The organism is Ruminococcus sp. BSD2780120874_150323_B10 (assembly GCF_015553695.1).
In the GTDB taxonomy this organism is placed as follows: Bacteria; Bacillota; Clostridia; order Oscillospirales; family Acutalibacteraceae; genus Ruminococcoides; species Ruminococcoides intestinale_A.
In genome coordinates, this window is the sequence record NZ_JADNHD010000006.1 from 25,879 (window position 1) to 83,549 (window position 57,671).

45 protein-coding genes and 4 tRNA genes (1 of these 49 running past the window's edge) are annotated in these 57,671 nt (G+C 40.8%); 20 read left to right on the forward strand and 29 right to left on the reverse strand.

The window, feature by feature from the left end; all coding sequences use genetic code 11:
• The first annotated feature begins 114 nt into the window (after positions 1-114).
• Positions 115-876: a dockerin type I repeat-containing protein gene (locus I2E21_RS05240; RefSeq protein WP_195410635.1), complete on the forward strand. Its 762-nt coding sequence runs from the start codon at positions 115-117 to the stop codon at positions 874-876.
• Between the two features lie 299 nt (positions 877-1,175).
• Here I2E21_RS05240 and I2E21_RS05245 read toward each other — a convergent pair whose 3' ends face one another.
• The 4 genes from I2E21_RS05245 to I2E21_RS05260 form a co-directional block, all read right to left on the reverse strand.
• The gene (locus I2E21_RS05245; RefSeq protein WP_195410636.1) at positions 1,176-2,084 is read right to left on the reverse strand and encodes a glycosyltransferase; all 909 of its coding nucleotides are present in this window, start codon (positions 2,082-2,084) and stop codon (positions 1,176-1,178) included.
• Between the two features lie 187 nt (positions 2,085-2,271).
• Positions 2,272-2,730: a GtrA family protein gene (locus tag I2E21_RS05250; RefSeq protein ID WP_022234671.1), complete on the reverse strand. Its 459-nt coding sequence runs from the start codon at positions 2,728-2,730 to the stop codon at positions 2,272-2,274.
• Between the two features lie 2 nt (positions 2,731-2,732).
• Complete coding sequence (locus I2E21_RS05255; protein ID WP_195410637.1) at positions 2,733-3,689, reverse strand: glycosyltransferase family 2 protein; 957 nt, start codon at positions 3,687-3,689, stop codon at positions 2,733-2,735.
• 203 nt (positions 3,690-3,892) lie between these two features.
• Positions 3,893-3,969, reverse strand: a tRNA-Met gene (locus tag I2E21_RS05260).
• A 241-nt stretch (positions 3,970-4,210) separates the two neighbouring features.
• Here I2E21_RS05260 and metG point away from each other — a divergent pair.
• Complete coding sequence (gene metG, locus I2E21_RS05265; RefSeq protein WP_195410638.1) at positions 4,211-6,157, forward strand: methionine--tRNA ligase; 1,947 nt, start codon at positions 4,211-4,213, stop codon at positions 6,155-6,157.
• A 562-nt stretch (positions 6,158-6,719) separates the two neighbouring features.
• Here metG and I2E21_RS05270 read toward each other — a convergent pair.
• The 5 genes from I2E21_RS05270 to I2E21_RS05290 form a co-directional block, all read right to left on the reverse strand.
• The gene (locus I2E21_RS05270) at positions 6,720-8,411 is read right to left on the reverse strand and encodes a glutamine--tRNA ligase/YqeY domain fusion protein (RefSeq protein ID WP_195410639.1); all 1,692 of its coding nucleotides are present in this window, start codon (positions 8,409-8,411) and stop codon (positions 6,720-6,722) included.
• A 63-nt stretch (positions 8,412-8,474) separates the two neighbouring features.
• The gene (gltX, locus tag I2E21_RS05275; protein ID WP_195410640.1) at positions 8,475-9,932 is read right to left on the reverse strand and encodes a glutamate--tRNA ligase; all 1,458 of its coding nucleotides are present in this window, start codon (positions 9,930-9,932) and stop codon (positions 8,475-8,477) included.
• A gap of 150 nt (positions 9,933-10,082) precedes the next feature.
• A complete protein-coding gene (gene fliB, locus I2E21_RS05280) occupies positions 10,083-11,096 on the reverse strand; it encodes a flagellin lysine-N-methylase (protein WP_186935595.1) in 1,014 nt (337 codons plus the stop codon).
• A gap of 154 nt (positions 11,097-11,250) precedes the next feature.
• Positions 11,251-12,918, reverse strand: a complete 1,668-nt coding sequence (gene ilvB, locus I2E21_RS05285; protein ID WP_195410641.1) for a biosynthetic-type acetolactate synthase large subunit — start codon at positions 12,916-12,918, stop codon at positions 11,251-11,253.
• Positions 12,919-13,115: 197 nt separating this feature from the next.
• Positions 13,116-13,286, reverse strand: a complete 171-nt coding sequence (locus I2E21_RS05290; RefSeq protein WP_195410642.1) for a hypothetical protein — start codon at positions 13,284-13,286, stop codon at positions 13,116-13,118.
• Positions 13,287-13,514: 228 nt separating this feature from the next.
• Here I2E21_RS05290 and I2E21_RS05295 point away from each other — a divergent pair, with 228 nt between their 5' ends.
• The 3 genes from I2E21_RS05295 (at position 13,515) to I2E21_RS05305 (ending at position 17,245) form a co-directional block, all read left to right on the forward strand.
• The gene (locus I2E21_RS05295; protein ID WP_195410643.1) at positions 13,515-14,765 is read left to right on the forward strand and encodes a dockerin type I repeat-containing protein; all 1,251 of its coding nucleotides are present in this window, start codon (positions 13,515-13,517) and stop codon (positions 14,763-14,765) included.
• Positions 14,766-14,779: 14 nt separating this feature from the next.
• Positions 14,780-16,774, forward strand: a complete 1,995-nt coding sequence (locus tag I2E21_RS05300) for a leucine-rich repeat protein (protein ID WP_195410644.1) — start codon at positions 14,780-14,782, stop codon at positions 16,772-16,774.
• Between the two features lie 264 nt (positions 16,775-17,038).
• The gene (locus I2E21_RS05305) at positions 17,039-17,245 is read left to right on the forward strand and encodes a hypothetical protein (RefSeq protein WP_195410645.1); all 207 of its coding nucleotides are present in this window, start codon (positions 17,039-17,041) and stop codon (positions 17,243-17,245) included.
• Positions 17,246-17,323: 78 nt separating this feature from the next.
• Here the strand turns inward: I2E21_RS05305 and I2E21_RS05310 are convergent, their stop codons facing one another.
• The 17 genes from I2E21_RS05310 to I2E21_RS05390 form a co-directional block, all read right to left on the reverse strand.
• A complete protein-coding gene (locus tag I2E21_RS05310; protein WP_022234678.1) occupies positions 17,324-18,724 on the reverse strand; it encodes an oligosaccharide flippase family protein in 1,401 nt (466 codons plus the stop codon).
• Between the two features lie 7 nt (positions 18,725-18,731).
• Entirely contained in the window at positions 18,732-19,970 is a 1,239-nt protein-coding gene (locus I2E21_RS05315) for an O-antigen ligase family protein (protein ID WP_195410646.1), read from the reverse strand.
• A 15-nt stretch (positions 19,971-19,985) separates the two neighbouring features.
• Positions 19,986-22,343 (reverse strand): polysaccharide pyruvyl transferase family protein, encoded by a 2,358-nt coding sequence (locus I2E21_RS05320; RefSeq protein WP_195410647.1) that lies wholly within the window; start codon positions 22,341-22,343, stop codon positions 19,986-19,988.
• A gap of 21 nt (positions 22,344-22,364) precedes the next feature.
• A complete protein-coding gene (locus I2E21_RS05325; protein WP_178586557.1) occupies positions 22,365-23,501 on the reverse strand; it encodes a glycosyltransferase in 1,137 nt (378 codons plus the stop codon).
• Positions 23,502-23,523: 22 nt separating this feature from the next.
• On the reverse strand, positions 23,524-24,687 hold the full coding sequence (locus I2E21_RS05330; RefSeq protein WP_195410648.1) for a Coenzyme F420 hydrogenase/dehydrogenase, beta subunit C-terminal domain: 1,164 nt from the start codon (positions 24,685-24,687) through the stop codon (positions 23,524-23,526).
• 2 nt (positions 24,688-24,689) lie between these two features.
• Positions 24,690-25,808, reverse strand: coding sequence for a polysaccharide pyruvyl transferase family protein (locus tag I2E21_RS05335; RefSeq protein ID WP_195410649.1), 1,119 nt, complete (start codon positions 25,806-25,808; stop codon positions 24,690-24,692).
• 3 nt (positions 25,809-25,811) lie between these two features.
• Positions 25,812-26,297: an acyltransferase gene (locus I2E21_RS05340; protein ID WP_022234684.1), complete on the reverse strand. Its 486-nt coding sequence runs from the start codon at positions 26,295-26,297 to the stop codon at positions 25,812-25,814.
• Complete coding sequence (locus tag I2E21_RS05345; protein ID WP_195410650.1) at positions 26,294-27,547, reverse strand: glycosyltransferase family 4 protein; 1,254 nt, start codon at positions 27,545-27,547, stop codon at positions 26,294-26,296. Before I2E21_RS05345 ends, I2E21_RS05340 begins: the two co-directional genes overlap by 4 nt.
• Positions 27,548-28,558 carry a glycosyltransferase family 8 protein gene (locus tag I2E21_RS05350; protein WP_195410651.1) on the reverse strand — a complete coding sequence of 337 codons (1,011 nt, stop codon included), beginning with the start codon at positions 28,556-28,558 and terminating at the stop codon, positions 27,548-27,550. It abuts the gene before it with no gap.
• Between the two features lie 30 nt (positions 28,559-28,588).
• Positions 28,589-29,161 carry a dTDP-4-dehydrorhamnose 3,5-epimerase gene (rfbC, locus tag I2E21_RS05355; RefSeq protein WP_117705301.1) on the reverse strand — a complete coding sequence of 191 codons (573 nt, stop codon included), beginning with the start codon at positions 29,159-29,161 and terminating at the stop codon, positions 28,589-28,591.
• Positions 29,162-29,272: 111 nt separating this feature from the next.
• A complete protein-coding gene (locus I2E21_RS05360) occupies positions 29,273-30,193 on the reverse strand; it encodes an NAD(P)-dependent oxidoreductase (RefSeq protein WP_195410652.1) in 921 nt (306 codons plus the stop codon).
• Positions 30,194-30,221: 28 nt separating this feature from the next.
• Positions 30,222-31,289 carry a CDP-glucose 4,6-dehydratase gene (gene rfbG / locus I2E21_RS05365; protein WP_195410653.1) on the reverse strand — a complete coding sequence of 356 codons (1,068 nt, stop codon included), beginning with the start codon at positions 31,287-31,289 and terminating at the stop codon, positions 30,222-30,224.
• Positions 31,277-32,056, reverse strand: a complete 780-nt coding sequence (gene rfbF / locus I2E21_RS05370; protein WP_195410654.1) for a glucose-1-phosphate cytidylyltransferase — start codon at positions 32,054-32,056, stop codon at positions 31,277-31,279. The genes rfbG and rfbF overlap by 13 nt, the downstream gene beginning before the upstream one ends.
• Positions 32,057-32,068: 12 nt before the next feature.
• Positions 32,069-32,743 carry a sugar transferase gene (locus tag I2E21_RS05375; protein WP_195410655.1) on the reverse strand — a complete coding sequence of 225 codons (675 nt, stop codon included), beginning with the start codon at positions 32,741-32,743 and terminating at the stop codon, positions 32,069-32,071.
• A gap of 89 nt (positions 32,744-32,832) precedes the next feature.
• Positions 32,833-33,552 carry a CpsD/CapB family tyrosine-protein kinase gene (locus I2E21_RS05380; protein ID WP_195410656.1) on the reverse strand — a complete coding sequence of 240 codons (720 nt, stop codon included), beginning with the start codon at positions 33,550-33,552 and terminating at the stop codon, positions 32,833-32,835.
• 19 nt (positions 33,553-33,571) lie between these two features.
• A complete protein-coding gene (locus I2E21_RS05385; protein WP_195410657.1) occupies positions 33,572-34,288 on the reverse strand; it encodes a Wzz/FepE/Etk N-terminal domain-containing protein in 717 nt (238 codons plus the stop codon).
• Positions 34,289-34,810: 522 nt separating this feature from the next.
• Positions 34,811-35,575, reverse strand: coding sequence for a type III pantothenate kinase (locus I2E21_RS05390; RefSeq protein ID WP_022234693.1), 765 nt, complete (start codon positions 35,573-35,575; stop codon positions 34,811-34,813).
• A 274-nt stretch (positions 35,576-35,849) separates the two neighbouring features.
• Here I2E21_RS05390 and I2E21_RS05395 point away from each other — a divergent pair, with 274 nt between their 5' ends.
• The 7 genes from I2E21_RS05395 to I2E21_RS05425 all read left to right on the forward strand — a co-directional run bounded on the left by I2E21_RS05395 (position 35,850) and on the right by I2E21_RS05425 (position 43,093).
• Positions 35,850-37,145: a DHHW family protein gene (locus I2E21_RS05395; RefSeq protein ID WP_195410658.1), complete on the forward strand. Its 1,296-nt coding sequence runs from the start codon at positions 35,850-35,852 to the stop codon at positions 37,143-37,145.
• 40 nt (positions 37,146-37,185) lie between these two features.
• Positions 37,186-37,884, forward strand: coding sequence for an NUDIX domain-containing protein (locus tag I2E21_RS05400; protein WP_022234695.1), 699 nt, complete (start codon positions 37,186-37,188; stop codon positions 37,882-37,884).
• A 39-nt stretch (positions 37,885-37,923) separates the two neighbouring features.
• The gene (locus I2E21_RS05405) at positions 37,924-38,889 is read left to right on the forward strand and encodes a M23 family metallopeptidase (RefSeq protein ID WP_195410659.1); all 966 of its coding nucleotides are present in this window, start codon (positions 37,924-37,926) and stop codon (positions 38,887-38,889) included.
• 233 nt (positions 38,890-39,122) lie between these two features.
• Positions 39,123-40,517 (forward strand): MBOAT family protein, encoded by a 1,395-nt coding sequence (locus tag I2E21_RS05410; protein WP_195410660.1) that lies wholly within the window; start codon positions 39,123-39,125, stop codon positions 40,515-40,517.
• Positions 40,518-40,538: 21 nt separating this feature from the next.
• On the forward strand, positions 40,539-41,720 hold the full coding sequence (locus tag I2E21_RS05415; RefSeq protein WP_195410661.1) for a DHHW family protein: 1,182 nt from the start codon (positions 40,539-40,541) through the stop codon (positions 41,718-41,720).
• Between the two features lie 149 nt (positions 41,721-41,869).
• Entirely contained in the window at positions 41,870-42,331 is a 462-nt protein-coding gene (locus I2E21_RS05420; RefSeq protein ID WP_186935555.1) for an AAA domain-containing protein, read from the forward strand.
• Positions 42,332-42,343: 12 nt separating this feature from the next.
• A complete protein-coding gene (locus I2E21_RS05425) occupies positions 42,344-43,093 on the forward strand; it encodes a DUF6273 domain-containing protein (protein ID WP_022234700.1) in 750 nt (249 codons plus the stop codon).
• Between the two features lie 200 nt (positions 43,094-43,293).
• Here the strand turns inward: I2E21_RS05425 and I2E21_RS05430 are convergent, their stop codons facing one another.
• The 3 genes from I2E21_RS05430 to I2E21_RS05440 all read right to left on the reverse strand — a co-directional run bounded on the left by I2E21_RS05430 (position 43,294) and on the right by I2E21_RS05440 (position 48,603).
• Positions 43,294-44,118 (reverse strand): hypothetical protein, encoded by an 825-nt coding sequence (locus I2E21_RS05430; RefSeq protein WP_022234701.1) that lies wholly within the window; start codon positions 44,116-44,118, stop codon positions 43,294-43,296.
• Between the two features lie 250 nt (positions 44,119-44,368).
• Positions 44,369-45,670 (reverse strand): 2-hydroxyacyl-CoA dehydratase, encoded by a 1,302-nt coding sequence (locus tag I2E21_RS05435; protein ID WP_022234702.1) that lies wholly within the window; start codon positions 45,668-45,670, stop codon positions 44,369-44,371.
• A 26-nt stretch (positions 45,671-45,696) separates the two neighbouring features.
• The gene (locus tag I2E21_RS05440; RefSeq protein ID WP_279310052.1) at positions 45,697-48,603 is read right to left on the reverse strand and encodes an acyl-CoA dehydratase activase; all 2,907 of its coding nucleotides are present in this window, start codon (positions 48,601-48,603) and stop codon (positions 45,697-45,699) included.
• 505 nt (positions 48,604-49,108) lie between these two features.
• On the opposite strand from I2E21_RS05440, the gene nifJ reads away from it, so the two are divergent.
• From nifJ to aspS, 8 genes are all read left to right on the forward strand, one after another.
• Positions 49,109-52,669: a pyruvate:ferredoxin (flavodoxin) oxidoreductase gene (nifJ, locus tag I2E21_RS05445; protein WP_195410662.1), complete on the forward strand. Its 3,561-nt coding sequence runs from the start codon at positions 49,109-49,111 to the stop codon at positions 52,667-52,669.
• Positions 52,670-52,987: 318 nt separating this feature from the next.
• Positions 52,988-53,064, forward strand: a tRNA-Met gene (locus I2E21_RS05450).
• A gap of 3 nt (positions 53,065-53,067) precedes the next feature.
• Positions 53,068-53,142, forward strand: a tRNA-Glu gene (locus tag I2E21_RS05455).
• A gap of 8 nt (positions 53,143-53,150) precedes the next feature.
• A tRNA-Leu gene (locus I2E21_RS05460) sits at positions 53,151-53,238 on the forward strand.
• Between the two features lie 737 nt (positions 53,239-53,975).
• A complete protein-coding gene (locus I2E21_RS05465) occupies positions 53,976-54,716 on the forward strand; it encodes a septum site-determining protein MinD (protein WP_022235332.1) in 741 nt (246 codons plus the stop codon).
• A 30-nt stretch (positions 54,717-54,746) separates the two neighbouring features.
• The gene (locus I2E21_RS05470; RefSeq protein WP_022235333.1) at positions 54,747-55,142 is read left to right on the forward strand and encodes a methylglyoxal synthase; all 396 of its coding nucleotides are present in this window, start codon (positions 54,747-54,749) and stop codon (positions 55,140-55,142) included.
• Between the two features lie 98 nt (positions 55,143-55,240).
• On the forward strand, positions 55,241-56,536 hold the full coding sequence (gene hisS / locus I2E21_RS05475; RefSeq protein WP_195410663.1) for a histidine--tRNA ligase: 1,296 nt from the start codon (positions 55,241-55,243) through the stop codon (positions 56,534-56,536).
• Positions 56,537-56,570: 34 nt separating this feature from the next.
• Positions 56,571-57,671 carry the 5' portion of an aspartate--tRNA ligase gene (gene aspS / locus I2E21_RS05480; RefSeq protein ID WP_195410664.1) on the forward strand. Its footprint extends 675 nt past the window's final position, so the window shows 1,101 of its 1,776 coding nt (coding positions 1-1,101); it begins with the start codon at positions 56,571-56,573; its stop codon lies beyond the right edge, outside the window.

Sequence of the window (57,671 nt, forward strand, 5' to 3'; positions counted from 1 at the left end):
AAAATCTACAAAAACAAGGGATAAAATTTTATGTTGATTTTTTTCACTGTTATATACATATTCGTTGTTTTATGGTATAATTTTATTAAATTAATGAAAAAGGGAGGCAGGACTATGAAAAAATCTAAAATATTAGTATCAACGGCACTTGCGCTGTGTATGGGTGCAACAGCGGTAATCCCTGCATTTGCGGCAGAAAATCAAAAGTTTACATATACAAAAATCGGTGACTACAATGCGGACAATGCTGTAGATATATCCGATGTTACGGCTTTGCAGTTACAGCTTGTCGGCAACGAAGTAATCACAGGCGCAATGCTCGAACACCTTGATTTTAACGGTGACGGCGGTTTTAATGTAAACGATGTGTCGGAAATTCAGAAAAAGATAGTCGGTACAGATTATGAGTGTTACAAACCGCTGGGTGATTCGTATAATAATGTTACCGAAGAAACACAATATTACTATTATGATGAAGAAATACCCGGTAAAGGCATACCGTATGAGATTATATACAATGAAAACAACGGTATTGTTACAATGAATGAATTTGATTCAATAAAAAGATGTAATTTTCTTATAACTTCAAAAGAACAGTTTTGTGATTTATTCAAAGCTGAATCATCGGATTTTGACGATGAATTTTTTAAAGAAAATGCCTTATATGCACATATCGGTATTATCGGTTCTAATGATTATTCTTTTATTGAGTCCATTAATGCAGACGGAAATCAGTTGATTGTTTCAAGAATAGATATTTACGCATGGCCTAAGACTGATGACTACGCTTGCTGCAATATGCTTATAAAACTTAAAAAATCCGATGTGGAAAATATTTCTCATATATTAGTAAAGCAAAAATATGGCAGTGAATAATAAAACAACGCAAAATTTCACCCTCTCCAAGCGGAGAGGGTGTTTTGCGTTTGATACAATATTGCAGGAGTTAAATTGTCAGTAGTACTAATGTACTTGTCAAGAATCTAAAAAAACAAGGGATAAAATTTTCCGTCATAGCAATCTGTCGGGTGTAAACAGCTTGACTGTTTGCGTGCTAAGACTAAGTTTGACAAAACTTTTTATTATCCGATAGTTATTAATAGACTTTCAGTTTTTTACCTATAAAGTATATCACAGCTTTTGTATGAACAGCAATGTCAATACTTTATTTATTATTAACTTTTATCTTGTCGCAAGGACTTTCTTGTTGCGAGCATTTTGCCTTTTATATAGTAAAAATCATCTCTGAAATCACTGCGGAAACTGTTGTAATAATTGTCAAACGGATTGTGAATGTGAAATACTGCCGTGTTCGGATTCATTACCGACACAATATTTCCTGCCGCACGGAGAAAAAACTCGTGGTGATCTATCATTCTTATGTTATCGTCCCAGCCTATTTCTTTGATTTTCTGCGTTTTTGCAAGAAAAATATTCGGGACTTTTCCATATACAATATGGTTTTCGTCTATCTTTGTCAAATGCGGTATTTTAAGCGGTTTATAGGCATTTTTCATATCAAATTCATTGTAATTTCGGGCGATTTTCTGCACAGGAGTACATTTGCCTGCGGTAAGAGGCACAAATCCGACAAGGTCAATGTCTTTGTGCGACTTAAGAAAACTAAGCTCGTCATAAATATTTGAAAGCGGAGTTAAAAGCTCGTCATCGTCCATACGCATTAAATACTCGGTTTTAACCTCGGCAAGTGCGAGATTAAGCCCCTTGCTGAGTCCGCTGTTGAACGGCATATGAATTACGGTAGGCGGATTGTGCTTTGTTTTTATTTCAAGCGGAACTTTGCTGTCGTCTGCAATCACCACTTTTGCACCGGGGTAGTGTTTTTGAATGTTTTTATACAGCTTTTTTGCCTGCTTTTGCCTTTCAAAGGACTTGAACATAAATGTTACATTTTGTGTAACTTCGTGTGCCTGCTCGGCAGTCGGCATTTTCTTTCCGCTGATTTTCCATTTTAAATTCAAATATCCGAACTGTACCTTTGCAAATATATCAAACGCAACTTTTGCAAGCGGTGCAAGAGGACTTTTTGATATTTTTTTGGCAATGTTCATCGCTTTACTCATAATATCACATCTTTGTTTTAATGATTAGGGTAGTATTTTGCCAAACAATTATAAAAGGTTGATCAAGCTTTTATAATCGGTTAAAAATTCAGGTAATCTCTAATTTCTCTCAATTAAAAAATAACCGTTTAAAAATCGCAATACTCCCGATATAACCTATGTTAATGTCGGGAGTATTCTTGTTTTATCATTTCTTTTCTTTAAAGGCAAAGAATCTTTGTCCTATGTAGTTGAACGCTACAAACAGGCAAGAGCCGAGTATCATTGAGGTATAGCCTGCAAACTGTTCAACCGTAAATGAGAACATTGTAAAATTATTCGCCGTACAAATCCATTTGATTAGCGGAATCGCTATGCAATACGATAGTGCGTAGCAAACGGCAATGTTCAGCGCAAAGCGTAAAATCGGTTTCCAACCCTTTTCTGTATTTTTAAATGTAAAGTATTTGTTAAGAAAATAGCTTACAATACTGCCGATTAAGTATCCGAGAGCCGAGGCGAGCCACACACCCCATTCGTATCTGTCCCACGCAAAAAGCGCAAAGAGCACAAACTGCAAGCCGTTGCCAACGAGGGTATTGATTACGCCGACCAGAATAAACTTCCAAAACTTTATATCAAAAAACTTTTTTATAAAATCGCCCATAATCATTCCTTTTCCTCGTTGTCTTCGTCCTCAAAATTAGAGAATTTTGTTATGTAAATCGGTCTGTCCTTGGTTTCCATATAAATTCTGCCTATGTATTCGCCAAGAATACCGATAGACATTTCGGTAATTCCGCCCAAAAACAGAACCGCACACAAGGTAGTTACATAACCCGGTGTGGTAATTCCGAAAAACAACGTCTGAACAAGGGTTATCATTATATAGATAAGCGAAATAACAAAGATTATCGCACCCATTACTGCCGTAAAACGGAGGGGAGCAACCGAAAAACAGGTAATTCCGTCAATCGCATAACGAAAAAGACTTGAGAATTTCCATGTTGTCTGTCCAAGCTGACGGTCAACGGTTTTAAATGAAATCCATTTTGTGTTGAAACCTACCCAAGAGAATATTCCCTTTGAAAATCTCTGAACTTCGGCGAGTTCAAGAATAGAATCGACGACCTGTCTTTTCATCATTCTGAAATCCATAGCGCCGTAAGGCATTTTGGTATCGGTGAGTTTATTTGAAAGAGCAAAGAACATTTTTGAGAAAATTCCTCTGAATTTGCTTTCGCCCTCTCGTTCGTCACGCTTTGTGGCGCAGACATCGTAGCCCTCGTTTTCGAGAGCGTCTGCCATTTGTGGGAAAAGTGTCGGCGGATGCTGCAAATCGGCGTCCATAACCACCACATAATCGGCGGTGGAATGTTGAAGTCCTGCGTACATAGCCGCCTCTTTACCGAAATTCCTTGAAAATGAAATATACTTTACATTGGAAAACTGCTTTGCGAGCTTTTTCATAACAAGGTAAGTTTTATCTTTACTGCCGTCATTGACGAGGATATATCGAAATGAATATTCGGGCATTGAGTCAATAACCTTATTGGTTTCAAGCACAAAATGCTCAAGTCCCTCTTCTTCGTTGTAACACGGTACTATTAAATCTATAGTTTTCATAATAATTCGCCTTTATGTTGTTAAATTTGTATAAGCCTATAATTATTTTTATTATACCAAAAGTACACACAAAAGTCTATATTTTTATAAATTATTTGAGAAGTGACAAAAGGTAAATTTATTTTTGTTAAAGTTGGAATAACAAAAAAATAAAATCACAAAAAGAAAAACGGCAAAACCTTAGCGGTTAAGCCGTTTCTTAGTGGTTGCGGGAGCCGGATTTGAACCGACGACCTTCGGGTTATGAGCCCGACGAGCTACCGAGCTGCTCTATCCCGCGATATTTATTGCCTGTATCTTTACAGCTATATTATAATACACCTTGTTATCAGATTTGTCAAGCCTTTTTATAATATATTTTTAAAAAATCAAAAATATATTTGCAAACCGTAAATGTTTTGTAATATCGGCAATATTATTCGGGCTTTTTGTTGTTTAGTTTTACTTTGATTATTGCATTTTTTGTATGATATTGGTATAATAAAAATACAGCTCATTTGCTGAAAAGGGAGGAATTTTTTATGTGTCAGAAAAAACCGTATTACATCACGACACCGATTTACTATCCGTCAGGCAATCCGCATATCGGACATTGCTATACAACTGTTGCTTGCGACTCTATCGCTCGTTACAGACGAATGCAGGGCTATGATGTAATGTTTCTTACGGGTACTGACGAGCATGGTCTTAAAATTGAGCAGAAAGCTGCCGAAAAGGGTGTGACTCCCAAGGAATATGTTGACGAAGTAGTTAAAACCTTCAAGAGCCTTTGGAACTTTATGAATGTTGACTATGACAGATATATAAGAACCACCGATGATTACCACATCAAGACTGTTCAGAAGATTTTTAAAGAACTTTACGATAAGGGATACATTTATAAGGGCGAGTATTCGGGTAAATACTGCACTCCTTGTGAGAGCTTCTGGACAGAAAGCCAGCTTGTTGACGGCAAATGTCCGGATTGCGGCAGAGAGGTTACAGAGGCTAAGGAAGAGGCTTATTTCTTCAAAATGGCACCTTTTGCCGACAGAATTGAAAAATTACTTACGGAAACCGACTATTTACAGCCGAAAACCCGTGCGACAGAGCTTGTAAACAACTTTATCAAGCCGGGTCTTGAGGACCTTTGTGTGTCGAGAACTTCTTTTAAGTGGGGTATTCCTGTAACTTTTGACGATAAGCATGTTATATATGTGTGGATTGACGCACTTTCAAACTATATTTCTGCGCTTGGTTTTTATAACGATGCTTATAATGATTTTGATAAATTCTGGCCTGCCGATGTGCATATGGTTGCAAAGGATATTATGCGTTTCCACGCTATCATTTGGCCTGCAATGCTTATGGCTCTCGATTTGCCGCTTCCAAAGCACCTTGCTGTTCACGGCTGGATTACTTTTAACGGTCAGAAGATGAGTAAATCACTCGGCAATGTTGTAGACCCGTTTGTACTTGGCAAGAGATACGGCGCAGACGCTATCCGTTATCACATTCTTCGTGAAATGGCACTCGGCGCAGACAGCTCGTTCTCTAACGAAATTATGATAAACCGTATTAACTCCGACCTTGCAAACGGCTTTGGCAACCTTGTGTCAAGAACCGTTGCAATGGTTGAAAAATATTTTGGCGGCACACTTCCTACAGAGCGTGAAGGCGGAGAATTTGACGATGACCTCATCGCAACCGCTACCGCACTTAAGTCGAGCGTTGATGACTTTATTGATAAAACCCAGCTTAACAATGCGCTCGCCGAGATTTTCAAGGTAGTTTCCCGTGCTAACAAGTACATTGACGAAACAGCACCGTGGGTAATTGCAAAGGACGAAACAAAGAAAGCAAGACTTGCAACCGTACTTTACAATTTACTTGAAACAATCAGAATTACGTCTACACTTCTCTCTGCATTTATGCCGACCACAATGCCAAAGGCACTTGAGCAGATTGGCGCTTGCGAGAAGTGCGCTACTTACGAAAATGCCGATAAATTCGGTGTTCTTCCGCTTGATGTGACAGTCAAGAAAGGTGAGGCTCTGTTCCCGAGAATTGATGTTGAGAAAGAAATCGAAGAACTCAACGCAATTATCAAGAATAACGAAAAGGTTGACGAAAAGACAGAGAAACTCAAAGAAGAAATTGAGGGCGTTGCTCAAATCGGTATTGACGATTTCTGCAAGGTTGACCTCAGAGTTGCCGAAATTAAGGCTTGCGAGCCGATTAAAAAGGCTAAAAAGCTTTTGAAACTCACAATTTTTGACGGTGTAAAAGAGAGAACCGTTGCTTCGGGTATCGCAAAATTCTATACACCTGACGACCTTATCGGAAGAAAGATTATTCTTGTATCAAACCTCAAGCCTGCAAAGCTCTGCGGTGTTGAAAGCTGCGGAATGATTCTTGCCGCAACTTGCGGAGAAGAAATAAAGGTAATCTTTGTAGACGATATGGAACCCGGCTCAAAAATCAGCTGATTTGTTTTAAATTAAAATTGTTGCCCGATTACGGATTTTCCGTAGTCGGGCATTTTTGTGCATTTATATTCTAATGTTGGGGGTAATATTAACAAATTATGGTTTAGCAAATTGATTTGCCAATCAATTATAAAAGTTTGGTCGACCTTTTCAAAGGTCGTGGGCAAAGCCCACAAATACTTTCCGTTTATGCAGTCTGACTATAGCCAAACAGCTCGCTGTTTGGCGGCTTGAACACACAACGGCGTTAGCCTTAAAAAGCGATAGCAATAAGAAAAGAAATTCGTTATTTCATTAAAAAAATATAGGCTTTTTTAATGGCTGTCGCCTGTTTTAACAAACTTGGTTTTAGCACGCAAACAGCGTGGCTGTTTGCGCCTGATAAATTGTTATATCTGAAGATTTTTATGGGCGCTGCCCAAACCCGCAATTTTTGAAAAAATTGAGTAAACTTTTTTGCTTTTTGGAGGATAATTTAGCGTTAGCTAAACTTCACCGAATCAAAACACCCGATTACGGAAAAAGTGTAATCGGGTGTTTTATCATATAATCTTATTAAAAATTACTTTTTAAATCCGTCTTTAAGTGACACACTGCGGTTAAATACAAGGTGTTCGGGTGAAGAATCCTTATTGTCTACGCAGAAGTAGCCTATTCTCATAAACTGGAAGCTCTGCGGAGCAACAGCGGTTTCAAGGTTTTTCTCTGCCTTACAGCCTGTAAGAACTTCAAGTGACTTCGGATTAAGGTAGTCAAGGAAGTTTCTGTCGCCTGTATCGGGATCGGGTACTGTAAAGAGGTTATCGTAAAGTCTTACCTCTGCATCTGCGCAGTTGTTTGCGTCAACCCAATGGATTGTACCTCTTACTTTTCTGCCGTCAGGTGTGTTGCCGCCTCTGGTTTCGGGGTCATACTCGGCATAAACCTCTACCACATTGCCGTCCTCGTCCTTTTTGCAGCCTGTGCATTTTACAATGTAAGTTGACTTAAGTCTTACTTCATTGCCCGGATAAAGGCGCTGGTACTTTTTAATCGGCTCTTCCATAAAGTCGTCTGCCTCAATAAAACATTCTCTTGAGAAAGTAACCGTTCTTGTACCGTCCTCCGGTCGGTTCGGGTTGTTTTCAACCTCAAACTCCTCAACCTTACCCTCTGGATAGTTTGTGATAACGAGCTTTATAGGGTGGAGTACGCACATTGCACGCTTTGCGTTCTCATTTAAATCGTCACGCAGGCAATGCTCAAGAAAACCGTACTCAACGATAGAATTTACCTTTGATACGCCGATCTGCTCCGTAAACGAACGGATAGACTTAGGGGTATAACCTCTTCTTCTAAGTCCGCAGAGCGTAGGCATTCTTGGGTCATCCCAACCGCTCACATAATTCTTTTCAACAAGTTCACGGAGTTTACGCTTTGACATAACTGTGTTGTTAATGCCAAGACGGGCAAACTCAATCTGACGAGGCTTGTTAGGAACGGAAATATTGTTGATAACCCAATCGTAAAGCGGACGGTGAGCCTCAAACTCAAGTGAGCAAAGGCTGTGAGTGATACCCTCGATAGCATCTTCAATCGGGTGCGCAAAATCGTACATAGGGTAGATGCACCACTTGTCGCCTGTACGGTGGTGAGTAAGACGGTTAATTCTGTAAATAACAGGGTCACGCATATTAAAGTTGCCCGACGCAAGGTCAATTTTTGCACGGAGCGTCATTTTGCCGTCCTCAAATTCGCCTGCTTTCATTCTTGCAAAAAGGTCAAGGCTTTCTTCAATTGGTCTGTCACGATACGGGCTCTTTGCCGGTGTTTGTGTATCGCCTCTGTTTTCTCTCATCTGTTCGGGTGTGAGTTCGCATACATATGCAAGTCCCTTTTTAATAAGTTCGACAGCGTAATCGTACATTTGGTCAAAGTATTCCGATGCAAAGTAGAAACGGTCTTCCCAGTCAAAGCCGAGCCACTTGATGTCCTCTTTGATAGCGTCTACATACTCTACATCTTCCTTTGTAGGGTTTGTGTCGTCCATACGAAGATTGCAGATGCCGCCGAATTTTTCGGCTGTGCCAAAGTCAATGCAAATAGCCTTTGCGTGACCTATGTGGAGGTAGCCGTTTGGCTCGGGAGGAAAACGGGTGTGTACCTTTTTGCCCTCAAATCTGCCGCCCTCGGCAATATCCTCTTCAATAAATGTATGAATAAAGTTACCGTTCGGAACTTCGGTAGCTTCGGTATTCTTAATATCTTCTGCCATATAATATCCCTCTGTATTACTCAATTTTGCAAGATTTTTAATTAATCTGAAGCAAAAGTCGTTTTATTCTGCAAGTATTGCCATACCTTTTTCAAGTCTTGCAAGTGACTCATCTCTGCCGAGAATGTCAAGAATTTCAACAGCACCGCCCGGTGTAACGGTTTTGCCTGCGGCCGCAATTCTTACAGGCCACATTACCGTGCCGTTTTTAAGCTCTTTTTCGACAGCCATATTAATAAGGCAATCGTGAATTGAAGTTTCGTTCCATTCAGGCATAGCCTTTAATCTGTCATAAGCCTCTTTCAAAACTACGGGTGAATTTTCAAGATTTGTCTTGCTCTTTTTATTTACGAAAAGTTCCTTTGTGTAACTCGGCAATTCTGCAAAGAAATCGAGCATTTCAGGAATCTGTGTAAGCTGTGTTGTACGCTTTTGGAGTATTGCCGCAAACTTTTCGTATGGCATCTGTTTGTCGCCGAATACCTTTTTATAGTAAGGCATTGCAACCTCGGTGAATTTTTCAGGGGTCATAGCCTTGATGTATTCGCCGTTAAACCAAGAGAGTTTATCGTAGTCAAATACAGCAGGTGATTTGCTTATTCCGCTTATGTCAAATGCCTTTTCAAGCTCCTTAAGAGTGAAAATTTCCTGATTATCCTTTGGACACCAACCGAGAAGTGCGATATAGTTAATGATAGCTTCCGGTAAGTAACCCTCGTCAATCAAATCATAAAAGCCTGTTGCACCGTGACGCTTTGAAAGTTTGGATACATTGCCGTCAGCGTCCTTACCCATAATGAGCGGGAGGTGAATATAAGTAGGAATTTCCCAACCGAATGCCTCGTAAAGGAGATTGTACTTAGGTGTTGAGCTAAGGTACTCACAGCCACGGACAACATGAGTAATGCCCATTGTGTGGTCGTCGATAACATTTGCAAAGTTGTATGTCGGGTAGCCGTCTGTTTTAATAAGAATTTGATCCTGTAGCTCGGTATTTTCAACAGTGATTTCACCGAAAACAGCGTCGGTAAACGATGTACTGCCCTCAATCGGCATTTTCTGACGAATTACATAAGGAACGCCCTCGGCAAGGAGTCTGTCGATTTCTTCCTGCGGTAGATCACGGCAATGTCTGTCATAGCCGCCGCCGACTGTTTCGTTCTGGATTTTTTCAAGGCGCTCTTTTGAGCAGAAGCAACGGTAAGCCTTGCCCTCTTTTATAAGCTGTTCGGCGTAAGGAAGATACATATCCTTTCTCTCTGACTGAACATAAGGGCCAAAGTCGCCGCCGAGGTCAGGACCTTCGTCGTGTTGAAGTCCTGCAAGTTTTAAAGTATTATAAATAACATCAACCGCACCGTCAACAAGTCTTTCACGGTCGGTATCTTCGATTCTCAAAATAAATTTGCCGTTTTGGGATTTTGCAACAAGGTACTCGTAAAGAGCGGTACGCAGGTTGCCGACATGCATAAATCCTGTAGGACTTGGAGCATATCTTGTACGAACTGTAAGCTCAGGCATAGTTTTACCCTCTCTCTATAAAAATTAGCTTTATTCTTTATTATATCAATAATGGCGGTACTTTTCAATATTTTTAACCGCTTTTTTTGGTTGATGCATAAAAGTTATGTGTGTGGGCAATGCACGCTGACAGTTAATAATTATACAGCCTTACTTAATATCTCGCAAAAACTCAATATTCTCATACGAATGTTCAACTTCTTTTGAGTACAAGCCGATTATTCTGTGTCTGTCATCAGCAGTCAAGCTGCCCTTTTCGGCAAATTTATACATCTGTAAAATATATGCCGATTTAACCGCAAGTGCCGTTAAATCAAAACATTCCGTAACATCATAGCTGTCTATTGAGTTTAAAAAATATCTGAAAATATAGTAATAAATCAGGTTTTTATACTCGTATTCGTAATTGCGTATGTATTCTCTGAATTTCAGAATATCGTCTTTATTCGGCTTATATTTGCTTGCGCCCGTAAGCAGATGTTTCCATTCGGCGGTCATTATGTCAAGCTGTAACAGCAAATTTACAGTTTGACCGTACTCTTTTATAAAACTATCCTCTGTAATCACAGCGGATTTGTAACAGATTCCGTCAAATTCGGACTGAACCTTTAAGCAAATTTGATATATGCCGTTCAGACAATCGAATATATCGTTATCCGTATTTTTCAGTACCGCAAATATTTTTTGCCTTGCACCCAATAACAATTGCATTACCGAAAAATCATAATCGCACGGCTCGGCATCTTCTCTGTTGTCTGCGGTAATGATTTTATCCATTGCACCGTTTTTCAGCATTAATCTTAGTGCTTCGGGACAGGCAAGCGAGAGTATTTTTTCCTGAAATTGCGAATAATCGAGCGTTATCCTCGGAAATCTTTTGCAGGTTTCGCAAAGTGCGTTTTCGCCCATATTTATATAAATATCGCAGAGCATATCTTTATTCCAGAACGGGCAACGGTTGTTGTTAAGAGTAAAAATTCTGTCGCCGTCAGCGTCAATCGTCATTACACTTCTTAGTTTTTCTCCGAATGCCCCGTCTGCGTTTTTATATTTTATATAGCTGTCATCGTCAACCACAACATCCCATTCTTTGCAACAGCTGTCGGGACATTTGTCGGCTATACATTTAAAATCTTTGTAAAATTCGTGGTAAGCGGTTTTCATAAATACAACCCCGTTGTAAATTGTCAGTTTATTTATAGTTTGGCAGAGTGTTTTATCGGATAATTATAAAAGTTTGGTCAACCTTTTATTATTACTCCTTATAGCTTATAGCACAACTCCCGACTGTAACTTTCGTTAAAGTCGGGAGTAAAAATTACATCTCTGTGATTATCTCATTTACAGTTTTTCCCGGAGGAATCATAGGAAGTACATTCTGGTCCGGACTGATTCTGCAATCAACGAGTACAGGCTTATTAAGAGCAAATGCCTTTTCAAGTACAGGCTTAATATCTTCTTTTGTGTTAATTCTCATACCGTCAATACCAAAGGCATTGGCAAGTGCGACAAAGTCGGTTGCACGGTGCGGGTCGGTCTGTGAGAAACGGTTGCCGTAAAACAACTTCTGCCACTGACGAACCATACCGAGAACTGTGTTGTTCATAACAAGGATTACAACAGGCAAGTCGTATGATTTCATAGTAACAAGCTCGTTTAAGTTCATATGAAAACTTCCGTCGCCCGTAACAAGTACAACTCGCTTGTCGGGATGAGCTGTTTGTGCGCCGATTGCTGCGCCCATACCAAAGCCCATTGTGCCAAGTCCGCCCGAAGTAAGGAGTGTGCGTGGTGTCTGTGCTTTATTGAACTGCGCAACCCACATCTGATGCTGTCCTACATCGGTAGCAACAATGTCATCGTCACTCTTTATTTCGTTGAGTGCGCCGAGAATTTCTTTCGGCTGCGGATACTTGTCGTCGGCAGGAATTTTATTATCAAGATAATGTTTCCATTCGCCGAGAGTTTCAAGCCATTCTGCGTGATTCTGCTGTTCCATACCGTCGCAGAGTGCCTCAAGTATATATTCAAGGTCGCCGAGCACATACTCGCTTACCTTAACATTTTTATTGATTTCTTTTTCGTCAATTTCAAGCTGTACAATTTCAGCCTGTGCGCCGAATTTATCTCTGTCGCCCGCAACACGGTCAGAAAATCTTGCACCGCACGCAATAATAAGGTCGCACTTGTCGGTAGCCATACCTGTTTCATAGCCGCCGTGCATACCTATATTACCCATACAAAGCGGGTGGTCGGCAGGAATACAGCCAAGTCCCATAAGCGAACAGCAAACGGGAATATCTGTAAGCTCTGCAAATTTTTTGAAAATTTCCGTTGCGTTTGCGCTGATAATACCGCCGCCTGCATATATAATAGGCTGTTTGGCATTTCTTATCATATCCTGAACTTTTTTGATTTTTTCGGGATTTTTAATGCTTACTCTTTCAACTTCTTTAGGCTTTACAACCTCAAATTCGGTTTTGTTTGCGGTAACATCCTTTGGTACATCAACCAAAACAGGACCTTTTCTGCCTGATTGAGCAATTTCAAAAGCCTTACGGAGAGTAGGAGCAAGGTCTTCGACTTTTTCTACAAGGAAACTTGCTTTTGTGATTGGCTTTACAATGTTTACAATATCAACTTCCTGAAAACTGTCCCTGCCAAGCTGGTCGGTAGTAACATTACCTGTGATTGCAACAACAGGTATACTGTCGATATTTGCGGTAGCAATACCTGTAACAATATTAGTGGCACCCGGACCTGAAGTTGTAATTACAACACCTGTTTTGCCTGTAGCTCTTGCGTAACCGTCGGCAGCGTGTGACGCACCCTGCTCGTGAGCGGTAAGAATATGGTTGATTCTGTCGCTGTACTTATAAAGAGCGTCATATGTATTAAGAGCCGCACCGCCCGGATAACCGAATACGGTATCAACTCCTTGCTCTAACAAACACTCACAAATAATTTCTGCACCTGAAAGCTGCATTTAACCTCTCTCCAATCCTCTTTATATGGCTTACAAATCTATTATATCAAAATGCCATCAGATTTAAATTCTTTAAATATACGTTATCTTTTATTTTACATAATAACAGCAAAAAAGTCAATATTTTTATAATTATAAGATGTTTGTTGCAAAAAGTTATAAATGAATATTAATTTATAAAGACAAAAAGTTTGATGTTAAAATTCCGATAAAAATAATAGGCTTCGCACGGGTTTATAAAATTCGATAATGGTATCAATCGTGTTTGTGTGTCTGAGATTCTGTGGCGCAGGTTTTTCAAGGTCAATCTTTTTGTCGCAGTCCCATATATTCATTTTTCGGTCATAATAGTCTGTTTCTTTAAACATAAAAGCTCTTTAAAAGTGATAATAAAAAAAGTGTATCATACAAAACAAAATAAAACAAATTAGTATTTTACGGAAAAACAGATTAAAAGGTTATTTTTAGCCACATTTTTATAATATGAATTACAAAATTTGATAAAAATACCCACAAACAATTTTGTTTATTATTGACATAATGGTAAATATATGAGAAAATATTAATGCAAAATTTTACAAAGGAGTATTTAACAAATGAACAATAAGATGTTAAAAAAAGCCGTATCGGCATTGCTTGCGGTTGTTGCAGTTTCGTCTGTTGCAATCAGTGCGTCTGCGTATGACATAAATAAATACGACCTGAACGGTGACGGCATTTTTGATGTACAGGATGTCACCTACCTGCAAGAGGGAATAGCAAACGGAGATACGCTCGACAGCAAAGCCGATTTTGATAAATCGGGCATTATAAATGTAAACGATGTTACCTATGCCCAAAATATAATTAACGGCAGTTTTTATATAAAGCCTGACTTTAATTTGCAGTCAAATTCAAAAAGCAAGCTGAATTTTAAGAGCGTATACAGCGGAGCAGACAGCAAGTATCCAAACAATGCCTACCACCCAAAGGTTGCGGATGTGGGCAAAAGCTGGAACGGATACCGCTATTGGATTTCGTACACGCCGTATCCGAACGGAAACGATAAGTACGAAAATCCGACAATTGTCGGTTCAAACGACCTTATAAATTATTCGGAAATCAAATTTTGCGAGGGTATTCGAGATGATTACAAGGCAGGGGTAAGGTTTAATTCCGACTCCGAGCTTGTGTATAATCCCGACAAAAACCGTTTGGAACTTTTTTGGCGATATACAGATTACGAAAAAAACTATATGGCTCTTTATATGCGTTACTCATATGACGGCAATAAATGGAGCGGCCGTACACCTGTGTATGAAACCGATAACCGCAAAAAATACGATATGGTAAGTCCTGCAATCGTTTACGAAAACGGGACTTACAAGCTGTGGTATGTAAACGGCTACAAGGTTTGGTACAAGGAGTATAAGGACGGTGTTTGGTCGGACAGTGCGGTGACTGCATTAACTTACCCGACAACGACATATACATGGCATATTGATGTTGAAAAAATTAACGGAAAATACGAACTTCTTGCTTGCTCGACCCAAAATAAATCAGACCGCAAGCATATGAGCCTTTACCACGCAACATCGTCAAACGGCTTTGATTGGAGCGAAGCGCAGGTTGTGCTCAAACCGTCGTCCGATCCGTCAAATTGGGACGGCGGCGGACTGTACCGTTCGGCTTTTATTTATACAAACGGTAACTATATAGTGCTGTACAGCGGAAGAAACGACAACGGCGATTTTGGCACGGGACTTGTATTCGGCGACAGTATGAATAAGTTGCAAGGTACAGACCTTGACTTTATCGGCAATCAGAAAACCTCGGCAGACAAGCTGTGGAAATATATAAATCAATAAAAGTGGGCGAATTTATGAAAAAATCAATTAAGGCGATGTCCGTTTTTATGTCGGCAATGCTTACCTTAGGCTCACTCGGCGCAGTATCGCTGACAGCAGGCGCTCAAGAAAGCATTGGCACTGTCACAAAAATAACAAGCGGTGACTTTGTTTATACCGTAGAGGACAATGTCGCTACCATTGTGGATTACACAGGCTCGGCAAACGCACTTGTAATTCCGCAGACGATAGACGGCCGCAAAATCGTACGCATTGGCGACTATGCTTTATCTAAAAAAGCAAAATTAAACAGTGTTGTTGTGCCGGAGTCAGTCGAGAGCATCGGCTCAAGTGCTTTTGAGGATTCTGTTGACCTCAAAAAGGTTACTCTGCCCGACGGCGTAACCAAAATCGGACCTTCTGCATTTTACGGCTGTTCAAAATTAACAACGGTAAATATTCCTGCCAAATTAGAGGAAATTGATGATTACACATTCAGCGGCTGTACTCAGCTTACAGATATAAAACTCTCGGAGTCGGTTACTTATGTCGGTGAAAGCGCATTTGAAGGCTGTTCAAACCTAAATTCAGTAACGCTTTCCGAAAATACAGAAACAATCGGCGATTGTGCTTTTTATGAGTGCGACTCACTTTACAGTATAAATCTTGAAAATGTAAGTCAGATTGGCGCAGGCGCCTTTGTGTATTGTTCAAATCTCGATGATATTGACCTTACGAACTGCTCGCTTATAGGCGAAAATGCGTTTTCCGTATGTCAAAGCCTTATTAATATAAAATTCCCCGACTCTATATACTCAATTCCGCAAACTGCCTTTGAATACACTCTTTGGGAGCAGAGTGCTCCTGACGGTGTGCTTTATGCAGGCGACTTTGCATACAAGATAATCGGTGATTTTACAGACAGCACATTGACATTTAAAGATGATACATACGCAATTAATGACGATTTCCTTTCTTATAACGAATATGTTAAAAAAATCAATTTGCCCGACAGCCTTACAAGTATCGGTGTATCCGCTTTTGAGGGGTGTTCCGCACTTAAAACAGTAACAATCCCGGATTCCTGCGGAGTGCAGGCAATGGCATTTTACGGTTGTTCAAGTCTTACAGACATAAATTATAATGAAACTGCGGTACGGACAGCGCCGACTGCATTTGTAGAAACAGCTTGGTACAACAGCCAGCCCGACGGTATTGTATATTACGGCAAATCAGCTTGTGCATATAAGGGCGACTTTAAGGCAAACGAAACTATAAAAGACGGTACGGTTGTTGTGGCTGACGGTCTTTTCTACGGTGACGAGGAACTGACAAGCATTGATATAGCCGACAGTGTAGAGTATATAGGTAGTATGGCTTTTGAGGAATGTATAAATCTTAGAGAGGTAAAACTGCCGAAGAGTTTATATACAATTTGTGAAGAAACATTTTACGGCTGCGAAAGTCTTGAAAGTATCACTTTACCCGATGTTGTAAATATCGGTGAGTCGGCTTTTGCACATTGTATAAGCCTTAAGAATATCGTTATTCCGGAAAGCGTGGAATTCGGTATTGACGACAGTGCATTTTTAAACTGCACTTCACTTCAGAAAGTAACCGTTAACGGAAATATTCAACAGATTGGTTCTGCAGTATTTATGAACTGCGAAAATCTTAAATCAATTAACATTCCGAAAAGCGTTGAATCAATCGGCAATGATGTGTTTGAATTTTGCGATAATGTAACAATCAAATGTTACGAAAATTCATATGCTCACGAATACGCAAAAACAAACGGCATTAATTATTCGTTGATTTTTGATGAGAGAGAATTCGGCGACATCAACAATGACGGCAAAGTAGATGTAAACGATGTAACTCATTTGCAGAGATATATTGCAGGCTTTACCGATGAGAGCGGTGCACCGATTATTCCTGACAGCGACCTTGGCTATGCGGATATAACAGATGAAGGCACAATTGATTCAAGAGATGTTACAGCTTTGCAGATGATACTTACGAATAAGTAATCGGATTAATTTTATTAGATTATGGTTTAGCGGAGTGTCGCTCGGGGATTGAAATTTAGCTAACGCTAAATTATCCGTCCAAAAACAAAAAAGTTTACTCAATTTTTTCAAAAATTGCGGGTTTGGGCAGCGCCCATAAAATCTTCCGATATAACAATTTATCAGGCGCAAACAGCCACGCTGTTTGCGTGCTTGCACATAGTTTGAAAAACAGGCGACAGCCTTTTATAAAAGAAATAATTAACTTTTTTCATTATATAGTGAATGTCTTTTCTTTTTGCTTTCGCATTTAAAGGCATTCGCCGTTGTGTTAAGTCGCCAAACAGCTTGCTGTTTGGCTATCGTCAGATTGCAATAAACGGAAAGTATTTGTGGGCGTTGCCCACACCCACAACCTTTGAAAAGGTTGACCAAACTTTTAACTTTGGGACGGAAAGTTTGGCTGTTGCTTTACTTTGTTGCCCGACTTAAGCTAAGCAAAATGAGCTTAGAATATTTCACACAAAAACTCCCCTTGAGCATTAGCCAAGGGGAGTTAATCATTTAATTTTATTTTAAGAATGTTGCAAATCTCTTTGTTACCAGTGCAAATACAGCATAACAGCCAAAGCCTGCAACTACAATAATCCAGCGGACAAGCCACAAATCCATAAGCAGATACGCAAGCACGATGGCAACTATAAATATTATTGTCGGCAATGCAAACTGTCTGATAGGGAAGAGGTCTTTGTCGAGCTTTCTTGAGTGATGGGAGTGCATTATAAAAGAAACCATATAAGACGCTACCGTTGTAAAGCAGGCTGCCATACCGCCGAACATCGGCACAAAAATAAAGTTGAGCACAATGTTTGTAACTGCCGCCACAATGGTGTTGAATGCTATGTATTTTGTGGACTTGTAGTAATATTCTACATTTACATAAACCGTATACATATACATTTCAAAAGATGCAAATACAAGCGGCGGAATCATATATATACCGCTGTAATACTCCTTTGTAGCCATGATTTTTACAATTTCAGGCGCAACAAACATCAGGCAAAGCATTACAACAAGGGCGATTTCAAGGTACTTTGTAATATTTTTGTTGATGATATCCTTTTCATTGGTCATCAGCTTTCGTGTAAACCAAGGCACCCACACCGCCTCAAGAGATGCGGTAACAGCCATCGCAACCATACTTAGATTATAAATCAGGCTGTAAACACCTGTTTCGGAAGAATTATACAGGTTGGTAATCATAATTCGGTCTGAGCTTGACAGCAGTACAAGCGAAAGTCCGTGGAAAATAAGCGGCAATGAGTAGGTGAGGGCATATTTCCAATACAACTTGTTAAATACCTTTTTGCCCCTTATAAATGACGCAATCACAAAGTATATGCCCACTATGGTGTAAACAGCGGCATATGGGATAATGTAACCCATATACTTATTGTCGCCATGCATATTTAGAATTGTTATAATTGCGGCAACCTGTATCGTCAGGTTCGGCAGTGCCAGCAAAAGGGTCTTTTTTATGTAGTCAACCTTCATCATATATTTGGTGGTCATTGCGGTTGATACAAACTGAAAATACGACTGCATAAGACAGCAGATTACAAGCACAATGTCAATGTCGCTCCATATGAGCATTCCTGTAATTATGAGCGCCGAAGAACCCACAAAGCTGAGAAGTGACAGTCCGTAGATTGAGGACATATATCCCTCGATATCGTCACCAAAGTCAATGTAAGCCGTTCTTATTGAGTTGCCGAGCGACATACCCACTATGAGTGTAAGTATGCTTACCCACGAAAGGTAGGTTTGCGATATACCGTACTCAGAGGTTGTGAGAAGTCGTGTGAATATAGGGATTGTAAAGAAAGCAAGCGCTTTGTTAAAAAGATTTCCTACAAGGTAAAATGCGCTCGCTTTAAGGCTTTTGTTGCCCTTTTCCGCTTTACTTGCCAAGTGAAAGTCACTTCCTTAAATAATAATGATAGCTGTGTTTTTTCTTCAGCGAATGCTTTCCCTTTTCTTCAAAAATAAAGTTTCCGTCCTCGTCCTTTTTTGGCAGAGCATAAGGAATAAAGGCGGCCAAAGTAAGGATTGAGAAGAAGTAGTAAATGTTGTAGTATGCCTCGCTTTGCAGCATAATCATAAAGGCACAAATTGCGCCCGATACAATAAAAGGAATTTTGCCGTTTTTTCTGTTTCTATACAGCGCCACACCGCAGATGATAAGAATTGCAAAGAAGATTAAAAATCCCGGCAGGCCGCTTTTGTATAAAAGGTCAAGATAATAGTTGTGGGCATGGGTAGCGCCGATAAGATCTCGTGATGCCTGATTTTCAATTTCACCAACACCAAATACAGGCGATTTTGCAAAGGCGGCAAGCGCACTGTCCCAAATCTTAGTTCTTCCCGTAAAGGTAAGGTCCCTGCCGAGCATATCTACAATAATAAACGCAAATGCCTCCTGTAATCTGAGGATGATTACACCGAAGAAATACGCAATATTTATTGCGAGATAGGTAATGATATTGAGAAAATTCGGCATTTTGTTTATGAGTGCAAGCAAGAGGAAGAGTGTAAATACAGTCATACCGATTACACTTGTTGCCGAGAACGCAAGTATTACAGTGGCAAACGATACCGCAGTAATTACAAATGACGAAAGCGTCAGCTTGTTGTACTTTCTCAGCGAGCGAACTATTGAGAAGATAATCGCAGGGAAAAACAGCATAATTGAGTTGTTTCTGTATCCGAGAAAGTAGTTTTGCGTAAATGTGTTAAACTCGTACATACCTTGCGGAAACAGAAGTACAGTTGCAAAATTTATAAGCACAAACAGTCCGAGCGTAAACGATGCGCCGTCAAGCAGTGCGTCGGGGTCTGTTTTCAGTCCCATTTCCACAACAAGGCAGATTGCAAGGGCATTTAGTATGGCGATGAACAGTGAGGTGTAATTACCTCCGCAATAAATTGTTGCAAGTACACGCCACACCTCAAAGAAAACTATTCCTACAAAGAACAGCGACACTTTTTGGTAAAAGTAAACGAACCATACGCCGAGAACGGCTATTACCATAATCTTAAACACATTTGATATGGTATCGAATGTGTGCAGCGCAGGCATTTGAGAAAACATTGCAGGCTTATAAAGCACCATAAATACAAGGGCGATAAACCAGCGTTGATTCATTAGCTTTTTCATTGTAACCTCCTTATATTACAGCATCTTTTTAAGCCTTTTAAGGACGGGTAAAATACCGAGTTTGCTTAAAACTTTGTTGCGTTTAATTTTAAATTCCCTCTTTTTGTCAACCGTTGCATATTTAAACACAAGTTCGTCAAAAGGAACGGTGTCAAGCCGATTAAAGAAAGTCTCTCTGTTTGGGTGCGCCTTTGTCGGTGTGCCCATAACAGGATAGGTGAGCCTGAGCTTTTCTTTTGGAATATCTCTGAAAAAGATTTCGCTTTTAATGCTGTCAAAGAGCTTTTTGCCTTTTTCGTTGTTTAACAGTACAAAAGAAATTCCCTTGTGGTCGTCAAGGTCGGGGAAAATCTGCTGAATAAGCCACAAATCTCCGAGTGTAATATCGCTGATTCGTGGGAAAGACTTTAGTCGGCAGGTGCTGCAAGCAGGACGGTTGAAAAGTGAAAAACCAAATCCTCTTGCGAAGGCATCGTCTTTCCAAAAAGCCGATTTTTCGTGGTCTTTATACTTAATGGTGAGGGAATAATTTTCCCAGCTTATCCTTTTGTCACGGAAAGAAACCGAGTTGATATGTTCGTTATTCGCATTTGCAAATTCAAGGTACTTATTCCAAATTTTAGGTGACGGAGCACCATGGCAGAACAAATCAACCGTTATAAGATTTTCGTAATCCTTGCCCAAAAAGCTCTTTAGCGCCCTTATCTGACAAGGAGTGCCTGAGAAAAGAACCGTTTTCTTATTATCGAGCAAGGCTTTGGTTTCCTTATAAATGCCCTGAGTGTTACTCTGAACATATTTTGAACTTCTGAATTTTTTAAGGTCATCTATATTATCAACGGCAATGTGTCTTACACCGAAGTTTTCATCAAACGCAGCGCCTATAACAACGCCGCCGTTGCTTATTATCGCTTTTGCAAGGTGGGTAAAAATTCCGCCCGAAGTGCTCTCGTGGCGAATATTCTCATCTTTGCTGTATGCCGCAACAGCCGAAAATTCAGCTGTACCCTTTTTAAACTGCTTTATTGGGCAGGCTTTAATGCACGCACCGCAGCCTATGCACGCCGATTCGTCAACATTTGCATACACAAATCCCTCGCTGTCGGGTTTCATACTTATAGCTTTGACAGGACATTTGTCGGCACACGCCGAACAGCCGCAGCAATCGTGCTTGTCATACAGCTTTATATGTTTTTCATGGGCAGGCAAAATTCCGTCAAGCGCAGCGGTAATGTATTCGGCAGAATGAGCCTTTAATTTTTCAAGCCTTGCCTGCACCTGTGTATAATCAATAGTTTTGTTTAGAGTTTTGTTTAGTTTGCCGTCCCATTCGTCGGCAAGCTCGCTGTCTTTTATCTGTCTGTATTCAAGACCAAGGCTTTTTAAAAGCGACTCAAGCCTTGTGTTGGTTGAACCCTTAGTGCCCTGAGCAAAGCGCTCGAACACAAAGTATTGCCTTTCAAAAATGGTAGAGAACACACTGCCATGGAAAGAATCGGTGCAAACATACTTTGCGTTTTTAATAAGGTTTACAAAGCCGTCGGGCGCAATATCGTAAAGCGCAAGGTCAGCATATCCGTTGTCCGACTCCGTATAGCCGTCAATATACGGCAGGCACACAACCTTTAAGCCTGTTTTTTCGGCGAGCTTTCTAACCTTTTTTCTATGCTCAGGATTTTTGCCGAGGAAGTAGCAGAATATGTACTCGCCGTCAACCTTCGGTGTACTTCCGCTCATTTTGTCCCATATTTTCTTGTCAACCATAAGGGTTGGGTCAAGAACAAGCTGAGCCTCTTTGTTTGTGAGGTTTTTTATTATGTCGCAGCCGCTCATTTCTCGGCAGGAAAGGCTGTCAAAGCCGTTGATAGCTGATTTATAAAGGCTTTCATCGGCTTTCTCAACCGAGTTTATGCCAAAACTCGGCGCATACGCAATTCTGCGAGTTCCCTTTGGAACGAAGGAAAGCGTGTAATACTGCTGTTGAATATGAACAGGCAGCCAAATTTGGTCGCTTCCGCAAATTACGGCATCGTATCTTTTGCTGTATTCTTTTAGAGCTGCAAGGCTGAGAAAATTACGGGTTATGCGCAGATTTTGATTTACAAAATTGTCAAAGCCTGCGTTCCTCTGAGCCATACACTTTGAGTATTCCGCATTGCCTGCCATACCCTTTTGCGACTTTTTATATTTGATTTTTGCCGCAAGTTTTTTGGGCGAGAGCAGTGTGGCGAGCTTGTCTTTTTTGCTCGATGTATATGTAAAGTTGATAATTTCGGTATCATATCCCATTTCGGTAAATATGGACTGCATAGCATATGCCTGCAATTTTGTACCGTAATTTTGAGTTTTAAATGGGGTTGCCAGACCTAACATAAATTTCTGAACCTCCGAAGTTTAGTTGCCTTTTGTTTTATCTTCATAAAATTGCTGCAGCTTTTTAGCCTCAACAGAAATTTCAAAGCCGCAGTTTTCTATTTCCTTAGCCATATCTTTTCGCTCGTAGTCAAGGCTGTTTTCAAGAATTTGCTTTGCCCAGAGTTTATCCTCTGACTGAGAATCAATAAAGTGCATAAGCGGTGTGCAGTCAACCTCCTCAGGCACAACCTTTGCCGTACCAAAGGTCATAAGACCTGCCGCCTGAGCCTCAATATACACAATGCCAAAGCCCTCGTATCTTGACGGAAGAACAAATGCGTCAAATGCCTGCATAACATCGGGCACATCTTTTCTAAGTCCCGTATAGGTAATTTTATCGGAAAATCCGTTCTCTTCGGCATATTTTTTAAGTCCGTCAAATTTTGCATAGCTTTTGTAGTCGCCGACTATAACAAGGTGAGAATCGGGGTGGAGCTTGCAAATTTCATTGAATATGCTCAACATTCTTTCGGGATTTTTCTGATAATAAAGTCTGCCTACAAAGCCTACCGCAAAGGTGGTGTCAGCTATGCCAAACTCGTTTCTTATTCTTTTTCTTGTGCTCGGATTGTAGGAGTAGCTTTTTGTATCAATCGCATTCGGCAAAACTCTGAAATTGCTTTTTTCAAGAATTTTGTCGCCGAAAAGATACCTGCCTGCGTCCTTACTGCAAGCAAAAAAGTCTGTTGCGTAGCGGCGAAGTCCTACCTTTAGCACACTGTTATACATTCTTTTTACAAAGCTCGGATTGTTTACATACGCAAGGTGTGCGTGGGCAATTCTTGTTTTTATGCCGTATTTTTTGCCGAGCTTGCAGTACAGCGCCGACCATTCCTCCATATTTGAGTGGAGAATATCGTAATTGCCGTTTTTCATAATCTCGCTGACCTGCCTGATGTTCTCGCTCAGATTTTGCGATTTGGGAGTAACACGAAAAATATTACAGCCCATTTTTTTAAATGCGTCCTCGTTAAGACTGCCGTTTTTAACTGACGGCAAATCATCAATTATGATGTCAAATTTTACATCGTTGTGGTTCATATGGGTGTAAAAGTTCAATAAAACAGCGCCCACACCGCCACCGTTGATTCCGACAGCAATCTGTAATACTTTCATTTTCGTTTCCTTCCTGTTTTGCTTAATGCAGTTTTTTCAGTACCCTCTTTACGCCGAGAGGTATCATTTTTTTGATTTTGGTTTTCGGGTTTACCTTGAACGCAAGTTTTGTTTTGACATAGCTGTCAAAATCTAAGCCGTCAAAGCCGTCATAAATTGTATCTCTGCACGCCGGTCTTTCTGATGCCACGACAAGGTTTGAGTTCATGGCAGAGGCTTTTTCGTAATCCGATTCTATAATTTCGAGCCTGTCTTTTATCAGGTCAAAATAATCTTTGCCCTTTTCGGTATTTACGAGTACGAGAGATACTCCGTTTTCGTCATAAAAATCGGGGTGAAATTTTTGAATACCCCAAAAATCGGCAAGCGAAATATCGCCCACTCTGTTTTTATTGGCAAATTTACATTCGTAACAGCTCTCTCGGTAGGTTTTGCAGTAGAGAAAGGCGCTGTAATACGGGTCAAAAAATCCGTAGTCCGACTTGCTTTTTTTGCCGTTTTCAGCCTTGTAATACAAGTCCCAGCCTCGTTTTTCTTTACTTCTGAAATTGTATGAGGTGAGTTTTCCGCCGAGCTTTCTGCCCATATAGTCAACATAATTTTTAAAGAGTGCAGGACTTGGCACACCATGGCACACAATGTCAACGGTAAGCAGTTTTTCGCAGTCCTTGTTAAGGAATGTTTTAAGTCCTGCGACCTGACAGCCTGTACCGCTGAACAAAACATATTTATCGTCTGCAAGCAAGGTTTTTACCTGCTTATAAATACCTCGGGTGTCGCTCTGCACATACTTAGAGCTTTGCAATTTGTAAAGCTCGCTTTCATTGCTTACGGCAATGTGCCTTGCAACAAGATTTTCGTCATATGCACAGCCGAAAACAACGCCGCCCCTTGCAAGCACTTCCTTTGCAAGCGGAATAAAAAGTCCGCCCGATGTGCTTTTAAAAGCCGAGGTGCGGTCTTTGTACTTTGCCGCATACACCTTTGGCTCATCGCAACGCTTTGCGTCAGTCATAATGGGGCAGTGCTTTACGCACAGACCGCAGTCAACGCACTTGCTTTCGTCAACAACAGGGCAGAGAAATCCCTCGCTGTCGGGTTGTATGGTTATACATTTTTTAGGACAAATCTGCTCACAGCCTGAGCAGCCGCAGCAGCTTTTGCCAAGCTGAAGTATATTGTTCACAATTAATCACCTATCATATTTTTAAGAATATCAAGCGATTTTTTACGCTCTGCCGATATTTTTTCGTTTACCTTTTCAAAATCTATTTTTTCGCTGTCAATGTCAAAGTCGTTGTAGCTTTTGAGTATTCTGTTTTCGTAGCCGATAAGCTGAAGAATACTTGAGATTCTTTCGCTGTAACTCTTTGGCAGAACATCGGTAAATTGTGTGTTAAGACCGATTGCAAAGGCAGTGCCATGGAAAGAATCGGTAAGGAAATGCTCGGCATTTTTTATGTACCACAAAAATTCACCGATTGGAGGACAGCAAACAAATTTGCCGCTCCTCACAATATGGTGGAAACAGTGGCTCAGTCGGTAGAGTTTAAGTCCCTTTTTCTTTGCGTACTGCTTTGCGTATTCGTCAAATTGTTTGTTTGGGTGGAGCTGATACACAAGCACATATTTTTCGCTGCACTCTCGCTGAGGTATGAGCTTTTCCCACTCTGATTTTTCAAGCAAAAAGGTAGGGTCAAGCACCTGCTCGGCAGGCACTCCGAGTTCGTTTGCGATTTTTACACCGCTGTTTTCACGAATTGTAATTTTATCGTAGCGTTTAAGCCACTTTTTAATGTTTTCTTTGTCATTTGGCAAAACTTCACTGCCGCCAAAACTTGCGGCATATGCAATCTTCTTTGCACTGTCGGGCAAAAACGACAGAAAATATACAGGGTCAATCTCACCGCACACAACGGTATTCCACACCTGATCACTGCCTGTCATATAAATATCTGCCTGAGGAATATCGGCGGCAAGCTCCTGTTCGCTGTTGTATTCCTTGTCGGTCACCTTAACGATTTTTCTGTACTCTGCAAATCGCTTATCCGCAAATTTATATACGGGATTTTGAGTTGCTTTAAAAACAAGACGAGTGAGTGCATTTTTATTCCACTTTGCACTCACACTTTTGAGTCTTGTGTCAACAAGATTTTCGGTTTTTTCGTCTGTTCGGTAATAATCTATACATACGGCATTTGCGCCGAGCTTTTCAAGAGCGGTTTGTGTTGCATATGCCTGAAGTACAGAGCCGTAGTTAGATACGGCGTGTCTTGTAAGATATGCAACAGTTTTCTTCTTTTTCATATGTTACTCCAAAGTTTCAATAGTGATTCCGCCGTTGCTTTTCACAACAGAGTTTGCGGGAATGTCACGATAAATTACACAGCCTGCGCCTATAACGCAGTTGTCGCCGATTTCTACGCCTTTAAGAATAACGGCATTGGTGCAAATCCAGCAGTTACTGCCGATTTTCACCTTGCCCACCGAGTAACCCTGCTCACGAATGAGCTTTGTTCTATCTCTGAATTTATGGTTTTGGTCATAAATTTTTACATTTTCGCCGAAAATTGTATGGTCGCCGATTTCTACGCTTTCAAGGCAGTTGATAGAACAGCCACGATTGAAAAAGCAATCGTTACCGATTTTGATTGACGCACCCTTTTCAAGGTAAAGTCCAAAATTTTTGCGGAAAGTTGTGTTTTTGCCGATAGAAAATCTTTTTCCGAACATAATTTTAAAACATAGCTTTTTAAAAACGGCTTTTAAGCGCCAATATATTTTTAATAATGTCATATCTTTTTGCCACCCTTTGCTTTAATCAAATCTTTGTAGCAGTTCATCAGCTTTTCATAGTATTTTTCGCAGTCGCAGTTTTCCCTTGCCTTTTCAAGCGCCGCCTTTGACATTGCAAGGTACTCGTCCTCGGTAAGATTGTTCATCTTTTCAAGGCAAGCACAAAGGCTGTCGGGATTATTCGGCTCGCAAATAAAGCCTGTTTTTCCGTCATCAACAATTTCGGGTAGACCGCCGTTGCTGCTTACAATGGCAGGCTTGCCAAGTGCAATAGCCTCAAGAATAGAGTAAGGCCCGTTTTCGTACCATTCACTCGGCAGAATAACGCACTTTGCCTCTTCAACATATTTTTTCAGTGCGTCACCGCTCTGAAAACCTGTAAAAATAACCTTTTCTGTAAGGTTGTTTTCTTTAACATAGTTTTCAAGCTCCTCACGCAGAGGACCGTCACCCACAAGGTAAAGTTTGTTTTTAAAGTTGCCCTTGTGGTATGCCTTTACAAGTGACATAAGTCCCTTTTCAACCGAAAGTCTGCCAAAGAAAAGGAAATAGTCCTTTGCGTTGCTGCATAGCTTGTATTCTGTGCCGACAGGCAAAAAGTTCACCCAATGCACAACGGGATTTTTTGTGATGCCCGATTTTACAAACTGCTTTCTGTAAAAATCAGACGGACAAATGTAGAAGTCGATTTTATCGTACATCTTCATTCTCTCGTAGTTCTTAGCCTCAATAACAGCAAGGTAGGTTTGAAGTGCGGAGTTTTTTACGCATTTCTGCTCAAGTGCAGGCTTGTAGCTGTGCTCAGCCACGCAGCGGTCGCACACCTTGTCGCCGCAAAGCATAGTGTGTGTAGGGCACACGCAGTTGAGGTCGTGCGCCGTAAACACAACAGGAATATTATACTTTTGTATTGCGTTCAAAATAGAAAGCGTAATGTGTCTGTGAACCAAATTTATATGCACAATATCGGGCTTTTCTGCCTCAATAAGCTGTTCGATTTTCTTTTTAGCATCAAACGAATACAGGGCGTGCATACCTGCTGTGAGTTTCTCAAACGGCGACATACTCTTGTTGAAATCAACATTTTTTGAAAAATACTTTGCCTGTGCGCAATCGTAATTTTTTTCGTCTTGCATAGCAAAATATATTACTTCGTTGCCATGTTCTTCAAGCAATTTTGCAAGTCCGAAGTGATAGGTTTCACTGCCGCCTTTTACATAGTGGTATTTATTTACAAGCAGAATTTTCATTTATTCGGCCCTGCCTTTTTGTTTTAATGCTCGTGCCATAGGGTAGAGCTTTGAGTGAACAAGCGAGATTACGGCAATCATCATACCCTTTGGCATGGCATTGCACACACTTGTCATCAGTTTTTTAGATTTCTTTCTGTCATCGGGGTACTGCGGAAAGTCTTTCCATGGCGACATAGCCTTGTACTTTAGGTAATCGCCGACAAACGGGTGGTTGTTGTTTTCGTTCCATGGTCGTGTACCCGACAAAAAGCACGAAGTATAGTGAATAATATACGGGTCTGTTACCGTTTCGCTGTACTCCTGTTCGCTTAGATGGTGCTCAGGCTTTCTGACCTTCATCAGGTCTTTAAAATTAAAGTCGAAGAATACAGTCATTGCGTCATATTTTGTATGTACTACCTTTACAAGTCCCTTTTTGGCGAGAACACCGTTGAGCACACCTTGGTCAACATAGGTTATGTCGCCGTTGTGCGCAATGATAAAGTCGAGAAATTCCTTTTCAACATTCATCTCACGCCAGCTTTTAAGGTCAATGAGCAGTACGCCGTTGTTTGTGTAGGTGCTGTTGCTGTCAAGGTTAAGCTCGGCTTTGTAGCGGTCACTTCGGCAGTCGTCAACAGCCGCCACAACCTTGTCACCGAGGTCTGTTTCCCAAAATTCCTTTAGCGAGTGGCGAATAACTGTGTCGCAGTCAAGATAAATACATCTGTCTATATCGTCAGGCAAAATGGTGCAAAGAAAAAGTCTGAAAAAGGTACTGATATTCCATCTGCCAACCTCAATTTCCACGCCTGCCTTTTTGTTGAGGTCGGGCTGAGGTATAAAGTGAATGGTGCGTCCGTATTTGCCGACCATTTCTTCAAAGCGATGTTTGTTCTCGGCAGAAATGCTGTTGTCTATCATATAAATATTGATGCTTTCAGAGTCTGTATTGTTATGAAGTAAAGACATTATCGACACACCCGCAATCGGTGCATAGCTGTCAGAACTTGAATAAACTATGTTCATTTTACCCTCCGTAAAAATATTTTTAAGTCATTATTTAAGATACTTTTCTTCAAATTCCTTAAACGACTGGAGATTTTTGTCTTTATCGGCTAAAATAAGATTTTCAATACCGCCGATTTCGTCAAACGGCCATTCAACGCCAAAGTCTGGGTCGTTGTACATAATGCCGTCATCATATTCACCGTAGAATTTTTCGCCGCACTTGTATGAAACAACGGACGGCTCAAGCACAAGGTAGCCATGAGCAAAATGTTCGGGAACATAAAGTTCGTTCATATTTTCTTCGGAAAGGTAGAAACCCTGCCACTTTTTAAAGGTAGGGGAGTCGGGACGAAGGTCAACGATAACATCAAAAACCTTGCCTTTAATGCATCTTACAAGCTTTGCCTGCTCGTGTACACGCTGAAAATGGAGCGCACGAATAACGCCCTTGTGAGATACTGTATAGAAAACTTCCGCAAGGTTGTGCTCAAGACCGTTAGCCTCGAAAACCTCTTTTGAGTAATCCTTAATAAATGCGCCTCTTACATCTGTTGCGCAAAACGGTTTAATAAGATATGCACCCTCAAAATCGGTATTGCAAAATTCAAACTTCTGAATCATATAAATAATCTCCTTAAAATGTTTCTATTCTGAAAATTAACCCATAATTTTCAGAAAAACGCAGTTTGCATTACGAATATAAAGGGCGAAAGATAAATTTCGCCCTGATTTTTAGTCTACGGACTTAATCCACTCCATAGTAAGCCTTGTGCCCTCTGCAAAGGAAATCTCAGGTTTGAAGTGGCAGTCTGTTTCTATGTCGGTTGTATCAAATGCCTCAAGCGGCATATTTACACCTGTAAACGGCACATCACCGAAAATCGGTTTTGCTTCAGGTGCAAGCTCGTTCTGCATTTCGAGAATGAACTCCTTGAGTGGTCTTGCGTTGCCACTGCCTATTGTGTACTCTTTGTTTGCGATGCCGTATTCGCCGATTGCCTCAAAGGCTCTTGCAACATCGTCTATATAAATGAAATCGTAATTTTGTGTAGCGGCTGTAAACTGTAAAGGCTCGCCTGCAATAATTTTGCGAATTGTTGAATTAACAAATCTCGGCGAAAACTCTCCTGCGCCGTAAGCGTTGGTAATTACCGCCCAGCAAAGGTCTATGTCAAGGCTGTTTGCAATCGGCTTGCAGATAGAACGGGCAATGAGCTTGCCTGCACCGTAAATGTACGGCAAGCCGGGTTTGCTTTCCTGTGTGTAAACGGCCGTATAGGTTTCCTTTTCCATAATCGAACCTGCGTTTACAAACTTTTTGCACTGCATTTTGTCGGCTGTTCTGAGCGCACGAGCTGTCCAAAGTGCGTTTTGCAGCTGAATGTTCTCGTCGCATCTGAGCGGGCCTGCTGAGCCAACCCATGCAAAGTGGTAGAAAACATCAACATCTCTGTCTGAAATTTTATCAAAGAGAGTTTCAATTTCATCAAGCTCGCAGTACACAATTTCAATACCGTCAAGTTTTTCTATGTTGTCGATTTTTTCGTTTTTATCTTTTACAACGGCATAAACCTTAACTCCGTCAGCGCAAAGTCTTTTGCATACATTTGAGCCGACAAAGCCGTTTGAGCCTGTTACAATCGCCTTTTTCATCACTAAACCTCTTTTGTTGATGATATATTTAAATTCTGCTTGCTAAAAATTCCTCAATCTGTTTGTCCATACATTTTCTGACATCGCCTTTTTCCATATAACAGCGTGACCATTCAACAGTTTTTTCAACGGCCTCTGTTACATGCCAATGCGGTTTCCAGCCAAATACAGCCTTGAGTTTTGAGCAGTCGAGTTTTAAGAAATTCGCTTCGTGTACGGCATTTTTCTCGCTCTTGTTTATCCATTTTATCTTGCCGTCCGCATACTTTACAAACAGGTCTACAAGCTCGCCTGTAGTAACGCAGTCACATTCGTCGGGACCTACATTGTAGTAGTCGGCAAATTTTATGTCCTCATACTGAGCCTTTGCAATCATAAGATACGCAAACAGTGGTTCAAGCACATGCTGATACGGTCTTGTTGAATGAGGATTACGAACGATTATATCTTCGCCTTTTTCAAGTGCACGAACGCAGTCTGGAATAATTCTGTCGTTTGCAAAATCGCCGCCGCCGATTACATTGCCGGCTCTTGCAGTCGAAATTGCCACTCTGCCGTCTGCAAAGAACGAATTTTTGTAGCTGTGAGTTACAAGCTCCGAACAGCTCTTGCTGTTTGAATACGGGTCAAAGCCGTCAAGCGGTTCATTCTCACGATATCCCCATTGCCACTCCTTATTTTCGTAAACCTTGTCTGTTGTTACATTGAGGAATGACTTTACGCAGTCCGACTGTCTTACACATTCAAGAATGTTTACAGTGCCCATTACATTTGTTTCGTATGTATAGGCAGGCATCTTGTAGCTGTCACGCACAATCGGCTGAGCCGCAAGGTGAAGTACAATTTCGGGCTGTGCCTCGTCAAATGTCTTTTTTAGCAAATCAAAATCACGAATATCGCCGATAACGGACTTAATGTCGCCCTCGATATTTGCAATTTCAAATAAATTCGGGTTTGTAGGTGGGTTAAGAGAGTAGCCGGTAACCTGTGCGCCCGCATTTGCAAGGATTTTGCAGAGCCAACTGCCCTTAAATCCTGTGTGACCTGTTACAAATACTCTTTTACCTTTATAAAAATTAAGCATTAATCTTTCCATACCTTCCACGGCGCTTTGTTTGTGCTCCAGAGTTTTTCGAGCTTTTCTTTGTCACGAAGAGTGTCCATACACTGCCAGAAACCGTTGTGTTTCCAGCACATAATCTGACCTTCTTTTGCAAGCTGTTCCATAGGCTCACGCTCAAACATAATTGTATCGTCTTTTACATAGTCGAGTACCTGCGGCTCAAGCACCATAAAGCCTGCGTTTATCCAACCGGAGTCAATGTCGCTCTTTTCACGGAATGCCTTAACCTCGTTTTCGCTTGAAAGGTCAAGCACACCAAAGCGGCTTTCGGGTTTGACTGCCGACATAGTGGCAAGTCTGCCGTTCTTCTTGTGAAATTCATAAAGAGCATTAATATCGACATCAGACACACCGTCACCGTATGTCATAAAGAAAGGCTCGCTGCCTATAAAGTCACGCACTCTCTTAAGTCTGCCGCCTGTCATTGTGTTAAGTCCCGTATCAACGACCGTGACCTTCCACTGTTCGGCTCTTTTGTTATGTACGATTATTTTATCGTCCTGTGTAAAATCAAATGTTATGTCCGAAGTATGCAGAAAATAATCCGCAAACCATTCTTTAATTACATGCTGTTTGTATCCTGCGCATATAATAAATTCGTTTACTCCGTAATATGAGTAAAGTTTCATAATATGCCACAAAATCGGCATTCCGCCTATTTCAATCATTGGCTTTGGCTTAAACTGCGATTCTTCGGAAATTCTTGTTCCAAAGCCACCTGCAAGTAATACAGCTTTCATTGCTTTTCCTCCTTAAACCGCACCTACACGCTTAAATACAGAAATAAATGTTTTGAAAATTATTTTTAAATCAAGTAATACGGAACGGTTCTTTACATAGTAAATTTCCATAGCTCTTCTGCGTGTGTATGTAGTGGCGCTTCTGCCGTTTGCCGCCCAAAAGCCTGTAAGACCCGGCTTTACGCTGAGCAGCATATTGCGGTAGTTACCGTAAATTTTAGTTTCAACATCCATAACGGGGCGAGGGCCTACAACAGAAATATCGCCCTTAAGAATGTTAATAAGCTGTGGAAGTTCGTCAAGACTTGTTTTTCTCATAAATTTTCCTACTTTTGTAACTCGAGGGTCGTTTTCAAGCTTAAAGTTTCTTTCGTATTCGGCTTTTTGCTCGGGGGTAAACTGCTTTATAAGTTCTTCCGCATTTGTTACCATACTTCTGAACTTATAGATTTTTATTGTTTTGCCGCCTTTGCCGACACGCTTGTGCGCAAAGAAAACAGGACCTTCGCTTGTGGTTTTTATAAGTATGGAAAGAATGATAAAAACAGGTGAAAGAACAATCAAACCGATGAGTGAACATACAATATCGAAAACACGCTTTACAAAATCGTAAATCGGCTTCGGCTTAACTGAATGTGTGTTTGATGCTGCCGCTTTCGATGTGTCGGTAATATTTGCTTTTCCCATAATTGCTTCCGTTTTATCCTCCGTAAATTTTTATTATACCCAATTAATTACCTGTGTAATTAAATAAAATTGCTCTGAAGTATTAAAGATTAGTCTTTGGTTGAACTGCTGTAATATCCGCCGTATCTTGAGTAGTAACCCTTGCCTTTTCTTGTTTCCTGCGGTTTAACTCTGTTAAGAATAACTCCGATGATTTTTGCATCTGTACGCTCGACTGTTTCTACGGTTTTTGCAAGCTCGGGATATGTAGTTGAGTTGTTTCTTGCAACAATTACCACACCGTCCGCTGCCTTGAGAATCGGAACTGCGTCAATAACAATGCCGACAGGCGGTGTATCAAAAATAATGTAGTCGTACTCTTTTTCAGCCGTCTTGATAAGGTCAGCCATAGCCTCACTCGCAAGAAGCTCGGACGGGTTAGGAGGAATTGCGCCGTAGGCAATCGCCTTGAGGTTGTCAATCTTAGTGTCCTTTATAATGTCTTCAAGCGAACACTCGTCATTAAGATAGTTTGTAAGACCGGGTGTAGGCTCAATTTTAAGTGCTGTGTTTACTCTCGGACGGCGAAGGTCGCACTCAACTACAAGCACCTTGGTGTCAACCTGCTGAGCAAGTGCCGACGCAACATTGATAGAGGTTACTGTTTTGCCCTCGCTCTTTGTAGATGATGTAAAAGCTACCTTTTTGCAGCCTTTTTTGAGAATTGAATAAGCTATATTTGTTCTTGCCGCCTTGTAAGATTCACGAACCTGAAAGCCGAGAACATCAGTATCTATTGAACGATCAATTTTTGTTTTATTCTTTTTCATTGCTGTGTAACTCCTTTACTTATTTGCCGTATCTGTTGCCGTATTTGTTTGCATTTTTCTGATTTGAAAAATACTCAAAGTCAGGAATTGCGGCAAGAATAGGAAGATCAAGAATAGTTGTCATTTCTTCGTTGTATTTAATCTTTACATCGAGGAAGTCACGAACAAATGAAATGATAAGAGCAAGTATAAGTCCGCCGAGAAATGCAATAATTGTGTTTCTTGTTACATTCGGTGATGTAGGTGCTTTCGGTGTATCTGCCTCATCGACAATCTTGAGTTTTGCGTTGTCCTTTACATTTGCGATTATCTTAGGTGCTATTTTAGCAATGGAGTCGCCTATTTCTTTTGATTCATAAGGACTTGGCGATACAACTATCGCCTTAAATACCTCGGTATCCTCAATGCTTTCAAACTTAATCATAGCTTTGAGCTGTGACGCTGTGTATTTTTCGTGGAGCTCCTTTGAAACCTCGCTGTAAAATGTGTTTGAATCGAGCAACTCAATGTAGGTTAAAACAAGGTTTTTAGCGTAGTTTACACTCTGGTTGTCTTCCATAGCAGAGGAAGTGTTGTAGTTTGTTTCAACATAGAGCTTTACGCTTGAGGTGTATGTTTTCTGAATAAAAAATGTAGTTACAAAAACCGATATGATTGCAAATAAACACGATACAACCAAAATGAAAACGATGTTTTTCTTAATTACTCTTGTTATGTCCTTAAACGATATTTCCATTAAAATGATTCTCCTCCCAGCTTTTACAGCAAACGCAAATGCATTTTCGCAGCTGCAATAATCAACATAAAAGCCGATAATTCTTCAAAATATAACATTACTATTATATTTGAAAACAACTTAAAAATCAATACTGCTAAAATGCGGTAAATTTGACGATTTTATATGCGAACAAGAGAATTTTGTACAAATATAACAAAATCTTTGTTATATTTGTTAAATTAAAAAATGCAAAATTTTATTATTTGGTAATTATGTATATATTTTTGAAACAAAAAACAAATAACCGCCACACTAATAAATAAAATTATACAAAAACAAAAATGTTTATCAGCAAAATTTCTACACATACAAAATTGTATGTGTTTAACGAGTTTGCTTTTTTAGTAAAAATGATGTGAACATCAAATACAAATTTATAAAAGGAATAATAAAAACACCCTTTTGATGCAATAATTCAAAAGGGTGCACAAACAGATATGCAGTTTAAAACAAAATTGTATATTATTGAAAATCGAATAATTACAGATTCTTTTCGTATATAAGTCTTAATCCCTCGAGTACAAGGTCGTCGTTTACGGTAATGTCTTTTTTGCAGAACTTTACAATGTGCGGTGCAAATCCGCCTGTTGCAACAAGAGTGCATTTGTGACCCGTTTCCGCTTCAAAGCGGTCGATTACGCCGTCAATCATTGCGGCATTGCCGTAAATTATGCCGCTGCGTATACAGTCGGCAGTGTTTGTTCCGATTGCCTTTTGCGGCGCAGAAAAACTGACCGACGGCAAAAGTGCGCATTTTGCGGTAAGTGCGTCAAGTGAAATCTGCACACCCGGCAAAATAACTCCGCCGCAATAAGCCTTGTGCTCGTTCATATAAAGAATGGTTGTGGCAGTGCCCATTCCGATTACGATTACCGGGCAGGGGTACTGTTCTTTTAAAGCAACGCACATACATACAATGTCCGAGCCTACGGCGCCGGGGTTGTCAAGGCGAATGTCAAGACCTGTTTTAATGCCCGGTCCGACAACCAAACTTTCTACATTTGCCACAGTAAAAATAGCTTTTCCGAGCAGGTCGGTTACTATGGGTACTACGCTTGAGATTATTGAGCCGTTAATTTCGTTTACATCAACATTGTTTATTCTGAATATAGTATAAAGGTCAACTGCGTAATCGTCGGCGGTTTTACTGCGATTAGTGGAAAATCTTAACTTCATAAGCAGTTTTTCACCTTTGTAAAGTGCAAATTTTATATTTGTATTGCCCACATCCGTGCAAAGCAACATAAATATCACCTCATTGTAATTGCTTGGAAAAAAACATCCTGCAACTCTAAATTATATCGTATTTTTCCTTTTCTTTCAACTCTATTTTTAAATCTGTTTTGCTTATGGATGTAAATATTTGCCGCATTTGCGGATTTACTCGAAAAATGAAAAATTGTATTGTTTTTAGACTAAAGATGTTGTATAATAAAATATGCTTTAATTAATATAATGATATAATGAGGAAACAGCGTTTAATTATCTGTTGCTTGTTTTAAGACGGGAGAGTGTATATATGGCAGATAAATACAACTTAGATTATTTTGATGACGACAGAGTTGCGGCTCAACGCAGTCAATACAGGAGAGAATACCGTCAGCCGATGAACAGACCGCCGCAAAACGGCAGAGGGCCTGTACCTAATAATCGAAATAATGTGCATCGCAAGCCGCCTAAAAGAAAAAGATTCAGCAGAAGACTTAGAAACCGCATTATTATTGTAAGTGTTGGAATACTTATATTAATACTTATAATCACAATAATTTCTTCAATGTTCAGAGCCTGTACCGGTTCGGACAAAAAAGCTGACAATAATTCCGATAAAACAATACCGCCTACACAGGCAGCAACAACTCAACCCGCAACACAAGCAGCAAACGCAGCGGCACTTAATTTTGTTACGCCTAATATTAAGGACGATAACACAACAGGATATATGGGTACAAACGCTTACATCTGGAACGGCGCCGCATATGAGCTTTTCGGCGGCGATGAATACAGAGCACAGCTTTATGCCGATTCAATCAACAGCTATCAGCAGAAGTTAAGCGGAATTAAGGTTTACAATATGGTTGTTCCCAACCATACGGAAATGGGACTTCCGCAAAGACTTAAAAACAGCTCCGCTCCGTCGGATTCACAGGCAGAGAACATCAAGCAGATTTATTCAAAGCTAAACAGCTCTGTAACACCGATAAATGCTTACAACAAAATTGCCGAGCACTGCAACGAATATGTTTATTACAATTCCGACCACCACTGGACAGGACTTGGCGCATATTACGCATATACAGCGTTTGCGGAGGCAACAAATCAGGCTGTTCTTGATTTAAGCACTTGCACGGAAAATAAAATTGAGGGCTTTACGGGTTCGTTTGCAAACACAAATGACGGACTTACAACCGATACCGTAAGCTATTGGACATTCCCTTATAATGTTACAATGGATATTACGGATTCAAACGGCACTACATCAAACTACGATTCGCCTTATTATCAGTATGCGGAGGCGGGTTCAAATACATACAGTTTATTTATTATGGGCGACAATCCGCTTACCGTTTTACATTCCGATTCCGAAAACGGCACAGGCAAGAAGATTGCCGTTGTCAAAGAAAGCTACGGCAACGCATTCTCACCGTATCTTACAAATAATTATTCCGAAGTTCATATTATAGATTTCAGATATTTCGGACAGAATCTTGCAGACTACTGCAAGCAGAACGGCATTACAGAGGTTCTTTATCTCAACGGCATTATGAGTGCAAATACTCAGGTACAGCTCGACAGTATGGACGGCTTACTGAATTAATTGTTGATTTTTATTTGAATTAAGAAAGGAGGCAGCGGCAATGCTTGCGGAAAATGTAAGAGTAAATGTGTTTGGCAAGGTCGGAAAAGGTTTTTTCTCCGCCTATGTTTCGGGCAATTCCTTTTCAAACAAAAGCGCTTATCTTGTTACACGCAAGGACAGAGTTGAAGAATACTTTGACGGTGTGGTTATTGCCGTTGCCAAATTTGAGGGACTCAAGGGCGATAAATTCATAGTCGCTCCGTATGGAGAGATTTATTACGAGCCGGAGCTTAAAAAAATACTTGCCCGCTTGCGTAATGTAAAAGTGGAGAGTATAAGCTGTCTTTACGAAAAATCCTGCGGTGCGGTGATTTTTTACCGCAACAAGCAGAATACAAAGGTATTGCTTGTGAAGAACAGCAACGGCAGATATTGGAGTTTTCCGAAAGGTCATATAGAAAACGACGAAAACGAGCAGGAAACCGCTTTGAGAGAAATCAAAGAGGAAACAGGGCTTGATGTTACCCTTGCAAAGGGATTTAGAGAAATCAGCGAGTATTGCCCGTTCGGCAAAATTCGCAAGCGGGTAGTGTTCTTCCTTGCACAGGCGTTTACCGACAGCGTAAAAATTCAGGAGGAAGAAATCGACAGTTACATCTGGGTTGACCTCCAGCAGGCACGAAAACTTTGCACATATGACAACGATTTAAGAATTATAGAAAAAGCCGAAACCGCAATACATTTAATGAGAAATTAATTTGAAATCCGTTTCATATATATAATCGGGTGATTATATATGAAACGGATTATTTTATTGCTTATTTCTGCTTTTGTGCTTGCCTGTTCGGTTATGACGATTGTCGGCGGAAAGGAAACCGACAATTTTATTAAGTATGCGGAATTCAATGTTACGGCTGACGCACTGCAAAAAGCTGTGAGCTACGATATTTCATCTCAGAGCGAGGATACAAAATTAAATTATATCGAAATTCTTGCATACCTCGGCGCAAAATACGGCGGCGATTTTTCAAAATACAAGCAAAGCGATATGGATAACCTCTGCGAAAAGCTGAAAGACGGCAAGACGATAGCTGAACTTACCAAAGATATGAAATACTATACATACTATTATAATGTATATACGGCGGTGCTCAGCGGTATGGTCGGCGACTTTGAGGAAGAACAGTCTGACGGCAGTATAAAGCAGGACTACGGAGTGCGGTGGTTTTCGCCGATTGCAAAAACCTTTCCGTATTCGCATTACGATGACTTTGGCGCAAAGCGGACATTCGGATACACAAGACCGCATTTGGGGCACGACCTGATGTCGGCAGTCGGTACTCCCGTTATAGCCGTTGAATCGGGCAAGGTCGAGTGCCTCGGCTGGAACAGATACGGCGGTTGGCGAATCGGCATACGCTCGCTTGACAATAAAAGGTATTGGTATTATGCGCATTTGCGGCAGAACCGCCCCTATGCCGAGAACCTCAAGGAGGGCGATACGGTTACGGCAGGCGATGTTATAGGCTATGTGGGCAGAACAGGTTACAGCGATACCGAAAACATAAACGGAATTACCGAAAGCCATCTTCATATAGGGCTTGAGCTTGTTTTTGACGAAAGCCAAAAGGAAAGCGACAACGAAATATGGGTGGATATGTACGCACTCATAAGTACCCTTGAACAGCATAAAAGCTCAACCGTCAGAAACAGTGAAACAAAAGAGTTTAAAAGAGAGTTTTCTTTTAAAGAAATTAGTTGATAATGCCAAAATTCGAGGACAGCAATTATATTTGTTTTAATTTCATTGACTGTACCATAAAAATAATGTAAAATAAACAGTAATCGCCCTCACCAAAAGCGGTGAGGGTATTTTATAGTGTGCAAATCCCGACAATTATTATACTGCGTTCAGAGCAATGAATTGTCAGGTTAAAAAGGATATATAACGCTTGATTTTGCACTTATTTTATAGAATATTTGGGGGTATACAGATTGGTTTTTTCAAGCCTTGTATTTATGTTTGCGTATCTGCCACTTACTCTGCTCATATATTACATTGTGCCGAGAAAAGGCAGAAACATTTTTCTGTTCTTTATAAACCTTTTGTTCTACGGTTGGGGCGAGCCGAAACTTATCGTGCTTATGCTCATAAACATAGCCGTAAACTACATAGGCGGATACCTTGTAGATAAATTTAAAGATGACCCGAAAAAGCGGAAACTTGTGCTGATACTTACCTGCGTTATCGACATCGGCACACTTGCGGTGTTTAAGTACACGGGAATGATTGTGGAAACCGTTAATATGCTGCCGTTCCTGAATCTGCCGACTCCGCAGATTTCTTTGCCGATCGGTATCAGCTTCTATACATTCCAGACAATGAGTTATGTAATTGATGTTTACAGAGGCGATGCGCCCGTATCCAAAAATCCGATTAACTTCGGTACATATGTAGCGCTTTTTCCACAGTTGATTGCAGGCCCTATCGTTCGTTACCGTGATGTTGCCGAACAGCTCACAAACAGAAAAGAAACCTTGGACGAGTTTACAAAGGGTGTAAATCTGTTTATAATTGGTCTTGGAAAGAAAGTTTTGATTGCAAATCAGATGGGTAATCTTAGCACGGCAATGTTTGCTACCACTGACGAGAACGGCGTTGTGGGAACTTGGGTAGGAATTATAGCCTACAGCTTTCAGCTTTATTTTGACTTTTCGGGCTATTCCGATATGGCTTGCGGTCTCGGCAATATGCTCGGCTTTGAGTTTCTTAAGAACTTTAACTACCCGTACATTTCTAAATCCGTTACGGAATTTTGGAGAAGATGGCATATTTCACTTTCAACATGGTTTAAGGAATATGTTTATATTCCGCTCGGCGGCAACAGAAAAGGTGCGAAAAGACAGATACTTAACCTTATTATCGTATGGGGACTTACGGGTATTTGGCACGGTGCGTCATGGAACTTTGTATTATGGGGACTTTACTACGGCGTTTTGCTTATTTTTGAAAAATTTGTTTTCAAAAAGGTTCTTGACAAACTGCCGTCGGCAATTCAGCATATCTACACAATGTTTATAGTAGTTATCGGCTGGGGACTTTTCTACTTTACAGATATGAGCAAGCTCGGTACATTCCTTGGAGATTTGTTTAACTTCGGCAACGGCATTTGCGGTGAGCAGGCTTTAAATCTTATACTTTCGTACCTGCCGCTTATTATTGCGGCGGCTGTTGCAAGCACACCGCTTGCGGCAAAGCTTTATGCAAAGGTACAGAAAACAAAGTATATCGGTTTTGCTCAGACCGCATTTGTTGCAATTGTGCTTATACTTTGCACAGCCTCACTTGTAAATCAGAGCTATAACCCATTCCTATATTTCAGATTTTAACGGTAGGAAAGGAGAGCCTTTATGAAATATGCAGCAAAACATTCAGCAAAACATATGGAATCATCAAAGCCTGTCTGCCGCCATCTGCCGAGCTTTGTATTTATAATTTTTATATTCGGCTTTGCAATTTGGTTTTTAATAAATCCGAAAGCCGACTACAGCTCAAGCGAAAAGAGATATTTGCAGAAATTTCCGACAGTGTCGGTAAATTCTGTGCTTGACGGCAAATTCGGTACTGATTTTGAAAAATACTTTGCCGACCATTTTCCTATGCGTACCCAATGGGTAGGCGCAAACGCTTACTTTAATCTCTCTGTCGGCAACAACGGCGCAGACGGTGTTTATAATTGTAAGAACGGCTACCTTATAAATAAGCCGATACTTGATACCGACACACTTGAGAGCAATGTGCAGACAATCGCAGATTTTGCGAAATCAGTCGATGTTCCCGTAACGGTAACACTTGTGCCGTCAACAGGCTACATCGCAAATGATGTTCTTCCTGCGGTTCACGATACATATACAGATGACGAAAAAATCGAGAACGCACAGAAAGTGCTTACCGAAAGCGGTGCGGATTTTGTGGATTTGCGTTCCGCATTCAAAAATGCCTATGCAAACGGCACACAGCTTTACTACAAAACCGACCATCATTGGACAACGACAGGTGCATATACGGGTTATACGGAAATATGCAAGTCGCTCGGAATAACCCCTGCCGACAAGAGCCTGTTTACGGTCGAAAAGTACAACGATTTCTACGGCACAACCTACTCAACAAGCGGTTTTTGGCTCACACAGCCGGATACCATTGAAATTTGGAACAATAAAAATAACACCGAAAAGAATATCAGCGTAGAGATTATTGAGGGCGACGAAAAACAGGATTACCACTCAATGTATTTCTACAATCATCTTGAAGAGGACGATAAATACCCTGTATTCATAGACGGAAACCATGCAATGACAAGAATTAAGAATACAAATGCCGCAGGAGGAAAAATTCTCCTTGTAAAGGACAGCTTTTCACACTGTCTTGCGCCGTTCCTTGCAGAAAATTACAGTGAGGTAATACTCGTCGATATGCGTTATTACAAAAACAGCATTTCAGAACTTGCACAGCAGGAAAAACCCGATAATATCCTGGTGCTCTACGGCATAGATAACCTTGCAACCGATACCGACATTGCGTGGCTGTCGTAAAATGATTAATAGCGGTAAAATTGACACTCGGCTTTTTAGTCGGGTGTTTATTTTTGCGTGGATAAATTTTAATATTTTTAGTATAAAATTGTTGTTTTATGAAATATTTATGCTATAATGATTTCAGTGAAATATAAGAACTAAAGGCGGTGAGGGTAATTAACAGCGTAGGAAGAAATATATTTAAAGCTATTCATGAGGGCAAGTGGCTTTATATAGAGTATAAAAACAAAAGTGATACAAAAAGTAACGAGATTTTGCTAAGCTATCATTATCGCTGTAATAAAGCTATAATAGATTTCAGCAATAAAAAATATTATAATAATAAACTGAAAATTAAAACAGTATCTCAAAGCACACAGCCCCTGACATTTGTTGATATTCAACCAGAAAATCCAGCGAACCCAGAAAATCCTGATTCGGGAAAAGATAATAATACAGGTAACAATTCTGGTTCGGAAACAAATGAAAATGGAGGAGAAAAGATAGAATCTGTTTCAACAGGAGACGAATCTGCAGTTGGATTTTGGAGCCTAATGGCTGTAATCATGGTAAGTATAGTGATGTGTATGGCATTTACAAAAATAAGACGTAAAAAGCAGAGAAATTAAGGAGCCACATAAGTGTTCAGAAAAAAGTATAAAGTAGTATTAAAAGTAGTAGTATTAGCAATTGTTCTTGGAGTTCTATTAAATGCTTGTAGTAAAAGACAAACAGTAACCGAGGAATATAATACAATAAGTGATTTGGCGTATTCTGAAAAATGTAAAATTGAACCAATCATATATATTGAAGAAAAAACAGGATTTGTTCCATATATTGTATTAACTAATGATTATAATGGTAAAACACTTTTGTTAAGAAAAGAAATTCTTCCAGAGAATAGAAGAGTTAGTGATTATTCGGCTTACTATGAAGAAAGCGAAATTGATAATTACTTAATGGGAGAGTTTTTTGATAATTTACCTATTCAAACTCGTTGCTTAATTCAAGATTCGGAAATAGAGATTTTAGATGAACGATGCTTGAATCAAATAGATGATAGCGTGATAACTATTGTAAGAAAAGTGTTTTTGTTGTCTTTTACTGAACTTGGATATAAAAAAAATGGGCATGTCGGAGTTGAAGGGGTGCCATTGTTGTATTTTAAAGATAATAAGAATCGTTTTGCTACTACGAATAATGGAAAGTTTACTGTAAGTTGGTGGTTAAGAAGTGCGGATTCTACATATGATTCTTGTGTATATGCAGTAGGACCGGAAGGTGAAATTGGAAGCACGAATGCATGCAATATGAATGGCATCAGGCCAGCATTTTGTGTTGACGGTAAGCAAGAAATATATAAAGAAGAGGGCAGATATATTTTAAAATAACATAACTTATTTATATTAAAGTGATTATGTTATTTTGAAAGAATTATTGAAATTCATTTGCCTGTGCTATCTAAACGTTAATTGGCTACATTTTATTACTTAGTTTGATAAGTCATAATTTATCAATGTTACCAATAATTAGGATACAACAAAAAATCCGACAATAGTTTTTACTACTGTCGGATTTTTGATTGTTAAACTTATTCTTCTGTAATATCTTCGGCTTTTTTCGGGATAAAGTTATTTAGGAAACTTGCTTTTTTGCCTCTGTTTTTAAGGTAGATAAATCCCAAACCGTTAAACACAACTGCGCCGACAAAGTTTACCATTAAATCTTTCATTGTATCAATAAGACCGATGTCGAGGTAGCCGTTGATGCCGAGGTCTTTGCCGTTTACGGTTGTAGATGCTATTCCGCTTATATGGGTAACGGCGTTTGTATCGTTGCCCGAAAGCAGGGTAGAGTTGATTGTTGTGACGATTGTGTCTTTCTGCATATCTTTGCCGAGAAAAGTGTCAACACCAAACTCGAAAAATTCCCAAACTGTACCTGCCGTCATTGAAAAACAGAACGAGAACAGGCATACAAAGATAGGGGAAAGGTTAAATTTAACCCTTTTACTGCGGTTCAAAATATCGGTAAGTCCGAATCCCACGCCTGCGCAGATAAAACCGTTCAGCGTATGAAGAATTGTGTCGAGAAAAGGTATTTTTTCATAGAATGAACCGATTTCACCGAGAATATTTGCCGAGAATACAAACAGTATCATAAAGGTTTCAAGCACGCTCGGCAGTTCTATGTGAAGACTGCGGTCAATGAACGACGGAATCAACATAAGTATAAATGTAAGTCCGCAAGTCATTGCGCTTTCGTACTTGCCACGGATGATGTTGAGAACAAATATAAATATAATTACAAGCCTTAGTATAAAGTAAAGTGCGGTAAGCTCCTTGTTTTGCTTAACACTGATAAGCAAAGTGTGCGGCTTTTTTGCCTTTTGTGCCTTGTTTTTATTTTTTTTCACTCGTTTCACCTCTTAAAATTTTGTCATACATTATTATATGTAAGTGTTGATGTTTATTTTCTAAAAAGGTTCTGTTTTTATTTTTGGGTATATTATTCAGCAAACTGTTTTGCCAAGCAATTATAAAGGTTTGACCTAAATTTTTAAATCATTTCGCTTAACTCGTGCGCTAAATCAAATTTACTCCGACTTTTGATAAAGAACCTAAAAATAAGTCAGTCCGATTTATTTATTCTCGGACTGCTTTTTGTTAAGATTTTTGCTCTGCGTCCTGTTTTTCGGCAAGCTCTTTATTAAGCTCCTCTTTTGCTACAGCAAGCATAAGCTTGATTCTGTTTTCCTGGTTTACCTTTGGCGCACCCGGGTCATAGTCTATTGTAACAATGTTTGCTTTCGGGTTTACTTCCTTGATTCTGCGGATAGCGCCCTTGCCGTTGATGTGGTTCGGCAGACAGCCGAAGGGCTGTGTACAAACAATGTTTTCGTAGCCTGTTTCGGCAAGCTCAAGCATTTCTGCGGTAAGTAACCAACCCTCGCCCATTTTGCTGCCGTATCCGATAATGCCCTTTACAAGCTGTTTTGTATGAGCGTATTCGTGCGGCGGAACGAAGTTATATTTCTTTGCCGATTCAATCATAAGTGCTTCGAGTTTTGTGAGGTAGTCAAGCAGCATTTTACAAAATGTGGATTTAATCTTTGCACCGCCGTAAAGTTTGGCGTCCTCAATTCGGTTGTCAACCTTAAATGAAGCAAAGCCCATAAGACCCGGCACACAAACCTCGCAGTCCTGTGAAGCCAAAAATTCCTCAAGTCCGTTATTCGCCATTTTGGAATATTTTACATAAATTTCGCCTACGATGCCGACTTTAACCTTTGGCACTTTATTAAGCTTAATTTCCGAAAAAGATTTTGTGATTTTATCAAGATTTTCGTCAATTTCTTCAAGCGTATAGCCGTTGCCCTCGATAAGCATTTTAGAAATCTTATCGCTCCAATCGGCAACAAGCGCCATACTTTCGCCTTTATTTACCTCATAAGGCTTTGTCTGGTTAGAAAGGAGCATAAGCTGATCGCCGTAAACAAGACCGCCGACAAATCTTCTGATAAGCGGAAGTGTGAGCGAAAAACCGCTGTTCTTTTCCATACCGAAAGAAAGCGAGATTACGGGTACAAATTCAAAACCTGCTTTTTTAAGCGCTTTTCTTAACAGGAAGATATAGTTTGAGGCACGACAGCCGCCGCCTGTTTGGGTAATCATAAGCGCTGTTTTATGCACATCGTATTTGCCGCTCTGTAAAGCGTGTATAAACTGTCCGATTACAAGGAGCGCAGGGTAGCAGGTGTCGTTATGAACATATTTAAGACCTGTCTGTGCAATTTCAGGGCCGCAAGTGTCGAGAAGTTCCGACTTGTAGCCGTAGTAGTTAAAAACATTCTGAAGTATATTGAAATGAATAGGTGCCATATTCGGCATAAGGATTGTGTATTCCTTTTTCATTTCTTTTGTAAAAAGCAAACGACCTGTTTTGCTGTCATATTTAAGTTCAGCCATTTAAAGCACAACCTTTCAAACGGTGGTTAATCGTTGTCAATAGCAGCAAGCAAGCTGCGGATACGAATTTTAACTGCACCAAGATTTGTGATTTCGTCAATTTTAATCTGTGTGTAAATTTTGCCCTCTTTTTCAAGAATTTCTCTTACTTCGTCAGTAGTAATGGCATCTACGCCGCAGCCAAAGGAAACAAGCTGTATAAGCTCCATATCCTTTCTTGTTGTAACATACTTAGCGGCAGCGTACAGTCTTGAATGATATGTCCACTGGTTAAGTACATTGGTGTGGAATTTCTCAACCCTCGGAGATACAACATCTTCGCTGACGATTGCTACATTAAAACTCGAAATAAGTTTATCAATGCCGTGGTTGATTTCGGGGTCTACATGGTAAGGTCTGCCGGCAAGCACCATTATCTTTTTGCCCTCTTTTTCGGCTTTTTCAATAATCTCGTTGCCCTTTGCGATTACCTTTTTTCTGTACTTATCCTGTTCGTCATAAGCAAGTTTTGCGGCCTTTCTTACCTCGTTAAGTGTAAGATCGGGGAAATATTTTGAAAGTGCCTCATATGCCTTTTGTGGGAAATGCTTTGGCATATGTACGCCGAAGTATTCCTTTATAAAGCAGATTTTCTGCACATCTTTCATATTGTTGTTGATAACTTCCGGATAATATGCAACAACAGGACAGTTGTAGTGGTTATCGCCGAGGTGTTCGTCAAAGTTGTATGACATACAAGGGTAGAAAATAGTTTCTGCTCCCTCGTCAATCAAAGTCTGAATGTGTCCGTGCACAAGTTTTGCAGGGAAACAAATTGTATCACTCGGAATTGTCTGCTGTCCGCGCTGATATATCTTTCTTGTCGAGAACGGTGAGTGGAATACTTCAAACTTAAGTTCTGTAAAGAATCTGTACCAGAACGGGTACATTTCAAACATATTGAGCGCCATAGGCATACCGAGCTTGCCACGAAGTCCCTCAACAGGCTTGTATTCCTCAAGCATTTTCAGCTTGACAGCGTACATATTAAGCTCGTTTGACTGCGATTTCTTTGTAATCGGACGCTCACAACGGTTGCCTGCAATAAATCTTCTGCCGCCGCCAAAGCTGTTGATTGTAAGTCGGCAGTTGTTGCTGCACATACCGCAGTTTGTTACCTTTATATCGTGAACAAAGTTTTTGAGAGTCTCTTTATTTGCAAGTTTACTCTTGCCGTTGCCTTTTGATTTATTTTTTGAATATAGCGCCGCACCGTATGCGCCCATAAGCCCCGCAATGTTAGGTCGAACAACCTCAACGCCCATTTCCTGCTCAAATGCACGGAGTACGGCGTCGTTAAGGAATGTGCCGCCCTGTACAACAACTCTTTTGCCGAGTTCGTCAGGACTTGACGCTCTGATAACTTTGTAGAGTGCATTCTTTACAACGCTTAAGGAAAGACCTGCGGAAATATCCTCGATTGTTGCGCCGTCCTTTTGAGCCTGTTTAACACTTGAGTTCATAAATACCGTACATCTCGAACCGAGGTCAACAGGGCGCTTTGCAAAAAGTCCGAGCTTTGCAAAGTCGGCAATTTCGTAACCGAGAGCGTTTGCGAATGTCTGCAAGAAACTGCCGCATCCGGAAGAACAAGCCTCGTTAAGGAATATGTTGTCGATTGCGCCGTTGTGAATTTTAAAGCATTTGATGTCCTGACCGCCGATGTCGATGATAAATTCAACATCGGGCATAAAATATTTTGCGGCAGTGAAATGCGCAATTGTTTCTACTATGCCGTAGTCAACATCAAAAGCGTTCTTTATAATCTCTTCGCCGTAACCTGTAACGGCAGAAGAAACTATGTTGATTTCGGGGTTGATTGCATAGACTTCCTCAAGAAAGCCTTTGATAATCTCTACGGGATTTCCTTTTGACGGAAGATATTTTGAATAAAGAAGTTCGCCGTCGTCGTTGAGAACAACGCCCTTAACGGTGGTAGAGCCTGCGTCCATACCCACATAAGCCTTGCCTTTGTAGCCTTTAAGTTCCTTTTGCAGAACGGTTGCTTTTGCGTGACGGTCAGAGAATTTTTTGTAATCTTCTTCGTCTTTGAAAAGCGGAGGGTTAAAGGCAAAGTTGCCGCTTCCACGGTAATTTTTTACTTCTTCGATTACCTTGTCAAAGTCAATTGTTTTTTCGGCGCAAAGTGCCGCACCGCAGGCAACAAAGTAAAGTGAATTTTCAGGGCATATACCCTTTGTGTTTAAAGTTCTGTCAAAGCAGTTTCTAAGCTCGCTCATAAAGGTGAGAGGACCGCCGAGGTACACAACCTGCCCCTCAATTTCTCGTCCCTGTGCAAGACCTGCGACAGTCTGGCTTACAACGGCGTTGAAGATACTTTCGGCTATATCGCTCTTTCTTGCGCCTTGGTTTAAAAGAGGCTGAATATCCGTCTTTGCAAATACGCCGCAGCGTGATGCGATAGTGTATGTTTTTTCGTACTGCTTTGCAAGTTCGTCAAGATCTTCAAGCGGAACATTGAGCAGTGTTGCCATCTGGTCGATGAATGCACCCGTACCGCCGGCACAGGTACCGTTCATACGCACTTCAAGACCGTTTGTGAGGAACAGAATTTTTGCGTCCTCACCGCCGAGTTCAATGACAACATCTGTGCCCGGAATAAATGTATTTGTAGCAACTCTTGTTGCGTAAACCTCCTGCACAAAGTCAATGTTGCTTGACTCCGCAACGCCCATACCGGCAGAACCGGAAAGCGCAACGGCTGCGTTTTCAACACCCTTTACCTTACTGCGTACAGTTGCGAGAATTTCTGCAATTTTCTCGGTTATCTGAGAATAATGTCGTTCGTAGGTGCTGTATATAATTTTATTTTCTTCGTCCAAAACAACGCATTTTATTGTAGTTGAGCCAATGTCAAGTCCTAATTTCAACATACTGCCTCCGTGCCTTATAAAGTTATATAAAGTCATATTATGTCAATTGATTATCCAAACTATTATACGCTTTTTTTATTTAATTTTAATTCTTTAATCGCAATATAATTTCTTTAATAAAAATGACTATTATTTACAAAAATATCAGCCGTTAAGTTGTATGTTTTCTTGCCAAAATAATACAATTTTCGCATAATGTATGTATAACAATTTTTTGCGTATAAAAATTATTGACGAATTTTACGGTTTTATGGCAATTAACAAACTTTTGTTTTGTCTAAAAATCACCTGAATCGGCGAAAAACTCGGTTTTATGCGGAAATTTAAAATATTTGGTAAAGTTTTAGAAAAATCGGGTGAAAACATATGAGTTATTGTTGAAAACCTCTTTACAAATTAACATTTAAGTGTTAAAATTTATTATGATACAGTATGTATCTTTAAAAATTGTATTAAATGCGGCAAACGGTGTTGTCGCTGACATACTTTAAGGAGGACAATTCCAATGGCAAGAAAAATGAAAACTATGGACGGTAACAGCGCTGTTGCTCATGTTTCTTATGCGTTTACAGATGTTGCTGCTATCTATCCTATCACACCTTCTTCCGTAATGGCTGACCTTACCGACAAGTTCTCGGCAATGGGCACTAAAAACCTTTTCGGCAGAGAAGTACAGGTTACGGAAATGCAGTCGGAAGGCGGTGCTTCCGGTGCGGTTCACGGTTCGCTTGCAGCCGGTGCTTTAACCACAACTTACACAGCTTCACAGGGCTTGCTTCTTATGATTCCGAATATGTACAAGATGGCAGGCGAGCTTTTACCGGGCGTAATTCATGTATCTGCCCGTGCTCTTACAAGCCACGCTCTTTCAATTTTCGGTGACCATTCAGATATTTATGCTTGCCGTCAGACAGGCTATGCAATGCTCTGTTCAAACAACCCACAGGAATGTATGGACCTTGCTGCCGTTGCACATCTTTCGGCTATCAAGGGCAGAGTTCCTTTCCTCCACTTCTTTGACGGTTTCAGAACCTCTCACGAGATTCAGAAGATTGAAGAGTGGGATTATGCGGATCTCGCAGATATGCTTGATTGGGACGCAGTAGAAGCGTTCCGCAGAAGAGCACTTAACCCTGAGCACCCTGTAACAAGAGGTACAGCTCAGAACGACGACATCTTCTTCCAGGCAAGAGAGGCCTGCAACAAGTACTACGATGCAGTACCCGAAGTTGTTGTTGAATATATGAACAAAGTAAACGAGAAGATCGGCACAAACTACAAGCCATTTAACTACTATGGCGCAGAGGACGCAGAGCACATTATCGTTGCTATGGGTTCTGTATGTGATTGTGCAGAAGAGGTTGTAGACTTCCTCAACGCAGCAGGCGAAAAGGTTGGCCTTTTAAAGGTTCACCTTTACAGACCGTTCGTTGCAGATTACCTTTTAAGCGAGCTTCCTAAGACAGTTAAAACTATCTCTGTTCTTGACAGAACAAAAGAGCCGGGTTCAATCGGTGAGCCTCTTTATCTTGATGTTCTTGCTGCTATCAACGGTTCTGACTTTGCCGGCGTAAAGGTTTACACAGGCAGATACGGTCTTGGTTCTAAGGATACAACTCCTGCCGACATCATTGCTGTTTACAGAAACGCTGAGAGCGACGCTCCTAAGAGAAGATTTACAATCGGCATCGTTGATGATGTTACAAATCTTTCACTTCCTATCGTTGAAAACCCTGACACAACTCCAAAGGGTACACATTCATGTAAGTTCTGGGGTCTTGGCGCCGATGGTACAGTAGGTGCAAACAAGAACTCAATCAAGATTATCGGTGACAATACCGATATGTACGCACAGGGCTACTTTGCTTATGACTCAAAGAAGTCGGGCGGCCTTACGGTTTCTCACCTGCGTTTCGGTAATCAGCCTATCAAATCAACTTATTACATTTCTAAGGCTGACTTCGTTGCTTGTCATAACCCATCATATGTTGACAAGTATGACATCGTAGACGACCTCAAGGAAGGCGGTTCATTCCTCCTCAACTGTCCTTGGGATGTTGACGAGCTTTCAGAAAGACTCCCAGGCAAGATGAAGAGAATCCTTGCTACAAGAAATATCAATTTCTACACAATCGACGGTATCAAGATCGGTAAAGAAATCGGACTTGGCGGCAGAATCAACACAGTTCTTCAGTCAGCTTTCTTTAAGATTGCAGACATCATTCCTGCCGAAAAGGCTAAGGAGCTTATGAAGGCTGCCGCTAAGAAGTCATATATGAAGAAAGGTCAGGCTATCGTAGATATGAACTACGCTGCCATTGACCGTGGTATGGAAGACCTCAAGAAGGTTGAAATTCCTGCTGATTGGGCAAATGCCGCTGACGATAAGGCAAGCGATGCAGTTCCGGGCGAGGGCGCACTCGTTGAGTATGTAAACGGTATCCTCAAGCCTGTAAATGAGTACAAGGGCAACAAGCTCCCTGTATCTGCATTTATGGACCATGTTGACGGTACTGCTCCTAACGGTTCTGCCGCTTATGAAAAGCGTGGTATCGCAGTTGATGTTCCTGAGTGGAATTCAGACAACTGTATTCAGTGTAACAAGTGTGCTATCGTATGTCCTCACGCTGTAATCCGTCCTGTTGCTATGACAGAGGACGAGCTTGCTGCTGCTCCACAGGGCACAAAGAGCATTCCAATGATCGGTCTTAAGGAGCTCAAGTTCGTTATGACTGTATCAACACTCGACTGTACAGGCTGCGGCGCTTGTGCTAATGTATGTCCGGGCAAGAAGGGCGAAAAGGCTCTTACAATGAAGTCAATCGACAGCCAGCGTGCAGAGCAAGCTGTATTTGATTATGCGGTAACTCTTGACGAAAAGCAGGAAGTTGCTGATAAGTTCAAGTTCTCAACAGTTAAGGGCAGCCAGTTCAAGCAGCCACTCCTTGAGTTCTCAGGCGCTTGCGCAGGTTGTGGTGAAACACCATACGCTAAGCTCGTTACACAGCTCTTTGGCGACAGAATGTTCATTGCTAACGCAACAGGCTGTTCATCAATTTGGGGTGCATCTGCTCCGGCAACACCTTACACAAAGAACAAGAAGGGCTTTGGTCCTGCTTGGCAGAACTCACTCTTTGAGGATAACGCCGAGTTTGGTCTTGGTATGGCTCTCGGTCAGAAAGCTATCCGTAACAGACTTGTAGAGTATGTTCAGAATATTCAGAAAGACACAGACAGCGACGAGTTAAAGACAGCTTGTCAGAACTACCTTGACACAGTTTGCGATTCAACCGCAAGCCGTCCTGCAACAGACGCACTTATTGCAGAGCTTGAAAAGAATGTTGATGACGCTAAGGTTGGCGAGCTTGCTAAAAAGACACTTATCGACAAAGACGAACTTGCTAAGAAGTCAATGTGGATCTTCGGCGGTGACGGTTGGGCTTACGATATCGGCTTCGGCGGTCTTGACCATGTTATCGCATCAGGCGAAAATGTAAATATCCTCGTATTCGATACAGAGGTTTACTCAAATACAGGCGGACAGGCTTCTAAGGCTACTCCTGTAGGTTCTGTTGCACAGTTTGCCGCTGCAGGTAAGTCTGTTAAGAAGAAAGACCTTGCCGCTATCGCTATGAGCTACGGCTATGTATATGTAGCACAGTGTGCAATGGGTGCTGACAATAATCAGGTTCTTAAGGCTATGGTAGAGGCTGAAAGCTACAACGGCCCATCACTTGTTATCTGCTACGCTCCATGTATCAACCACGGTATTAAGGGCGGTATGAGCATTGCTCAGCAGGAAGAGAAGAAGGCTGTTGAGGCAGGTTATTGGAATATCTTCCGTTATGACCCACGCCGTGCCGATGAGGGCAAGAATCCGTTTATGCTCGATTGCAAGGCTCCAAGCGCTTCTTATCGTGACTTTATTATGGGTGAGGTTCGTTATAACTCACTTACCCGTTCATTCCCTGAAAGAGCAGAACAGCTCTTTGCTAAGGCTGAAAAGGTTGCAGAAGAGAAGTACGCTCACCTTGAAAAACTTGCAAGCCTTCCTGATGCAGAGTAATTTTATAAAGTAATAAATAAAATTTAATAAATTTGCGTTGCTCCCTGCTTTAAAAGTAGGGGGCAACCGCACTGATTTTATTTTTAAGAATAAAAATTATTTATCGGCTAACAATAAAAACAGCGTAAAGATATGTATTAAAATGACAGCAACCGTTGCTTTCTGTGTTTTTCTCCACGAAAAAGGCAGTAAAATACAGATGCTTTTAAGTTTTTTGAAAAAAATTAAAAAAATTTCAAAAAACTTTAAAAAAACCCTTGACAAATCGGGGCTGCTATATTATAATCTATCTTGCTGATTTGATGTTGGCGAACAGATGGCGGAATAGCTCAGCTGGCTAGAGCACTCGGTTCATACCCGAGGTGTCGTAGGTTCAAGTCCTATTTCCGCTACCATACGGCCCGGTGGTCAAGCGGTTAAGACACCGCCCTTTCACGGCGGTAACACGAGTTCGATTCTCGTCCGGGTCACCAAACAATTAGCCGGTGTGGTGGAATAGGCAGACACAAGGGACTTAAAATCCCTCGGTCATTGCGACCGTACCGGTTCAAGTCCGGTCACCGGCACCATGAAGAGGTCTATTGTCGTAAGACAATAGACCTTTTCGCTTTTATAAAAATTAAGTTAAGATACGGCTTGTTAAAGTGGTTTTATTTGTTCTGTCTTAAATGTTGGGATAACATTAATAAATTAAGGCTTAGCAAATTTATTTGCCAATCAATTATAAAAGTTTGGTCAACTTTTTTAAAGGTTGCGGGCGTGGGCAAAGCCCACATTTAATAAATGCTAAACTATACTTCGGAACAGCTCACAAATGTGGGCTGTTTTTTGCGTGCGGAAAATGATAAATAAATTGCTGCGGATTTTGTATATACCTGAAAAATCAGTGATTTTTGCCACATAAGCACATAGCTGAAATATTTTTTGCCGAAAAATTTATCGCTCCCAAAATAATACTTGTTTTGACGGCAAAAGGTGATATAATTTAAAAACAAACTGCATTTTTAAAATTTTTATTTACATAAAAACCGAATACGGAGCAATTAAGAATTATATACAAGCTGTACTTGCATTTAAAATAACGGACTGCAAATTCGCAAGAGATTTTATAACAGAAAAAATCAAACGATAATTTAGTATAATTTTACCATTAAATTATGGTAAAAATGTAAAAACCCAAAAAGTATAACGATAAAATTATATATTTTGCATAAAAAGTCTATATAATTTTTGTTTGATAAAATTACTTACTTTTATTGCTCTTTTGACAAAAATATGATAGAATAATTCAGAGGTAGTATGTATTATGGATAATGTTATAGTTGTAGCCTCCGGAAAAGGAGGCACGGGAAAGTCAACAGTGTGCATTTGCCTTTCGGTTGCCCTTATTAAACAGGGCAAAAAAGTTTTGCTTATCGACTGCGACTGCGGTATGCGTGGTCTTGATATTATGCTCGATATGGAAAACGACATTGTTTTTGATGCGGCAGATGCCGTAAGCGGTAACTGTTCTTTTACAGACGCAGTTTATAAAAGTAAAAACAATGAGAATCTTTATCTTATGGCGGCACCTTTTGACACCGATAACGAGCTTAGTCCCGGGGTATTCCGTCAGCTTGTCGATACATTAAAAGCTGACTATGATTTTGTTATTATTGATTCACCCGCAGGCATCGGCTCGGGCTTTGTTACAGCTGCTACGCCCGCCGACAGGGCGCTTATTGTAGCCAACGCAGAGCCGACAAGCGTAAGAGGCGGATTAAAAGTAAAAAACAAGCTTGACGCTTTGGGTATAAAAAATCAAAGGCTTGTTATAAACCGCTTTGACAGAAAAACTTTTACCGAGCTCGGTTTTTATGCCGACCTTGACGAAGTTATTGATGCGGTACAAACTCAACTTATCGCACTTGTACCGTTTGACATAAGAATATCAGTTATTATGCAGCGTGGAGTTGCAGGGCTTAACTGGAGTGCCGCAGCATCGGTTTTTGATTGTCTGGCACGAAGGCTTGAGGGGCAAAGAGTTCCCTTGGCATTTAAAGGATAAGCCTTTTAATATATAGGGAGGAATTTGTGTATGAATATTGCTCTTATTGCGCACGATGAAAAAAAGGAACTTATGGTTCAGTTCTGCATTGCTTACTGCGGTGTTTTAAGCAGAAATAACCTTTGTGCGACAGGCACTACGGGCAAAATGGTTTCAGAGGCAACAGGCCTTACAATTCAGAAGTTTTTGGCAGGCTCACAGGGCGGCAGTCAGCAGATTGCGGCAAGAATTGCCTGCAACGAAGTTGATATGCTTCTCTTTTTCAGAGATCCGCTCAATCCAAAGCCTAATGAGCCTAACGATATGAATATGCTCAGACTTTGCGATATGCACAATATTCCTGTTGCTACAAACATCGCAACCGCAGAGGTACTTATTCACGGTCTTGAGCGTGGCGACCTTGACTGGAGAAATATTTTAAAGTAAAAAACGATTTCATTGTCGGGCGGTTTTGTGCTGCCCGATAATTGTGTTTATACGGAATTTTCGATTAATATAAAAGGTTTTATAATTTGGAGGAAATAATGGGAGTAATCACCAAAAAGATTAAGGGCACGGAAGATGTTTTGCCAAAGGACAGCTACCGCTGGCAGTTCGTTGAAGATGTTATGCGTAAAGAATCGGCGGCTTACGGATTTAAAGAGATTCGCACACCTGTTTTTGAGCACACAGAGCTTTTTGCAAGAGGTGTGGGTCAGACAACAGATGTTGTTCAGAAAGAAATGTATACATTCGATACAAAGGGCGGAGAAAGTGTTACACTTCGTCCCGAGGGTACGGCAGGCGCAGCAAGAGCAGTGCTTGAGCACGGTCTTGTAAATGACAGCTTACCTATCAAGGCAAGCTATTTTGTGTCTTGCTACCGCTACGAAAAGCCGCAGGCAGGCAGATTAAGAGAGTTCCACCAATTCGGTCTTGAGTGCTATGGTACACAGTCACCTGTTGCCGATGCGGAACTTATTTGCGCCGCACAGTCTATTTTTGACCGCCTTGGCATTAAACAGCTCAGACTTGAAATTAATTCTATCGGCTGTCCTACTTGTCGTGCCGAGTACCACAAGGCGCTCAAGGAGTATTTTTACGGATACAAAGACGAGCTTTGCGAAACCTGCAATTCAAGACTTGAAAAAAATCCTATGAGAATACTCGACTGCAAAAGTCCCGTATGTTCAAAGATTGCACAGGGCGCACCTAAAATTACAGATTATCTTTGCGATGAGTGTAAAGAGCACTTTGCAAGCGTTCAGAAATACCTTGATGCCGCAGGTGTTGAATATACGGTAAATCCTACAATCGTTCGTGGACTTGACTACTACACAAAGACTGTTTTTGAGTTCGTTACCGACTTTATCGGTGCTCAAGGCACAGTTTGCGGCGGCGGCAGATACGACGGACTTATTGAGGAGCTCGGCGGAAAGCACTTGCCGTCACTCGGATTTGCAATGGGCATTGAAAGACTTTTAATGCTTATGGACAAACAGGGCATTGAAATTCCACAACCGTCAACCTGCGACCTCTATGTTGCTGTTATGGGCGAGAGTGCGTCGCTTAAATCATTTGAAATTATCAAAGCTGTCCGTTCCTGCGGACTTATTGCCGAAACCGATATTGTAGGCAGAGGATTAAGAGCACAGATGAAATATGCCGACAAAATCGGCGCAAAGTTCTCTATGGTGCTCGGCGACAATGAGATTGAGCAGGGCAAGGCAGTTATTAAGAATATGTCGAACGGCGAGCAGACTGAAATTGTACTTGACGATACATTTGCAGAGAAATTTATGGTACTTCAGCTTGCCGATGTTGACAGCTTTAAGCTGTAAGCGTTGACAACTTAATTTAAGGAGATATACAAAAATGGCAGAATTTATGACAGGACTTAAACGAACCGACTATTGCTCCGACCTTAGAATCGGCGATGTCGGCAGAGAAGTAACAGTTTGCGGTTGGGTACAGCGTTGCCGTGACCTCGGTCAGCTTATTTTTATTGACCTTCGTGACCGCACAGGCATTGTTCAGCTTGCTTTTAACGATAAGACGGATAAAGAAATTTTTGATAAAGCTTTTGCTTGCCGCAGTGAGTATGTTTTGGCGGCAAAAGGCATAGTATGTGAGAGAAGCTCCAAGAACAAGGATATTCCTACAGGCGATATTGAGGTTATGGTAACAGACCTTAGAGTTCTTTCAAAGGCACAGACACCGCCTTTCGAAATTGTTGACGAAACAAGCACAAACGAGGAGTTAAGACTTAAATACCGTTATCTTGACCTTCGCCGCCGTCCTATTCAGAACAACATTATTATGAGAAGTAAAATTGCAAAGGTTGCAAGAGATTATTTCTACGAGAACGGCTTTATTGAGATTGAAACTCCGATGATGATTAAATCAACTCCGGAGGGCGCAAGAGATTACCTTGTACCGTCAAGAATTCACAAGGGAAAGTTCTATGCTCTTCCGCAGTCACCGCAGATTTACAAGCAGCTTTTGATGGTATCGGGTTTTGACCGTTACATTCAGCTTGCCCGTTGTTTCAGAGATGAGGACTTAAGAGCCGACCGTCAGCCTGAGTTTACACAGATTGATATGGAGCTTTCGTTTGTTGATATGGACGAAATTATGGAAATCAACGAGGGACTTTTCAAGCGTTTGTTTAAAGAAGTGCTTGGCAAGGAGCTTGTAACTCCGTTTGAGAAAATGACATACAACGATGCTATGGAGAACTACGGTTCGGATAAGCCTGATATTCGTTTCGATATGAAGATTCAGAATATCTCCGACCTCGTAAAGGACTGCGGCTTCAGCGTATTTACAAGCGCTATTGAAAACGGCGGTTCTGTTCGTGCCATTGTTGCAAAGAATGCGGCGTCTGTATATACAAGAAAAGAAATTGACAAACTTACAGAGTATGTAAAGGGCATCGGTGCAAAGGGCCTTGCCTATGTAAGATGGGTTGACGAG

What these genes read in the sequence shown, in the direction of transcription:
- I2E21_RS05240 (WP_195410635.1), top strand. Translation starts at nt 115, where the DNA reads ATGAAAAAATCTAAAATATTAGTATCAACGGCACTTGCGCTGTGTATG.
- I2E21_RS05245 (WP_195410636.1), bottom strand. Translation starts at nt 2,084, where the DNA reads ATGAGTAAAGCGATGAACATTGCCAAAAAAATATCAAAAAGTCCTCTT.
- I2E21_RS05250 (WP_022234671.1), bottom strand. Translation starts at nt 2,730, where the DNA reads ATGGGCGATTTTATAAAAAAGTTTTTTGATATAAAGTTTTGGAAGTTT.
- I2E21_RS05255 (WP_195410637.1), bottom strand. Translation starts at nt 3,689, where the DNA reads ATGAAAACTATAGATTTAATAGTACCGTGTTACAACGAAGAAGAGGGA.
- metG (WP_195410638.1), top strand. Translation starts at nt 4,211, where the DNA reads ATGTGTCAGAAAAAACCGTATTACATCACGACACCGATTTACTATCCG.
- I2E21_RS05270 (WP_195410639.1), bottom strand. Translation starts at nt 8,411, where the DNA reads ATGGCAGAAGATATTAAGAATACCGAAGCTACCGAAGTTCCGAACGGT.
- gltX (WP_195410640.1), bottom strand. Translation starts at nt 9,932, where the DNA reads ATGCCTGAGCTTACAGTTCGTACAAGATATGCTCCAAGTCCTACAGGA.
- fliB (WP_186935595.1), bottom strand. Translation starts at nt 11,096, where the DNA reads ATGAAAACCGCTTACCACGAATTTTACAAAGATTTTAAATGTATAGCC.
- ilvB (WP_195410641.1), bottom strand. Translation starts at nt 12,918, where the DNA reads ATGCAGCTTTCAGGTGCAGAAATTATTTGTGAGTGTTTGTTAGAGCAA.
- I2E21_RS05290 (WP_195410642.1), bottom strand. Translation starts at nt 13,286, where the DNA reads ATGTTTAAAGAAACAGACTATTATGACCGAAAAATGAATATATGGGAC.
- I2E21_RS05295 (WP_195410643.1), top strand. Translation starts at nt 13,515, where the DNA reads ATGAACAATAAGATGTTAAAAAAAGCCGTATCGGCATTGCTTGCGGTT.
- I2E21_RS05300 (WP_195410644.1), top strand. Translation starts at nt 14,780, where the DNA reads ATGAAAAAATCAATTAAGGCGATGTCCGTTTTTATGTCGGCAATGCTT.
- I2E21_RS05305 (WP_195410645.1), top strand. Translation starts at nt 17,039, where the DNA reads ATGTCTTTTCTTTTTGCTTTCGCATTTAAAGGCATTCGCCGTTGTGTT.
- I2E21_RS05315 (WP_195410646.1), bottom strand. Translation starts at nt 19,970, where the DNA reads ATGAAAAAGCTAATGAATCAACGCTGGTTTATCGCCCTTGTATTTATG.
- I2E21_RS05320 (WP_195410647.1), bottom strand. Translation starts at nt 22,343, where the DNA reads ATGTTAGGTCTGGCAACCCCATTTAAAACTCAAAATTACGGTACAAAA.
- I2E21_RS05325 (WP_178586557.1), bottom strand. Translation starts at nt 23,501, where the DNA reads ATGAAAGTATTACAGATTGCTGTCGGAATCAACGGTGGCGGTGTGGGC.
- I2E21_RS05335 (WP_195410649.1), bottom strand. Translation starts at nt 25,808, where the DNA reads ATGAAAAAGAAGAAAACTGTTGCATATCTTACAAGACACGCCGTATCT.
- I2E21_RS05340 (WP_022234684.1), bottom strand. Translation starts at nt 26,297, where the DNA reads ATGACATTATTAAAAATATATTGGCGCTTAAAAGCCGTTTTTAAAAAG.
- I2E21_RS05345 (WP_195410650.1), bottom strand. Translation starts at nt 27,547, where the DNA reads ATGAAAATTCTGCTTGTAAATAAATACCACTATGTAAAAGGCGGCAGT.
- I2E21_RS05350 (WP_195410651.1), bottom strand. Translation starts at nt 28,558, where the DNA reads ATGAACATAGTTTATTCAAGTTCTGACAGCTATGCACCGATTGCGGGT.
- rfbC (WP_117705301.1), bottom strand. Translation starts at nt 29,161, where the DNA reads ATGATTCAGAAGTTTGAATTTTGCAATACCGATTTTGAGGGTGCATAT.
- I2E21_RS05360 (WP_195410652.1), bottom strand. Translation starts at nt 30,193, where the DNA reads ATGAAAAAGGCGATTGTAACAGGCTCAAACGGCTTTGTCGGCTCAAAT.
- rfbG (WP_195410653.1), bottom strand. Translation starts at nt 31,289, where the DNA reads ATGGAAAGATTAATGCTTAATTTTTATAAAGGTAAAAGAGTATTTGTA.
- rfbF (WP_195410654.1), bottom strand. Translation starts at nt 32,056, where the DNA reads ATGAAAGCTGTATTACTTGCAGGTGGCTTTGGAACAAGAATTTCCGAA.
- I2E21_RS05375 (WP_195410655.1), bottom strand. Translation starts at nt 32,743, where the DNA reads ATGGGAAAAGCAAATATTACCGACACATCGAAAGCGGCAGCATCAAAC.
- I2E21_RS05380 (WP_195410656.1), bottom strand. Translation starts at nt 33,552, where the DNA reads ATGAAAAAGAATAAAACAAAAATTGATCGTTCAATAGATACTGATGTT.
- I2E21_RS05385 (WP_195410657.1), bottom strand. Translation starts at nt 34,288, where the DNA reads ATGGAAATATCGTTTAAGGACATAACAAGAGTAATTAAGAAAAACATC.
- I2E21_RS05390 (WP_022234693.1), bottom strand. Translation starts at nt 35,575, where the DNA reads ATGTTGCTTTGCACGGATGTGGGCAATACAAATATAAAATTTGCACTT.
- I2E21_RS05395 (WP_195410658.1), top strand. Translation starts at nt 35,850, where the DNA reads ATGGCAGATAAATACAACTTAGATTATTTTGATGACGACAGAGTTGCG.
- I2E21_RS05400 (WP_022234695.1), top strand. Translation starts at nt 37,186, where the DNA reads ATGCTTGCGGAAAATGTAAGAGTAAATGTGTTTGGCAAGGTCGGAAAA.
- I2E21_RS05405 (WP_195410659.1), top strand. Translation starts at nt 37,924, where the DNA reads ATGAAACGGATTATTTTATTGCTTATTTCTGCTTTTGTGCTTGCCTGT.
- I2E21_RS05415 (WP_195410661.1), top strand. Translation starts at nt 40,539, where the DNA reads ATGAAATATGCAGCAAAACATTCAGCAAAACATATGGAATCATCAAAG.
- I2E21_RS05435 (WP_022234702.1), bottom strand. Translation starts at nt 45,670, where the DNA reads ATGGCTGAACTTAAATATGACAGCAAAACAGGTCGTTTGCTTTTTACA.
- I2E21_RS05440 (WP_279310052.1), bottom strand. Translation starts at nt 48,603, where the DNA reads ATGTTGAAATTAGGACTTGACATTGGCTCAACTACAATAAAATGCGTT.
- nifJ (WP_195410662.1), top strand. Translation starts at nt 49,109, where the DNA reads ATGGCAAGAAAAATGAAAACTATGGACGGTAACAGCGCTGTTGCTCAT.
- I2E21_RS05465 (WP_022235332.1), top strand. Translation starts at nt 53,976, where the DNA reads ATGGATAATGTTATAGTTGTAGCCTCCGGAAAAGGAGGCACGGGAAAG.
- I2E21_RS05470 (WP_022235333.1), top strand. Translation starts at nt 54,747, where the DNA reads ATGAATATTGCTCTTATTGCGCACGATGAAAAAAAGGAACTTATGGTT.
- hisS (WP_195410663.1), top strand. Translation starts at nt 55,241, where the DNA reads ATGGGAGTAATCACCAAAAAGATTAAGGGCACGGAAGATGTTTTGCCA.